The following is a 57,671-nucleotide window of genomic DNA, read 5'->3' as shown; positions in this document are numbered from 1 at the left end:
TATCTCTCAACAAATAGGTATCCAATTTCAACACACAGCCTTACAAGACTTTCTTACTGTAAAAGAAACGCTGTCCTTGTTTTCTTCGTTTTACACGAAAACGTTGAAGCAAGAACAGCTGATAGAGCTTTGCGATTTATCTGACTTCCTTAATCGCGATAATCGACTCTTATCGGGGGGACAACGACAACGCTTATTATTAGCACTCGCTTTAATTAATGATCCTAATATTGTCTTTTTAGATGAACCCACAACGGGGTTAGATCCACATGCTAGACGAAATTTTTGGCAGTTAATAAAGAATATTAAAGCGCAGAATAAAACTATAGTGTTAACTACCCATTACATGGATGAGGCCGAACAGTTGTGTGATGATATTGTTATTATGGATAAGGGAAAAATCATTGAATCAGGTACCCCGCATCAACTTTTGAGCAAACACTTTCAAGAAATATTTATTTATTTACCCAAAGCTCAAGTAGAGACGGCACTTGCTCATGAGCAAGGTTGGAAGGTTATGAGTGATCGCGTTGAAATAACCACAGCAAATGTAGAGAAAACACTCGCGCTATTAATGCATCACAAAGTTGCTTTAGATGGGTTACATGTTAAATCGGCTAACTTAGATGATTTATTTTTAAAGTTAACTGGCCATTCATTGCAAGCATAAGCTATTAAGGAATTAATATGAACTTTCATCGTTTTTTTGCCGTATTTAAAGCGAGAAATATAGAGTTTTTTCGAGATAAATCATCTCTTGGCTGGAACTTGTTTTTTCCTGTGTTATTGCTGTTTGGCATGTCAATGATATTTTCAGGTGATGGACGTTCGGCCTATAAAGTGGGGGTCATTGGAGCTGAACTTACCCAAACAAAAAAGGCACAAGCTACACAACTGACTAATGCTGAAGGCTTTTTATCGACAAGGTTTATAGACTTTGTTAACTACAATGCGCTTGACGATGCGAAAGGAAAGTTAAACCGCCATGCCCTTGATTTAATAATTGATTACTCGTCAAAAGCTTATTGGGTCAATGAGCTTTCTTCAAAGAGTTATTTAGTCGAAAAAATATTTTTAGCACAAGCTAATGATTTTGAACGCAAACAGCTGTCAGGCAAAAGCATTCGTTATGTTGATTGGGTCTTACCCGGTGTACTGGGTATGAATATGATGTTTAGCTGCTTGTTTGGCGTGGGGTATGTCATTGTTCGTTATCGCAAAAATTCAGTTTTGAAACGATTGAAAGCGACTCCTTTATCAGCTTTTGAATTCGTTTCAGCACAACTAATATCACGACTTTTTATTGTGATGTTTATGTCAGCAGTTGTTTATACAGGCTGTAACTTTTTCTTTGATTTTTATATGTTAGGTCACTATTTAGACTTAATTATTGTTGGAGCTCTAGGCGCATTTTGTCTTATTAGCTTAGGGCTTTTGGTCGCAAGTCGAAGCAAAAGTGAAGAGCTTATTGGCGGCTTATTAAACTTAACTTCATGGCCTATGATGTTACTATCAGGGGTTTGGTTTAGCTTAGAGGGTGCCCCAGAAGCACTGCAATTACTTGCGCAATTTTTACCATTAACTCATATGGTGGCAGGTGCACGCATGATAATAACAGAAGGCGCAACTTTAGCAGATGTCAGTTATCATATTAATGTGATGCTATTAATGAGCACTATCTTTTTGGGATTAGGTGCGTATTTGTTTAGTTGGAACACTGAACGTTGATTTGCATAAATCGACTTTCCCTTGAAAATAAAATAGACTCGGTGCAAGTATTTTGCATGATAGAGCAATATTGAGAATCTCCTATGGCAGTAGTGATAAGTGGTACTGGGCTTTTTACCCCACCTGAAAGTATTTCAAATGATGAATTGGTTCAATGTTTTAATCAATATGTAGAAAACTACAATGAAGAAAATAAGCAAGCCATTATAAATGGAGAGCTTGAAGCGCTTTCGCCTTCAGATAGTGCTTTTATTGAGAAAGCCTCAGGTATCAAAAGTCGTTATGTCATGGCTAAAAAAGATATTTTAGATGTAAATATCATGGCACCACGTTTTGTTGAAAGGCCTAATGAAGCCTTGTCAATGCAAGCGGAAATTGGTGTGGCAGCAGCAAAAGAAGCTTTAGCCGCTGCGAATAAAACCCCTGCAGATGTTGATTTGGTTATTGTTGCTTGTGCCTATACTCAGCGTTCATACCCTGCTATGGCAATTGAAATTCAACAAGCCCTTGGTTGTGGTGGCTGGGCATTTGATATGTTAGTCGCTTGTTCTGCAGCAACCTTTGGGATTATCAATGCCGCTAATGCTATCCGTAGTGGCACGGCAAAAACAGTTTTAGTGATAAACCCTGAAATACTTTCACCACAAATTAATTATAAAGATAGAGACAGTCACTTTATTTTTGGTGATGTTGCTACCGCAAGTGTTATTGAGGATGAATCTACAGCGACTGGTAAGCATGTATTTAAAATTATTGCAGAACAACCTATCACGCAATTTTCAAATAATATACGTAGTAATATGGGCTATACCAATGTTTGTACGCCTGAAACCAGCTTAGACGCAGATAAATTCTTTATTCAACAAGGCCGAAAGGTATTTAAAGAAGTATTACCTATGGTAAGTCAATTGATCAGTGAACAAATGGCTAAGGTAGATTTGAAAGCCAATGATATAAAGCGATTGTACTTACATCAAGCCAATATCAATATGAATAGTTTTATCGCAAAAAAAGTGTTAGCGCGTGAGCCATTAGCTAATGAAGCGCCGATAATTCTTGATGAATATGCCAATACTAGTTCAGCTGGTTGTATTATTGCGTTACATAAAAATAAAGCCGATTTAGCATCAACAGATAAGGCGGTATTGTGTTCTTTTGGCGCTGGTTATTCAGCCTGCTGCTTAATTTTAGAATATGTATAACACTATGTGTGCGGCAGTCTTTTTATAGTGATTGGTTTTAACTGACTTGTTTTGAGTGATATGGATTTATGACGCAAACTAGCTTGTGGCAAGGTAATGCAAATTCAAGTGATCATGCAGAGCTCTGTAATGGCTTGTATGAGCGTGAGATCCGTCTTATTGCTCAAGCAAACTACCCTAATGTTCAGGCTATTCAGGGACGATTAAAAAGCTTAACCCATTATATTAATAGAGCAGCCTATTTAATGTTACAAGTGGAAAGTCCACTGCAGTTAGATATTCAAAATGCCAGTTGGTCAGCAAAGCAGGGCAATAAGCCCCCATATCAAGGGCAAAGCTTTAAAGAAGTGAATCAGTGGTATACAGAGAATGACATTCCATTAGGGTTAGTTATTCCTATTTTAGTTGATGGTCACTTGATAGTGGACTGTATTGATCGCGTAGATAGCGAGAAAAAGCGTATCAGAACTAACATTGCGGGCTGGTTTAATTTAACTGACCTTAGCTATTGTGAAGAGCAACCATATGGTTTGCCTAAAGCGCAATATTGTTTGTTTAAACCGACAAAAAGAATGATGCTAGCGGCATGCTCTGGACATTGTTGGCAAAAAGGAACGAAACAACGACCTGTTATGCCTAGCTTAAGAGAGTTATTATTGTCTTGTAACATCAACTGGAAAAACTTTAAAAAGACCTTGAAATAACGTCAATCCATTCGACTTTATCATTCACTCGTTTAGCTATCTGCACTCCTAATATTAACCCATGGGTTGAACTCGCAATTTATAACGGCATGAGTATAATAAGAGCATTAATTTAGCATTCTTATTCATGCTTTTCTGATTTAGGTTCTTATGCGCGTATTTACAGCTGTTTTGCTGGTTCTGTTAGCTCTATTGCAATACCGACTCTGGTTCGGTAAAAACAGTGTGCCTGACTATTTAGCGCTGAAAGAGGAAGTAACCCGTCAACAAGAATCTAACGACAAACTTAAACAGCGTAATAAATTACTTTATGCAGATACCGATGATTTAAAATTAGGTCTTGAAGCTATTGAGGAAAGAGCGCGAAATGAATTAGGGATGATAAAAGAAAATGAAACATTTTTTAGAATAATCCCCAAAAGTAAATCTAAAGGCTCGCAGTAATGGCCCAAAAACTCTCTGAGCACAGCTTTATTGTTGTGGTTCCTGCCGCAGGCGTTGGTAAAAGAATGAAAGCCAACTGCCCCAAACAGTATTTAACAATAAACGGTAAATCTATTTTGGCACATACTGTGGATAGGTTACTTTCGCACCCGCTTATCGAAAAAGTTATTTTATCGTTAGGAGAAGATGATCAGTATTTTGCTGAGTCTGAACTAGCACAACGTGATGATATTATCAGAGTCGATGGTGGTAAGGAGCGAGTAGACTCTGTGTTAAATGGCCTTCGTGCTATTAATGCAGGTGAGCATCCATGGGTATTAGTTCACGATGCGGCAAGGCCTTGTGTGCAATTGAGTGATATTGATAGGTTAATTTCTCAATGCATAGAGAATGATAGCGGTGGCTTATTAGCTACACCTGTTAGAGACACCATGAAACGTGGTAAAAAAGACAATAAAAATATTAGCACTGTTGATTCTACCGTTGAGCGGGAGCAGCTGTGGCATGCCTTGACACCGCAATTATATAAAACTGAGCAATTGGTTAATGCAATAGAAAGTGCTTTAGCAAAGAAAATAGCCATAACAGATGAATCTTCAGCGATAGAGCAAGCAGGTTTAATGAGTTTGTTGATATCTGCGAGTCATGAAAATATTAAAATTACTCACCCAGATGATTTAGTGCTCGCTGAATTTATCTTAAATAAGCAAAAGAGTCAGACGATGATTACTCAACAATATAAGGAACAATCATGAGAATAGGGCACGGCTTTGATGTGCACAAATTTGGTGGCGACGGTCCATTAATGCTTGCTGGTATTGAGGTTCCTTATAGCCAAGGCTTTATTGCTCACTCAGATGGTGATGTGGCAATTCATGCTTTATGTGATGCTATTTTAGGTGCCTTGGCCATGGGAGATATAGGTAATCATTTTCCTGATACGGATGATCAATATGAAAATATTTCTAGTCGCATCTTGCTGAGGCATGTGATTAGTTTAATGGCTGAAAAAAAATATCAAATAGGGAATACTGATTTAACCATTATTGCACAAGCCCCTAAAATAGCTCCTTTTTTGTTACAAATGCGTACTTGCTTAGCTGAAGATCTACAGTGCAATATAGAGCAAGTTAATGTGAAAGCGACTACCACTGAAAAGTTAGGTTATGCGGGGCGAAAGGAAGGCATAGCTGTGCATAGCGTCGTTTTATTGAATCAAGTTGACACTGATTAACGCATTTAAACCCTGAAAATTATTTAACCAAACATATGAGTAGTGCATACCCATCAATTAATAATGCGCTAATTAACGCAAATTCAAGAGAGTAGTATGGCATCAGAATTGGCCTATTTACATGGTAAACCTGAATCGACAGGCTTGCTGAGAAGTCACATGAGTGACTTTAAAGTTTTTGAACAACTACCTTTTTCTCCTTGTGGAGAAGGAGAACATTTATATATTCATATTCGCAAAACTGGCGCAAACACAGTCTTTGTGGCACGTGAGTTGGCAAAATACTTTAAAGTAAAAGAGCCTTTAGTAACCTATGCTGGATTAAAAGATCGCTTCGCGGTAACAGAGCAGTGGTTCGGCGTTCATGTGCCGGGTAAAACAGAGTATGATCTTACCGATATGGACATTGAAGGAGTCGAGGTTCTTTCATATAAACGTCACAATAAAAAGTTAAGAACAGGTTCGCTAACGGGCAATCGTTTTGAACTTATTTTAAGAGATGTCACCGATATTAAATCACTTTCTCAGCGTTGGCTGAAAATCATTGAACAAGGTGTACCAAACTATTTTGGTGAACAGCGCTTTGGTATTAATGGCGGAAATATCGAACGAGCTGAAGCGTTGTTTTCAGGGCAGAAAGTGAAAGATAAGAAAAAACGCGGCATGTATTTATCAGCAGCTCGCTCCTTAATTTTTAATGAGGTGATTAGTCATCGTATTCAAGAAAATTTGTTCAATGAGATACAAGTGGGTGATGTCGCAATGCTCTCTGGTAGTCAATCGGTATTTTGTATTGATGAAGTTGATGAAACATTAGCAAAGCGTTTAGCTGAACATGATATTGATATTACCGCACCAATGTGGGGAGCTGGTGAGTTAATGACCTTGGCGCAACCGATGCAACTTGAGCAGCATATTGCTGAGCAACACCAATCTTTTGCCACAGGTTTACCACGATTTGGTTTGAAACAAGAACGTCGAAGAATTCGTATTGTCATTGAGCAAGCAGATATTAGTTTAAACACCGAGCAAGACAGTTCGAAAAACATTGTAACTGTGAGCTTTTCATTACCTGCAGGCTGTTATGCAACTACCGTTTTGCGTGAGTTAATTGATTACCAAGACATGACTAAGCGTGAAAGTAATGAACTAAACCAAGGTATTAGTTAATGAAAATACTATTAAGTAATGATGATGGTGTACATGCTTTGGGTATTAAAGTGCTCTATCAAGAACTGAGCAAGAGCTTTGATGTTTCAGTAGTCGCCCCAGATAGAAATTGTAGTGGTGCGAGTAACTCTTTAACTTTGTTGAACCCCTTAAGGGCGCAAACCCTTGATAATGGTTTTGTTTCAGTCAATGGCACACCAACTGATTCTGTTCATTTAGGCATTAGTCAATTAGTGAAAGATGCTGATCTGGTGGTAGCCGGTATTAATAAAGGCGCTAATTTAGGCGATGATACCTTGTATTCTGGCACTGTGGCTGCTGCCACCGAGGGGCGTCATATGGGGATGCCTGCCGTTGCAGTTTCACTTGTGGGTAAATATGAAAAGCATTATCAAACAGCGGCTGTTGTTGCTGCAAAAGTGATTAAGCGCTTAAAATCCCACCCTTTACCCGCCGATCAAATATTGAATATTAATGTACCTGATATTCCACTTTCAGAGCTTAAAGGGATTAAAGTGACTCGTTTAGGGCACCGTCATAAAGCGGAAAGTATGCAAAAGATGCAAGATCCTTGGCAAAGAGACATCTATTGGTATGGCTTATTAGGTGAAGAGTTAGATGGTGGAGAAGGCACAGATTTTAATGCGATTGCACAGGGATATGCCTCAGTTACGCCATTAACCGTTGATATGACAGCACATAGAAGTATAGAGCCAATTAAGCAGTGGCTAAGTGAGCTAGATTTATGATTTCAAGTCGCGTGAGTGGAAAATCAAAACGAAGTGGCGAGCTATTGGCTCAAAAACTTCAGCAAGAAGGTATTGTAAACCCTGAAGTGTTAACGGCCATTGCTCAATCTCCTCGTCATATATTTGTGCCAGAAATACTTGCCCATAAGGCTTATGATAATACCGCATTGCCAATTGGTCAGGGACAAACCATTTCTCAGCCATACATAGTAGCGAAAATGTCTGAATTATTGCTTGCCAATGGTAGACCAAATAGTATTTTAGAAATCGGTACAGGATCAGGCTATCAAACTTCAATATTAGCGCAATTAACTGATAAAGTTTTTTCAGTTGAGCGAATAAAGTCTTTGCAATGGCAGGCTAAACGCTGCTTAAGAGCGATGGACTTACATAATGTTTCGATGAAACATGGAGATGGTTGGTTAGGCTGGGCGAGTAAAGCACCATTTGATGCCATTATAGTAACGGCTGCGCCGACTCAAGTGCCTCAAGCACTATTAGAACAATTAGCTGATGGAGGTCGGTTAGTGATCCCTGTAGGTGAACAAACACAAATACTTAAAATTATTACCAGAGAAGGTGATAACTATAGCGAACAGCAAATAGAAGCAGTGCGGTTTGTGCCGTTAGTACCAGGAGATTTATTGTAGTGAAGATCTTTTCCGCCTTATATGACTGGACCCTTAAATGGGCTGAGCATAAGTTTGCCCCAGCTATGTTATCGGTAATTACTTTTGCAGAGTCAGTCTTTTTCCCTATTCCTCCAGATGTGTTGTTAGCCCCTATGGTGTTAGCTAAACCTAAGCGTGCTTGGCATTTAGCAACGTTAACCACTGTTTCTTCAATTATTGGTGGTATGGTTGGTTACCTCTTAGGCTATTGGATGTTTGAACCATGGATTCAGCCCCTTATCACTGAGTTTGGTTATCAGGAAAAGTTTGATGTTGCTATGGACTGGTTTGCTACTTGGGGAGTTTGGGTAGTTTTTATTGCCGGTTTCTCTCCCATTCCTTATAAACTTTTTACTGTCAGTGCAGGCTTTTTACACATGGCATTTTTACCTTTTTTATTAGCTTCTGCTATTGGTCGTGGTATGCGATTCTTTTTAGTGGCGGGCTTGATAAAATGGGGAGGTGCAACCATGGAAAAGAAGCTGCGACAGTGGGTGGATGTGCTTGGCTGGAGCCTTGTAGCGATTATCATTATTGCTTACTTAATATTGAGATAAGTTATCGCTATATGGGTAAGTATTCTATTTATGTGCATAAAAATTTTTAAAAGGAAGTTCGTTGATTACAAGAGTAACCCTAAAAGGACAGTTATTACGTTGACAAGATCTTACCTCGATATATTTTGTTACATCATTATTTTTTCGGTTCTATTAGGCTGCTCTAGTCGGGAAACCCCTGCGCCGGTGGTCGGGATTAGTAGCAATGCTCCGTTAAAAGATCGAGTTAAAAATTCTATACAAGGCGCTGAATACACCGTAAAAAAAGGAGAAACGTTATATTCCATCTCATGGCGAGCGAACACAGATGTTAGACATATAGCAAAACTGAATAACATCTCACCTCCTTATCGTATTTTTCCCGGTCAAAAAATATTACTCACTTCAAAAAATAGTAAAAAATCTTCTAAGGCTAGTCATAGCAAGACTTTGACTAAAAATTCGACTAATAACTCTACTCTTACCAGTGAAAAAGGTAGTGAAAAGGTACTTGCATCGTCTAAAAAGCAGGCGTATGGTAAAAATGTAAGGGTTCAAAAAACCTCAAAAAAAGTAGCGAAACCTAGCGCAAAATTTTCTCAGAAAGTGAAGCGTTGGCAATGGCCAGTAAGAGGTAAAGTTATTGAGTATTTTTCGAATCAAATACAAGGTAATAAAGGGTTAAATATTGCAGGTCAACGCGGTACCAACATTAAGGCTGCCGCAGAAGGAAAGGTAGTTTATGCCGGTAATGCGCTAAGAGGTTACGGCAAGCTCATTATAATAAAACATAATGATGATTACCTAAGTGCCTATGCTCATAATGACCGGATATTGGTTAAAGAGCAGCAGAAAGTTAAATCTGGTGATGTGATTGCTAAAATGGGAGATACTGATGCGGATCAGGTCATGCTTCATTTTGAAATTAGATTTCGTGGTAAATCAGTTAACCCGTTAAAGTATTTACCAAAAAAACAATAAAATTAAATAACAACTAAAACAATAATTAAAAGTCGGAGTTATCGTGAATATTTAGGTATTAATTTAAGCTTTGCTATTGATGGGAGATAAGCATGGTCACATTAAAAGAAGAAAAAAACGTTGAAGCTGAAGAAGCAACTGTAATATCAAAGGAAGAAGTTTCATCTAACCTAGATGCAACTCAGATATATTTAAGCGAAATTGGTTTTTCGCCTCTATTATCAGCAGAGGAAGAAGTTTATTTCTCTCGTTTGTCATTAAAAGGCGACGAGGCTGCCCGAAAACGTATGATCGAAAGCAATTTACGCTTAGTTGTAAAAATTGCCAGACGATACAACAACCGTGGATTACCCTTACTTGATTTAATTGAAGAAGGTAATCTAGGCCTAATAAGAGCCGTTGAAAAATTTGACCCAGAAAGAGGCTTTCGCTTCTCTACCTACGCAACATGGTGGATACGTCAAACGATAGAACGCGCAATCATGAATCAAACACGTACCATACGTTTACCCATCCATGTAGTTAAAGAACTTAATATTTATTTACGCGCATCTCGTGAGCTTGTACAAAAGCTTGATCATGAGCCTACCGCTGAAGATATTGCTGAACACTTAGACAAACCTGTTAGCGATGTTAATAAAATGCTTCGGTTAAATGAACGCATTGCATCTGTAGATACACCATTTGCAGGTGATTCTGATAAAGCGTTACTTGATGTTATAGCGGATGAAAAAAGTAGTGGCCCTGAGGGTGACCTACAGTCTGAAGATATGAGTAATAACATTATTCACTGGTTAAATGAGTTGAACTCAAAACAACGTGAAGTGTTAGCAAGACGTTTTGGTTTAATGGGCTACGAAGCCGCAACATTAGAAGATGTTGGCAGTGAAATAGGCTTAACGAGAGAACGTGTTCGTCAAATTCAAGTTGAAGCGCTTAAACGTTTACGTGATATTTTAAGTCAACAGAATTTGTCGATAGAAGCTATTTTCCAACAATAGCATTAACAGCAAAGTTTAAAATTTATTAAAAGCTATTGATCTTCGATCGATAGCTTTTTTGTTTAGCAAATATTAATAAGTTTATTATCTTTTAAAAACTACTCTATTTGGCTTTTTAATTGAAAAAGTAAATCAAGCGCTTGTCTTGGAGATAAATCATTTATATCAGTATTCTTAATTGTGTCGATAATCGGATGTTCCTGACTTATCAATGATAACTGAGTAGATTGCTCACTTTGCTTAGGCAATATTGTTGGTGCTTGCTGGTTTTCTAGCTCAGTTAAGCGTTGTTTTGCCCTTTGAATAACTGCTTTAGGCACACCTGCAAGTTGGGCGACTTGAAGACCAAAACTCTTACTGGCAGCGCCTTCCTGCACTGCGTGCATGAAAATGATATTATCATCATGCTCTACGGCATCTAAATGAACATTGGCTAAGGTATCAATTTGGTCAGCGAGTAAAGTTAATTCGAAATAATGACTAGCAAAAAGCGTGAATGCTTTGGTTTTTAATGCCAGTAACTCTGCACACGCCCAAGCTAAAGATAAACCATCATAAGTACTTGTTCCTCGACCTATTTCATCAAGTAATACTAAGCTTTTGTCTGTTGCATTATGTAAAATATTAGCAGTTTCTGTCATTTCTACCATAAAGGTTGAGCGGCCACTCGCCAGATCGTCAGATGCGCCAATGCGAGTGAATATTCTATCTACCAAACCTATTGTGGCTTGTTCAGCAGGCACAAAGCAACCAATGTGTGCTAGTAGCACTATTAATGCTGTTTGACGCATATAGGTTGATTTACCCCCCATATTTGGGCCAGTAATTATCAGCATTTTTCGTTGCTCGGTGAGCAATACCGGATTGGCAATAAATGCTTCTTGCGTCATTTGCTCTACTACAGGGTGTCTACCAGCAGAAATATCTATCCCTGCTTGATGAACTAATTTGGGCTTAATGTAGTTCAAGGTTAGCGCTCTTTCAGCAAAGGTATTTAGTACATCTAATTCTGCAATAGCTTGACCTAATTGTTGTAGTGCTGATATTTCAGGTAGAATTTTTTCAAATAACTCCTGGTAAAGTGTTTTTTCCAAAGCAAGAAATTTGCTTTGCGCACTTAACACTTTATGTTCATGTTGTTTAAGTTCATCAGTTATAAAGCGCTCGTTATTTTTAAGGGTTTGACGTCTTATGTAGTCAGTGGGCACTTCATGTGCAGCACTTCGACTAATTTCTATAAAAAATCCATGGACTTTGTTATAGCCAACTTTTAATGAACTAATGCCAGTTCTTTGCTTTTCTTTTTCTTCGAGTTGCTCCAAAAATTCTGTAGCACCTTGGCTTAAATCTCTTAACTCATCTAACTCTGCATGATAGCCCGGCGCAATGACACCACCATCTCTAATTAATACTGGTGGGTTTTCAACAATTGCCACTTCAAGCAATTGTTGAATGGTGGGAATTGGTAAACAATGTTGCGCTAATTGCTGTAGATACTCTGATTGGTTGGCAAGAACTATTTGTAATTCAGGGAGTAGTTGCAAGGCATTTCTTAAACGCGCGAAATCTCGCGGTCGTGCTGACTGTAATGCTATTCGTGAGATAATACGCTCAATATCACCTACACCCTTTAATAAAGGTTGAATTTGACCAATCAAATCTTGTTCGATGAGTGTACTAACAGTATTTTGTCTATTTGATAAAATACTGAAATCGCGTAATGGGAAATGTAGCCAACGTTTTAATAAACGAGAGCCCATTGGTGTTGCTGATTTGTCTAACACTTCTGCCAGAGTATTTGTTGTATCACCTTGAAGGTTTTGTGTAAGCTCTAAATTCCTTCTCGTTGCTGCATCAAGTACCACTCCGTTTTGCGAAGACTCACAAACTATTGCTCTGATATGAGGCAGAGCACTGCGCTGGGTATCTTTAACGTATGCAAGTAAACAACCTGCTGCTGCAATACCTAACGGATATTCTGTTACACCAAAACCATTTAATTCTTTTGTGTTAAATTGCTTATTTAATAAATTAACAGCGGTGTCTAAATCAAATTCCCATTCTGGTCGTCGACGTAAGCCTTTGTGCTGGCTTATTATCTCAGGTGTTGAGAATGATTCACTGTAAAGTAACTCTGCAGGAGACAAACGTTGTAACTCTGCGAGTAGCTGTTCATTTGATTCAGGCTCTGTGATGACAAAGCGACCACTGGTCATGTCTAAATAGGCTAAACCATAGCGAATTACTTTTTTAACTTTGTCAGTTGTTTCAAATATCGCGACAATTAAATTATCTTGTCTATCTGCAAGTAGTGCTTCATCACTAACAGTACCTGGCGTAATTACACGCACAACTTTACGTTCAACGGGACCTTTGCTTGTTGCTGGATCGCCAACTTGCTCGCATATAGCGACAGATTCACCTAAGTTGACTAACTTGGCAAGGTAGTTTTCTACTGCATGGTAGGGAACCCCCGCCATAGGGATGGCATTACCCCCAGTCTTTCCGCGTGCAGTAAGTGATATGTCAAGTAAGTCTGCAGCTTTTTTGGCATCATCAAAGAAAAGCTCATAAAAATCGCCCATACGGTAGAATATTAAAATATCAGGAAACTCTGCTTTAATAGTCAGGTATTGGCGCATCATCGGGGTGTGATTGGAAAGATCTAGGCTTGTACTTGTCATTGAATTATTTGGTTTTTGCTTGTATTTCTAAACGAATAATGTGCTAATTATGCCACAAGGCGATTAATTAATTCCCAATTTTTCTTAATATTTTGAACCTGTAATTATAGTCTGCTGTTTCTATTTCACTGTTAACATGCGCTAGTACATTCTATGTATTAGTGAAAATAGCATAAAAGCAACTCGCCTTAAAAAAAGAGCTTAGTTAAATTAATTGGAATAGATGATTTTTTAATCTGTTTTATGCTGTTTAAAAATTGAACTGTTGTATTTTCTTCACAAGTATTCTATCTTGAGATAATGGTGCAGATGGAACTAACATCATGATATATTGTATATTTCTAGTGTTTCATTTTCGAAAGTTCCTCCACTATCTATTCAGTTTATATAAACTTGTTCTTAAGCTGTATGCGTTAATTTCTTAGTTAAATAAAATAAAGCTGAGTTATAAAGGTGTATTTATCAATCAATAATAGTGAGAGTTCTATTGTTAAGATATATCTTCTAAATAGCTAATCAAAAAAGTAGAGAAAGTAAATTTATTGATAAGAGCTGTGAGCGCTTTAGCATTTATTAAAGTAAAGATGAGTTAAGTATTAAATTGATTTGTTTAAATAGCATCAATTAACTAAAACTAATAAGAAAGGATTACTATGATGAAATTCGTAAAAATATTTTTGTTTGTCTACCTCATAATGATAACAAATTTTGCTTATTCAGCAAAAATAGAAGCGTGTATGGAAGCTCAATGCGTTGAGTATTTTAAAAAATGGAAAGTATTGGCTAGTCGAAAATATAGTTTGGCTGCGTCCGTTATGGGAGAGCTTTATTATCAAGGATATGGAACAGAAGTCGATTTAAATAAATCACTGAAATACTTTCGAAGAGCAGCTAAATATAAATTTACTTACGCACAATTTCGTACCGGCCTGTTTTATTTACTTGAACCCGATTTTATAGACCATGATGACGGTATTAAATATTTAAAGAAGGCTGCTAGAAGAGGTCATGCTGAATCTGCCTTTTTGTTAGCACTTGCATACGGTAGTGGTGAATACGGTGATAAAGATGTTGAAGAGTCTGATAAGTGGTTAGCATTAGCCTTGGAAGCTAAACATACTAAAGCCCAAAAGTACGCTGAATTCCTATATACGAATGATAAAATACATCATGATAATTATCCAAAAATAGCTGATTTTATTGCGAGTATGTCCTCAACGCCATCAACCAAGTCAAATTCCAATACACCTGCCTCTTTAGAACAACGGAACAATATTCAGTGGCCAGAAGATAATGACATAGAAGTTATTACTGTTTCAGCTCCCAGTGTAGAGCAGGTTTTTGATAATGCTATTGCAGAGTTAAGGAATAATCCACCAGCTTCAGTTGGTACTACAGGTACACGAATTATAGGTAAAACTTGTGACGAAATACTAAGTTGCGCTAAAACGGATAGAGACGATTTTGAGAGGTTAACTATACAGTTAATGGGGAATAACTTAAATCATATGTACCCTTAAATTGAGCTAATCTCAACACCTCAAAGACAAACTATGAGTGATTAGATTAAAGTGACTCGGAACAGAGTCACTTTAATCTTCAATAAATCAGTTCCCTTCTTAATATTGCTCGTTTGCTTTAATATTTCGATAATATTCTGCTTACAATGCATTTTCATTACCTTAGTCTTATTCTAGATTAGAAAGGGACATATACTCTATCATGATCCGTGAGGGTAACTTTGCTCTAAAAGAGTTATTAACGTTTGTCAGTCTTTACTTCTTTTATATAAACAATGAGATGATTATTTCTCGCCTTTTCATTATATATTTCACTTGCGCATTATAAGAGCTCTGCATATATTTAATAATGCTTTATTAGTTATTATTTGCTGGATACTAGTTGAAAGAATCGAAAGAAGTATTGAATAACAAGAGGAAAAGGAAGCCTAATTCATCAAAACGAGTTGTTGTATTAACCAGTATTATTATTTTAATGCTGTTAATTTGGCAGGCTTTTTCTGCGAATAAAATTCACCAAAGTTACCAACACTCTTTAATGAAGTCTGTTACAGATCGAGTTATATCTGATTACCTAGAATACTTTTCCCAATTGCGATTAGAAATTGATTTATTTCAGCAAAAACATTTTTATATTATTCAGAAATTAAAAGAGCAGGGAGATGAGGCTAATAAAGAATTGTATATGGAGCTATTAACAAAACTACGTGATGATATTGAAAATACACGTTTATTTTCTTTTATTAACCAACATGGACAAGGCAGTTTATCCCATATTACAGGGAATTTTTTACCTGATTGTGAGGAAGAAATCGCTGCAACACTAGCTGCGGGAGTTCAAGAGAGTTTATTCCTTCATCGCAGTAAAAGCAGTGTACATTTTGATATTTTACAGCCTTTCTCGAGTGTAGAAGCAAATAATGAATACCTATTTGTTGCATTCAACCCCAATGTATTGATAGGTATTCTGAGTCAATATCAATTACCGCATCAACAGCTTTTTCTTATGCGTTCTGATCAACGAGGTCATATTGAGTTAACAACCGAAACAACAGATGTTAAGTATGCCCGTATGGTAGTCAATGATTTTGATTATGATAGTTTTAGTTATATAAAACCCATTCCTAATACACGTTGGCAACTTGGGATTCGTTTATCACCTCAATACAATATCGATTTAAGAAATAAGGCTCTTTCTAAAGCGCTAATTATTTGGCTAATCCTAACAACATTTGTCTATGGCTTTTACCGACAACAAAAACGGGGCATACAGAAGCATCGTCGGGTAAAAAAAGAGTTGGCCTATGCTGATAGCCATGATCAGTTAACGGGGTTAGCAAATAGAAATAATTTTGAACAACAAGTTACTCACTTTATTAACAACAATTCAAAAACACCAAATAAATCAGGCGTAGTGTTAAAAATTGACTTAGATAAATTTCAAGTGATTAATAACAGTATGGGCTTTACCGTAGGTGATAAATTTTTACACCAAATATCGCTGATATTGCAAAAAAATTTACCTACTGGGGCTGTTTTAAGCCGATTAGGAAATGATGAGTTTGCGATGTTACTACCTGACTTACAATTCAGTGAAGCTGAGAATTATGCGAATAAGATTAGATGCTTATTGAAAGACACCCACATAGAAGAAAGTAGCCAAAGTAATAACATTACTGCAAGCGTAGGTGTGGTTATTATTGATAACAGTATATTTGATGTTCAACAGGTATTTTCTTCTTTGGGGCAAGCCATTAGTTTAGCGAAAGAAAAAGGTAGAGATAGGGTTCAAGTATATCAAAGTAGTGATGAACAGTTACGAAAACACGCCAAAGAAATGGAAGCAGTTCATGAGCTTGTTGATGCGCTGAAAGAGCAGCGATTATTGTTACACCGCCAAGAAATTAAATCTATGGTGGGTGAATATAGTAAATATTTTGAAGTTTTGGTTAGAATGAAAAATAAACAGGGGGATATTGTTCCACCCATAGAGTTTATACCTGCGGCCGAAAAATACGGCATGATAGTGCAATTAGATTATTGGGTAATTGAGCATACGCTGAAAGGTATGGCAAATGAGCAAGCTGGTAACCACTATAGTATTAATTTGTCGGGAATAACTCTTGCTAACAAGGAGCTATATCAACATGTTAAAGGCCTATTCAAAACCTATAAGGTTGAACCGTCGCTTGTTTCCTTTGAAATAACCGAGACGTCTGCAATAACTCATTTAGATTCAGCACTGTACTTCATTAATAACATGATTGCCTTTGGTTGTAGTTTTGCGCTAGATGATTTTGGCAGTGGCTTATCGTCGTTTAGTTATTTGCAAAAACTTCCTATTGGCACCATTAAAATTGATGGGGCTTTTGTTAGAGATATGGATAGTAATGCCATCAATAGAACTTTTGTAGAAAATATTAAAAGAACAGCCTCAGCTATGAATAAAAAGGTGGTAGCAGAGTTCGTTGAAAATGAGCATATTGAAGCTCTTTTGAATGAAATCGGTGTTGAGTATGTTCAAGGTTACTATATTCATAAACCAGAACTTTGGTTTGAGCAACAGAAATTATAACTGTTGACAAAACACTGTATAAAACTCGTTTCTTATTACTGTATATAAGCGGTTTTAGGTTTAAATCTTCTCCCTATTAGAAAAATATAAAAAATATTTTGTCGTTATTATTCAAAGGTATACGGGGTGTTTTTTGCTCTTTCCAGTAAATGTTTAATAAAAACCGCTTGATACTGTACGGCTATACAGTATACTTACCTCATTAAAACGAATTACCCTCTTTTCATGGAGCTATAAATGAAAGACGATAAAGAAAAAGCACTCTCAGCCGCCTTAAGTCAAATTGAACGTCAGTTTGGTAAAGGTTCAATAATGAAGCTTGGTGATAATAACACCATGGATGTAGAAACTATTTCTACAGGCTCATTAAGTTTAGATATTGCATTAGGTGCTGGCGGTTTACCGTTAGGTCGTGTCGTTGAAATTTATGGTCCTGAATCAAGTGGTAAAACGACATTGACTCTTGAAGTTATTGCACAAGCTCAGCGAGAAGGTAAAGTTTGTGCCTTTGTTGACGCAGAACATGCACTTGATCCTATTTATGCCGAAAAACTTGGGGTAAATATTAATGATTTATTAGTCTCTCAGCCAGATACTGGCGAGCAAGCCCTTGAAATTTGTGACATGCTAACGAGATCTGGCGCCATTGATGTTATCGTAGTTGATTCAGTAGCAGCACTAACACCTAAAGCAGAAATTGAAGGTGATATGGGAGATTCACATATGGGTCTTCAAGCTCGTATGTTATCGCAAGCAATGCGTAAGCTTACAGCTAACTTGAAGAAATCAAATACTATGTTAATTTTCATTAACCAAATTCGTATGAAAATTGGTGTGATGTTTGGCAATCCTGAAACGACAACCGGCGGTAATGCATTAAAATTCTACGCTTCAGTTCGTTTAGATATACGTAGAATTGGTGCGGTTAAAAATGGTGATGAGATCGTAGGAAATGAAACTCGCGTTAAAGTGGTTAAAAATAAAATCTCTCCACCATTTAAGCAAGCAGAATTTCAAATATTATACGGTGAAGGAATTAATAGCTTAGGTGAGTTAGTCGAACTGGGTGTTAAGAATAACCTAGTTGAAAAGGCAGGTGCATGGTACAGCTGTAATGGTGAACGCATTGGGCAAGGTAAAGCAAATGCCACTAAATACTTAGAAGAGCATCCGGAGATGGCTAAAGACTTAGACGCTAAATTACGAGATATGTTTTTAAGTAAAGTAGTGCCAACAAATACTGAAGAAGCAGTTGTCGAAGAGTAATAACTTTACAAAGAAGTAGAAAGTATCAATAAACGAGCGCAGTGTTAGACGTAACACTGCGTTTTTTTATGTTTATAAGAAATAAAAAGCAATAATTAATAAATCATAACAAAACGTTTGGACGTCTATACGTTTAGAAGTTGACATATCTAGCAATCCAAGTAACATTACTTACAAGTAGAAAAGTTTTCTTTTTGTTAGGTAAAATTATGCCGATTAAAATTCCCGACCAATTACCCGCATTATCAGTATTAGATAAAGAAAATATCTTTGTGATGTCGGAGCACAGGGCGGTAAACCAAGAAATTAGACCTATGCAAGTGGCAATCTTGAATTTGATGCCAAATAAAATTGAAACAGAAGTGCAGATACTGCGCATGTTGTCTAATACACCTTTGCAAATAAACGTTGAGTTTGTTCGTATTCATGCAAATGAATCAAAAAATACGCCTACGGAACACTTAGAGAACTTCTATTGTCTGTTTGATGATATTAAACACAAGCAATATGATGGCTTGATCGTAACAGGTGCGCCCTTAGCGTTGCTTGATTATCAACAAGTAAGTTTCTGGGATAAAATTTGCGAAGTATTTGACTGGGCAGATGAAAATGTAACATCGACAATGTTTTCATGTTGGGCAGCCCATGCTGCGCTATATCACCATTACGGTTTGAATCGTCATTTGCGTCAGCAAAAGTTATCTGGCGTTTATAAGCACTATCCACTTAATAGTAAAGAGCAGCTAACACGTGGGTTTGATGAATGTTTTAATGTACCGCATTCTCGGTATGGTTATATCAATCTAGCAGATTATCAAGGTGTTGATAACTTAAACGTGTTGGCGCAGTCTGATGAAGCTGGAGTATATCTTGTAGCCAGTAAGAATAAACGACAAGTGTACTTAACAGGTCATCCTGAATACGATACATCAACTTTACATGAAGAGTATTTAAGAGATAAGAAAAACGATGTAAATACGCAAATACCACTAAATTATTATTATCAGGATGATGCGAATAATAAACCTGTTGGTTCTTGGCGCAGTCATGGCAGTTTACTATTTACTAACTGGTTAAATTATTATGTCTATCAAATTACACCGTATCGCCTTGATGCTTCTAATATGAAGGCAGTTCAAGGTGATGAATCGTAAATAGGTTTATCAAATTATTTTCTAAGTTGCATTAAAGCAACTTAAGGTATTGAATTAATAAAAGCATAATTGCTTGGGTACGACAATGAAAAAACATGCATCATTTACATTGCTTGAACAACAGCTAAAAAATAATATTCTCATTCTCGATGGCGCAATGGGAACAATGATTCAAGCATATAAGTTTGAAGAACAAGACTTTAGAGGTGAACAGTTTGCTGACTGGCACTGCGATGTAAAAGGCAATAACGATATGTTAGTGCTTACTCAACCTGAGGTTATTAAAGCTATTCATTGTGAGTACTTAGAAGCTGGCGCAGATATTTTAGAGACCAATACATTTAATGCGACTACTATTGCCATGGCAGATTATGACATGGAAAAATATAGCGCAGAGATCAACTTGCAGGCGGCAAAAATAGCTCGTGCAGCAGCAGATGAGTACAATCAAAAAACACCGAATAAGCCTCGGTTTGTGGCCGGTGTTTTAGGGCCAACAAATAGAACCTGCTCCATTTCACCTGATGTTAATGATCCTGCTTTTCGAAATGTTACCTTTAATGAATTAAAAATTGCATATATAGAGTCGACCAAAGCACTTATTGAAGGCGGTTCAGATATCATTTTAATTGAGACCATTTTTGATACGCTTAATGCAAAAGCGGCTGTTTTTGCAGTGGAAACTGTTTTCGAAGAATTAGGTGTTCGTTTACCGGTAATGATTTCAGGCACAATTACCGATGCATCGGGAAGAACGTTATCAGGTCAAACAACCGAAGCTTTTTATAATTCATTAAGACATGCTAAGCCTATCTCATTTGGTTTGAACTGTGCTTTAGGCCCAGTCGAGTTAAGACAATATGTTGAAGAATTAAGCCGAATATCAGATGTAGCAGTTTCGGCTCACCCAAATGCGGGCTTACCTAACGCTTTTGGTGAGTACGACTTTACTGTTGAAGACATGAACACTCATGTAGCCGAATGGGCTAATTCAGGCTTCTTAAATATCATCGGTGGTTGTTGTGGTACTACACCTGAACATATAAAAGGCATGGCTGATACGGTTAAGAAAATAGCGCCGCGTGCCATAGAGCCACGCGCCATTGCTTGTCGTTTATCTGGCCTTGAAGCACTAACTATTCAAGAAGATACATTATTTGTAAATGTGGGTGAACGTACTAACGTCACTGGCTCTGCAATGTTTAAGCGATTAATTAAAGAAGAGAACTACGACCAAGCTATTGCCGTTGCTTTGCAACAAGTTGAGAACGGAGCCCAGATAATCGACATTAACATGGATGAAGGCATGTTAGAGTCAAAAGAAGCTATGGTTCGTTTTTTAAATTTGATTGCCGGTGAGCCTGAGATAGCTAAAGTTCCAATCATGATCGATTCATCCAAATGGGATATTTTGGAGGCGGGCCTTCAGTGTATTCAAGGTAAGGGGGTGGTGAACTCTATCAGCCTTAAAGAAGGAGAAGAGAACTTTAAAGCGCAAGCTGAATTACTTCGACGCTATGGTGCGGCAGTAATTGTTATGGCTTTTGATGAGGAAGGTCAAGCTGATACGCGAGCGCGTAAGTATGAAATTTGTCATCGTGCTTACCATATCTTGGTCGATGAAGTTGGCTATCCAGCAGAAGATATCATCTTTGATCCTAATATTTTTGCAGTAGCTACTGGCATTGAAGAGCATAATAATTACGCTGTTGATTTTATTGAGGCGGTTGCTGATATAAAACAAAACCTGCCTTACGCCATGATTTCAGGCGGAGTCTCCAATGTATCTTTCTCCTTTAGGGGTAACAATCCCGTTCGTGAAGCTATTCATGCGGTATTTTTATATCACGCCATAAAAAATGGTATGGACATGGGGATTGTAAATGCAGGGCAATTAGCCATTTATTCTGATATCCCAGAAGAGTTACGTAAAGCGGTTGAAGACGTCATTCAAAATTCTGACGATGGAGCAACAGAACGATTACTGGATGTTGCAGAGCAATATCGCGGTCAAGCAGGTGGTCAGCAATCTAAAGTTGATTTAGCTTGGCGTGAATTACCTATAAACGATCGCTTAGCACACTCGTTGGTGAAAGGTATTAACGAATTTATTGAACAAGATACCGAAGAAGCACGCCTACTAGCAGATAGACCTTTAGATGTCATTGAAGGGCCATTGATGGATGGGATGAACACTGTTGGTGATTTGTTTGGTGCCGGTGAGATGTTTTTACCTCAAGTAGTTAAGTCAGCACGGGTAATGAAACAAGCCGTTGCTTATTTAAATCCTTTTATTGAAGAGGAAAAAACAGAGGCAAGTTCAAACGGAAAAATCCTCTTGGCGACTGTTAAAGGTGATGTCCACGATATTGGTAAGAATATTGTTGGTGTTGTACTGCAATGTAACAACTATGAGATCATTGATTTAGGCGTTATGGTCTCTTGTGAAGATATTTTAAGAGTCGCTAAAGAAGAGAATGTCGATATTATCGGCTTATCAGGGCTTATTACACCTTCACTTGATGAAATGGTACACGTTGCCAAAGAGATGAAACGACAAGGATTTGAAATACCATTGCTTATTGGTGGAGCTACAACATCAAAAGCGCATACGGCTGTGAAAATAGAGCCGCAATATGATCATCCTGTTGTGTATGTTTCTAATGCATCTCGCTCTGTTTCGGTAGTTAGTTCATTACTTTCTGATGAGCTTCGTCCAGCCTTTATGGAAAGACAAAAAGATGAATATGAAAGAGTTAGAGCGCGCCACTATAAAAAAGGGCCTCGTTCAAGCCTTGTAAGCATAGAAGATGCGCGAGAAAACGCGACGCCAATTAGTTTTGACAATTATACACCAACAGTACCTAATAAATTAGGTGTTACGGTACTTGATGAACTTGATTTAAACGAAGTGAGAAACTATATCGATTGGACGCCATTTTTCATGACATGGCAACTATCGGGTAAGTATCCTTTGATATTACGTCATGAAGTGGTTGGAGAAGAGGCAACAAAATTATTCAATGATGCTAACGCGATGTTAGATGATGTTATCAATAACAAGAAGTTAACCGCTAAAGCGGTATTTGGCTTATTCCCAGCGCATAGTCATGTTGATGATTTAATTCTTTATACCGATGAAACTCGAACTGAGCAGTTAATGACTTTGCATCAACTTAGACAGCAAAGTAAAAAACCTGCAGGGCAGTTTAATCGTTGTTTATCAGACTATGTTGCCCCTAAAAGTGCAAATGTTAATGATTATGTGGGCGCGTTTGCTGTTTCGGCAGGTTTTGGTGCTGATGAATTGGTTAAAGCATTTGATGCGCAGCATGATGACTATAATAGTATTTTATTGAAAGCGGTTGCCGATAGGTTAGCGGAAGCTTCAGCAGAATACCTTCATGAGAAAATTCGTAAAGAATATTGGGGCTATGCGCCAAATGAGAATCTTGATAATGAAGATTTAATCCGTGAAAGCTATCAGGGTATAAGGCCAGCACCGGGTTACCCAGCTTGTCCTGAGCATACCGAAAAAGGCCTTCTTTGGCAGTTACTAAATGTTGAAGAAAATATAGGCATGGAGTTAACCTCAAGTTATGCGATGTGGCCAGGTGCTGCAGTGAGCGGTTGGTACTTTGCTCACCCTGATGCTAAGTATTTTGCTGTAGCGAAACTCGCTAAAGATCAAGTGTTAGATTATGGTGTTAGAAAAGGTTTCACCATTGAGCAAGCAGAGCGTTGGTTGTCGGCTAACCTTGATTACGAGCCAGAATAATTCACTCGGTTTTGACATTAAAAAAGGCTAAGTAATAAGTTGCTTAGCCTTTTCTTTGCCTATATGTTTATTGTCTATTTGTAAGTAAGAGCTATGTTAATTTTAAGCGGGTTGATAAAGGTTAGACTGCTTAACGACATACTTCTCATTGAGTTTTGCTGATAGCACCCCTTTTCGTCTGGCTAGGGCTACTTGTAACTTTTTAGCAACTTTAGCAATAGCAGCATAAAGCTGTTTATCTGATGCATTTACCGTTACTTTTGTTCCTTCATAATGGGTAGTAACCTCAAGCTTTTGCTGATGTGGTTCAACGGTAATCGTTGAGTCTATAGCCATAATAGACGGATAATGCTTAGAGATTTTCGCAAATTTATTTTCAATAGATTGCTTAATACCTTCGGTGATTTCAACGTGGTGTCCAGAAATTCTAATTTTCATAGTATTACCTCTTTTGTTATCTTCATCTTCATAATCCACCTGTTGAGACAAAAGTTCAAGCAATTAAATGTCAATATTCGCAACAAAATGTAATGAACTTGGGCTCATATACTAGAGGGGATTTTTGATATTATTACAACTGACTTAAATATAAGTTTGTTCAATAGCTTGGCGTGATAGCACATTTACTGTAACTGTAAATCAAAGGGGGAAGCTTTGGTTGTTATAGTGGCTTATCTAGTTAAAGGAAGAATGCAGTTGAAAGTAGGTAGAGCAGTATTGAGGCTGCTCTACCAATGATTTTGCCATTAAGTGTAATGAGATAATGTTATTGTTTAAAATGTCTGTCAAAGAAATTCATAATAGTGTGGTTAAGGTGAGTTTTTACTTTCTTACCACGCATACTGTGTTTACTGCCCGGGTAGGTCATTAGCTCAAACACTTTGTTTTCGTCTTGCATTGCTTTGATCAATTTCGTGGTATTAGTAAAAAGTACATTATCATCAGCCATGCCATGATAAACCATCAATGGACCCGCTAAATTCTCAATGTAAGGGAATACGCTACTGTCCTTATAACCTTTAGCATTGACTTTTGGGTGATTAAGATAACGTTCAGTATAGTGAGTGTCATATAACATCCAATCAGTAACCGGAGCGCCACTAACTCCTGCTTTAAAATAACCACCAGCTTTAAACATTGCCATCAATGCCATATAGCCGCCATAAGAGTGGCCATAAATACCAATACGCTCTTTATCAACATAAGGTAAGCTATGAAGGAATTTAACCCCAGTAATTTGATCCGCAACTTCTACTTCGCCCAAGCGTTGATAAATAGGAAATTCAAAAGCCGTGCCACGATAGTTTGAGCCGCGATTATCTAATTGATAAACAATATAGCCTTGCTGCACCATATATTGAATCATATCAGCACCTAGCCATTTGTTGGTCACACGCTGTGCATGAGGCCCACCATAGACTTTGACAATTACAGGGTACTTTTTACCAGGCTTCATATTATGTGGTTTATATAGCTTGTAAAACAGTGTTGCTTGACCATCATCTGACATTAAAGAGCCAAATTCTGGTTTAACCAGTTGTTGGTAATAAGGGAACACAGGGTGAGTTTCATTTATTTCATTTTGTGCCAACCAAGTGACATGCTCGCCATTAGCTTGATGCAAACTCACTTGCTTTGGTGTAGCAATATTTGAAAAGCTATCAAGATAATTTAAGCCGTTTTCACTGCTCGTAGCACCAAACGTTATATCGTGAAAGCCATTACGTTTTGTCAGGCGTTGCACATGCTCGGGGGTTTTTCCTGCTAAGGGCACTTTATATAAATGACGCTCTAGCGGGGTGTCAGCTCTACCCGTAAAGTATAACCAGCCGTTTTCTTCATCAACTTTTTTTAACGAGTCTACTACCCACTGGCCTTTAGTTAATTGAGTGATTAATTCACCGTTGATTGAGTAGTGATATAAATGCTTAAAACCGTCACGCTCTGATGCCCAAATAAATGATTTATTATCTTTTAAAAAATATAAATCATGGTGAAGGTTTATCCAGTGCTTTGAAGATTCAGTTAATAACGTTTTTTGCTTGCGCTTTTTAAGGTTATAAGACTTTAAAATAAGCGTTTTCTGGTCTCGGCTTTGCCATTGGTATGACAAATTCTTGCCATTTGGATACCACTTTACTCTTGGTAGATAAATATCCGTATTTTCAGCGTTGTCTGCGCCCTCTAGTGGAATAAAGCGTGTCTTTTTTCCTTTGATATCGGTAACTGCTAACTGAATATTAACGTTATTGGTACCCGTGGCTGGGTATCTTTGTTCAATTAAGTCAATTTTATCTGCGTAGATCTCATTTCGAATAACTGTTTGAACTGGCGTTTCATCTACCCTTAAAAAGGCGATGTGCTTTTCATCAGGGGACCACCAATAGCCTGTCATGCGGTCCATTTCTTCTTGCGCAACGAATTCACTCATTCCATTTTTTATCACACCGCCACCATCAATGGTTAATTGGCGTTCTTCACCTGTTTTGATATGACGTATATAGAGGTTTTGCTCTCGAATATAAGAGACATAATTGCCCTTTGGTGAAAACTTTACATCAGTTTCAAACCCAAGGGTATTGGTTAAACGTTTAGCGGTTTTATCGGCTAAGTGATAGTAGTATATTTCGCCATTGAGTGGGAAAAGTAGGGCGCTACCATCATGGGAGAACTGATATTCCATGATCCCTTTGCCGAAGATTCGTTGGCGTTCTCGACGAGCTTTCTCTTCGTCAGATAGGCTCTCTTTTCCACTAAATAGTGATTGTGAGTCAACGAGTAATCGATTCTCTTTGCTGGTTAAATTATATTCCCATAGATCATAACGATTTAAATCATCAGCTTTACCTTGTAAATAGGTCACTCGATTACCATCGGGAGAAAATTTTAATGACTTTGGCGTTTGACCATGCAATGAAGGCGCACTATAAATACGCTCTATAGACAATGACTCATCATTGGCAAGCGTTGAAAAAATGGGTAATACACAGCTAAGTACTAGCAGTGTCTTTTTCATTGAAATTTTCATCGGTTAACTTCTTATGTTAATAGGTTAAATTTTATTAAGTTTTATATTCTTGAGTTAGCTTTTATTAAGTAAGTATTATTAAATTACCTCTAAAGCATCACTTAGTTTTTTCACCGCGATAACTTCCATGCCATCAATTGCTTGCTTGGGTTTATTGTTGTACGGGACAATCGCGCGTTTAAAGCCATGCTTTGCTGCTTCATAGATACGTTCTTGGCCACTAGGGACAGGGCGGATTTCACCCGATAAACCAACTTCTCCAAAAATAACTAAGTCTTGTGGTAGCGCATTATCTTTGAAACTAGAAACAAGTGCGAGAATTAATGCTAAATCAATGCTAGTTTCACTGACTTTTACCCCTCCCACCACATTGACAAAAACGTCTTGATCATTAAGTTGTAATCCGCCATGACGATTTAATATAGCTAACAACATAGAGAGTCGGTTTTGATCGGCGCCAACCGCTACACGCCTTGGATTACCTAACGCAGAGTGATCGACCAGTGCTTGAATTTCAACAAGTAATGGCCTTGTACCTTCCCAAAGGACCATTACGACACTGCCAGGTGTTTGTTCTTCAGACCGTGTTAAAAATATCGCAGAAGGGTTTTTCACTTCTTTTAATCCACCACCTGTCATGGCAAATACACCTAATTCATTCACGGCGCCAAAACGGTTTTTATGGCCTCTTAAAGTTCGATATCGTGAGTCAGTACTACCCTCGAGCATGATTGAACAATCAATACAGTGTTCTAAAACTTTAGGGCCAGCAAGTGAACCATCTTTAGTGACATGACCAACAATAAGCATTGCAACATGGTGTTGCTTGGCAAAGCGGGTTAAGTAAGCGGCACTTTCTCTTACTTGGGAAACACTGCCTGGTGCAGACTGTACATCTGCCATATGCATTACTTGAATAGAATCAATCACGATGATTTTAGGCTGTTCTTTTTCAGCAATATTACAGATATTTTCTACACTCGTTTCAGAGAGCATTTTTAGCTTATCTGTGGCTAAGCCAAGACGCTTTGCTCGCATGGCAACTTGCTGCAAAGATTCTTCGCCGGTAATGTATAAAGCTGGCATTGAGGCAGCTAAAGAGCACATAGTTTGTAATAGCAGTGTACTTTTGCCTGCACCGGGCTCACCACCAATGAGAATAGCGCTGCCAGGGACAATACCTCCGCCAAGTACCCTATCAAATTCTTGATATCCTGATGAAAATCGTGGTAGTTCACCAAGATCAATTGAGTCGAGAGTTTGAACTTTAGCCTCGGTAATTCCGGCAAAGCCAGAAAAGTTTCCTCCTCGGCTTGGTGATTTTGCTTGTCTAAATTCTGAAATGGTATTCCAAGCTTTACAGTCATTACATTGGCCCAGCCAACGTGCGTATTCAGAGCCACATTCAGTGCATACAAAGGCTGTTTTTGATTTGGCCATTTAATCCCTATTATTTTATTAATTTTTATAGTGGTGTAATACTTGCTTGCACATCAGCTAGTGCAAGAGATATTGTAAATTGTTGGTCTAACACACTCAAAATATAGCGTTATTTTATATAGGCAAACAATATACAACAATAAGGTATTATCATGTATAAGTACTTGCCTTGATGGCTTTGCATGGATTAAATTATAATGTTTTTGGCGGCTTTGTATAGCACTTGTCTGCGTGAAAAGTTGTTAAATAATATGACAAGTTTGCTTGTTTTCAACAAACAACATTGCATCAATATAACCGTTAATTAAGTATAAGTGGCTTAATAATAAGAAGAATAGTCAAAGAAACTGGTATTTTATGAGTATAGATTTTATCAAGCATCAAACTATCATTGAGCAATTCCGTGGCGTTGTGAATAAAACGAGTTTTGATAATCAGTTTAATGCGGCAACATCTCGCTTACCTAAGACTGAAAAGTTTTTATTAAAAATGGAATTGAAGCGACTAGCAGGACCTTGTACACGTGCCATTGATTTGCGTGGCCTTGTTGACGGTGAGTGCCAACTATTTGACTACCAAGGTCAAAATCATTTTTTAGATGATATTGCCATTAATGTTTTCAAAGAAAATGCCAAAGTTTATGGTGGTTATACTTTTGGCGTTTATGAAGCTGTAACCAATACAGAGAATAATTTTAGAAATATATACAAAAATGAATCAGCTAAAGTTGTCGGGAGTACTTCTACAACGACAACTAAATCTAGTGTAGAGAAAACACAATATAGTGCTCAGCGTTATCAATTTGATAACTATCCTGATCGATTAGAAGAACGGATGAATTTTGCTGTTGCGATAGAATTTACTATCGCAGGTAGTAAAGCCTACAAGGCTACTACAGTTGATATTAGTACCACAGGTCTTAAATTTCGTCTCAAAGAAGTGCCTGTGTTACGTATTGGTGATGAATTTAATATTGTCTTTAAAGGCTTAGAGCAGGAATTTCATTTTGGTAAGGATAGCTTGTTTACCTATCAAGTGAAAAACATTTTAAGGGATTCAAGTACCCAATTGCTTGGTTGTAAACGACTAGATATCCCTGAAAGAGATGGTTTTTTACAATTTTTAAAAGGTTATATTCAAGGGAATAAAAGACGTTATAAAGTTAATTTAGATAATACGATACAGAGTCTACAAGCGCGAAGTTTCGAACAGTACGCTATGGTAAAACTGAATGAGTTGCCTGTATTTATACAGCAACTTGATAAAAATTATCACCCGAGGTATGCATTAACGACTACAAACAACCAAAATATTTATCAGTATTGGCAGAATGAAAAACGTCACTCAACGTTAAATTTTCTAATTAACGCAGAGCGCATTACACGAATTAGAGAGGCAAAAACTCAAGGTCTCGATTTAATTGTTTATAGCTTTATTCACCAACATCAAGGGAACTTGTTTTTTTATAGTATTGATAGTATTCAAGCAATTAACGATGCTGAGTTTCTAAAAGAGTTTATTGGTTTTGCCGCAAATAAAGCAACATTTGCTGTGACACAGTTAAGCATGCAACCTGTTAATAAGAGCAAGGTATACTCTCCGTTTACTTTGTCGAATGTTAGTTCTAAACAACAATACCTAAATAAGCCACCGTCAAAAGAAGTGATAGAAAGTATAGATTCTCTCTCTCATGTTGTCGTCGTAACTGATGTGACTACTGATGAAACAGTGGAGCAATATAAAGAATTTGATTATATAAATATTGATAGGCAAAAACTTAAAAAGTATGGTCATCAACGCATAACCAGCAAGCTTGAAATTAATGAAATAGGTATTAATTATAAAAATCAACGACAAGAGCCTCGTTTTAAATATAAAACTCCTGTAGCGATTGAATGTCAGTCAGTTACTTGGGATGGTAGCTCGGAAGATTTCTCAGTATCTGGACTAAAAATAAACCTTAAAGCACCAGCTCAACTGGCCAAAGGTGATATTGTTTATTTAAGTTTTCCTAAATTACAGCAAATTACCAAGAGCTTTGATTTGAAGCAGCTACCTTATAAAGTAGTTCGAATTAATAAAAGCAAAACTACGATTAATTTGCGTGTTTCGGTAAAAGAGCATCAGCATATTGGGCGCTCTTTCTTTAAATTGCTGATTGCAAAGAATCAAAATAAATTAACACCTGATGAATATGCCATGCTAACACCAGGTTTAGCAGAAGCGTTAAGAACTATTTATGCTACTAGTCTTAATCAGATTACATTAGCTGTTCAGACGAGTGGTAGCCGATATAAAATAGAATCTCTGCTATTAGGGGCTGGTCAAAGCGAAGAGGAAACTGATAGCTTATTGAATCAAATGAAGCGCTTAAGCGATAGGCAAGGGTTTTATAACCTTTACCCGTTACTGAGTAATTTAGCGGCTATCACTTCGTTGGAAGCACGGTTAAAGAAATTACTCTCAGATGATCTTGCTATTACTGAAACACTTTTTGTTGCTATTAACCCACAGCATGATGGTGTCGGTAAATCTGTAACGACAAAATTAGCTAGTGAATTAAATACACCAGAATTGACTCGATTTTTTATTAAAAAATCATTAAAGCAAGGGTTGTTCTTTAGTTTACAAGTTAAACTATCAAGAACGGAAAGTCCTGAAATGGAATATTTGAACCCTGAATTAAGTTATATAAGCGCTTATGCAATCCACCGTGGTAAGCAAATTGAGCAGGACATTTGGAGTGTTGCAGGTATTATTGAAGTATTTGATGTGACACAAGAAACCTTGATTCGTTATGGACTCGCCCAAGAAAGCTTAACGCAATTGGCAAAGGCTTAAACAGCCTTAATACCCTCTTAAAGCTAACCATGTAATCCAGCCATTCCCGTGAATTAGAATGCGAGAATGGTCTGAATTAACTTACCGAATAGTTTAACGCAGCCAGTGCAATAAACAGTCTAGTCCTTTGTTATTAATACTTGCATCGGCTTTTGCCAAAACAATAGGTTTGGCATGAAATGCCACACCAAAGCAGGCCGCAGACATCATCACTAAATCATTTGCGCCATCGCCCATGGCAACCGTTTGATTGTGCTCTATTGCGTACTTGCTACTTAATAAAGAAAGCGAATCTGCTTTAACTTGCGCATCTACCACATCACCGAGTACTTTACCGGTAAGCTTGCCATCAATGATTTCTAAAGTATTGGCAAAGGCATCATCTAGTGCCAGCATGTCTTTTAAATGATCGGCAAAATAAGTAAAACCACCTGAAGCAATGGCTATACGCCAATGGTGTTTTTTTAATTCAGCTATTAATGTCGTTAAGCCTGGCATAAGCGGGATGTTCTTTGCTACATCCGCTAAGATTTGCTCTGGAGCGTCTTGCAATGTCGCTACGCGTTGATGCAGACTTTGAGCAAAGTCTAGTTCCCCTTGCATTGCCAGCTCTGTAACAGCGGCAACCTCTTCACCTACGCCAGCAAGCGCTGCTATTTCGTCAATACACTCAATTTCAATGGTGGTAGAGTCCATATCCATAACCAGTAAGCCAGGCTCTGAAAGAGATGGTGCATTGTTGATTAACGCTGCTTCGATGTTATTTTCAAGAGCAAACTGTGCAACTGACTCTCGAGCCGAGGTAAAATCGTCACAGTTAACATTAAAACGATAACTTGTTTCATGGTTCCTGTGATTAACTTGTGTTAAAGCTAATGGTGTTATTTGGCTGAACTCAACAAGTTTATGCAGCTGTTGTAGGGTTATAGTAGAGAAAACAACAAGCTCTTGTTCAGTTAGTGATAATTTCGTCTGAGTTAAGCCTATTGTCTTGTTATTTAATGATAAATATATAGGTAGAGATGATTTTGTTAAAAGCTCATTAAAAGCTTCACTGAGCGCAGTTTCATTGGCTGAATTAGTCACGTAAATTCTCTATGGCAATATGGGAAATAATATTAAAACTTCACAACAGATAATAATATAACTATAGTGGCAATATCAGCATGTTATACAGTTATCATGGTTATATGAAGCAACCTGAACAGCCTTTATACCCTAAATTATCATCGATTTATAATAAAATTCTGCAATTAGCTAGTGCAATTTTGATTATTATCGTATTGATGAGTATGTGGCAATCTACCATCAATAAAGATGAATCGACTCTTGAGCAGCATTTCGATTACCTTGCCAAGCAGTACTTACAGCAAAGTGCTTCAGGTATTTCGGTATTACTTAGTCATAAATACTCATCTAAAAAAGAACGTAATAAAGCGTTGCAAAATTATCTTAATGGATTAATAGAAGTAGATTTTGTTAAACAGGCACATCTATATGATAAAAAAGGCTTGTTGTTACATACAGGAAAGTCTTTGATTGAATCTACAGGTACTAACGAGCAAGTTGCTTTTGAGGATCCAAGTAAAACCATGCTAGAGCTTTATGGTGTATCTGCCAAATCTTTAGATAAAAGCTCACGTTATTCGCCCTATGTTATGGAAATTCGGCAAGAAAAATTACTGGGCTACTTACGCTTTACCTTTGAGTCAACTTATCTTACACAAGGGTTAAGCGAAGCGGATAATGACAGACAAACCTTACTGCGGTTAATGCTGTTACTCGCTGGTGTTGTTGGTTTTTTATTAACACGTGGTTTGAACCGATTTAGTCGACGAAGTTATCGAATTAATCAAACTATTAAAGCGGCTGAACAAGGTACACCTAAATCTTAGGGCTTTATGTTAAGAAAATATCATCAACATTTCTTTCCAGTTGATTAGCTAATACTAAAGGGTCTACTCCTGTAATATTTACTAGTAATTGAAAAATTACAGGGATATTTAAAGGTGAATTAGCAGGTGACTTGCTGGAATTGTTTTGATAAAGCTTAGTAGAGTTACTCTCGATTTCATGACTTAAGGGCATTGAAGGAGCGTCGGTTTCAAGAACAAGGTATTCAATAGGTAAGCGTTTAAAAGTATTAATGGTTTTCTTTGCTCGAGAAAAGCTGATACTACTTCCTACCCCTAATTTAAAACCTAAATCTATATAATCCTTTGCTTGTTGGTAACTACCGGTAAAACCGTGGATTATACCTGATTTTGCTAATTGGTAATGCTTAAGAAATGGCACAATATGATGATGCGATTGTCTGTGATGAATGATAACCGGCATGGCATTTCTTTGTGCAAGATTGAGTTGGTAATCAAAAAATAATTGCTGCTGCTTAAAATTTTCTTCAGGTGTTTGACCAAACTGAGCTGCATGCTTGCTAGTTGCGCCATCAAGTCCTATTTCACCGATACCAACAATATGTTGTTTTTCTTGAATAATAAGCAGGCTAAGTTTTTCTAAATCACTTATTGATAAATGCTTAATAAACCATGGGTGAATACCTAATGTGCAATATAAATCAATGGGATTTTGATGATGCTGCTTGGTTAGACTTAATACTTTTTGAAAGTTATCAGGCGAAATGCTGGGTATGATTATTCGTGAAATATTGTGTAGATCACACTGTGATAAAAGATCAGGTAATTGCTGACTAAAACAATTGTCATCAAGGTGGCAGTGGCTATCCGTAAATTTCATGCGACTGCCCCTTGATGTTGCTATTACTTTAAAAGAATGCGATTACATTCTTTCCATCACTTCAATGCCTAAAATATCTAAGCCTTGGTTAAGTGTTTTACTGATCAGTTGACATAATGCCAAACGAGAGTGTTTTACTTCTTCACTGATCCCTTCTTTTAGGATAGGGCATGCTTCATAAAAACTCATGTATAAACTGGCGAGTTCATAGAGGTAATTACACAATAAGTTCGGTGTACATTCACTGATAACAGCATCAATCACATCTTCTAATTGAAGTAGCTTAAGTGCCAATGCTTTTTCTTGTGGCTCAACAATAGCTATTTGACCCAATGCATCACTGGCTACATTTGCCTTAGCAAAAATACTTTGAATACGAGAATAAGCATATTGTAAGTAAGGTGCTGTAGCTCCTTCAAAGCTCAACATCGTTTTCCAGCTAAAGATGTAATCACTGGTTCTGTTTTTAGATAAGTCGGCAAATTTAACTGCACCAATACCCACTTTCTTTGAGATGTTGGCAAGATCTTCAGCAGAAATTTCTGGATTCTTCTCTTTGATTAAATCACTCGCACGAGATACTGCTTCATCGAGTAATTCAGCTAATTTAATCGTACCACCGGTACGTGTTTTAAATGGTTTGCCGTCATCGCCCATCATCATACCAAACGGACAGTGTTGATAGCCCACATGTTCAGGTAAGAAACCTGCTTTACGCGCTACGATTTCAACTTGCTTAAAATGCAATGATTGGCGAGCATCAGTAAATATAATAATGCGATCAGCATTTAATTGGCCACTACGGTAACGACATGCTGATAAATCAGTAGTAGCGTATAAGTATCCACCACCTGATTTTTGCACGATGAAGACAGAGGGCTCGCCATCTTTGTTTGCCATTTCGTCGATAAAGACTACTTTTGCCCCTTGGTCTTCAACGGCAATTTCTTTTGCCATCAGCTCATCAATGACATTTGACAGGTCATCATTGTAGGCACTTTCACCCATGATATCTTTACGTTGTAGCGATACATTTAGTTTTTGGTAAATATCTTCACTATGGCTGATAGAAATATCAATGAATTGTTGCCATAGTTTATCGCATTTTTCGTCACCACTTTGCAGCTTAACTACGTAGTCCCTTGCTCGATCAGCAAAGCCTTCTTCTTCATCAAAACGAACTTTTGCTTCACGGTAAAAGTTTTCTAAATCAGCAAGGGCTGTTTCGGCTACTTCATTGCCTGCTAATTTGTCACTTAAGTGCGCGATTAACATGCCAAACTGAGTACCCCAATCGCCCATATGATTTTGACGAATGACCTTATCACCACGAAACTCAAGGGCACGTACTACCGCGTCACCAATGATAGTTGAGCGTAAGTGACCAACGTGCATTTCTTTCGCTAAGTTAGGTGCAGAGTAATCTACAACTACTGTTTGCGCTACTTCACGCTGAGTAACACCAATATACGCATCGTCGCGCGTATTATTTAAGTTAGCTGCTAACCAAGCTTGATCTAAATGAATATTAATAAAACCAGGGCCCGCTAGTTCAATTTTCTCAGCTATACCATCTAAATTTAGCTGTTCAACAACTTTGGTTGCTAATTCTCGTGGGTTAGTTTTAAGCTTTTTAGCTGCGCCCATAACGCCATTCGCTTGGTAGTCGCCAAATTGTGGGCGATTCGATAAGCTAATCGCAGGATTAGTATCTTCAGGTAAACCGGCAGCCACCATAGCAGCACTGACTTTTTCGGCTAATATATTTTTAATATTCATTTCAATAGACTCTTTATCATTGTTATTTGGTTCAAAACTTCATCAAGCGTGCTCATTGACTATCGTTAATTGCGCGCGTACTCATTTATCTTGAACCAACTAACCGTGAGAATGCGCATTCACAGTTAGTAACTATTTCTTATATTTCAAGTTTGGCAAAATAGTTTGTTTATTTTACAAGGCGCTTGATCATTTTTATAAGGGAGCTTACTAAACTAAGTGCCAGCATAAAAATGATTAAGCAACGCGATAAAACTACAAACTAGGCCGCCAAATTAGTGCTCACGGGTCGCATGAAACACAATATCAGGGTGACGCTCTTGCGCTAATGATAAATTAACCATAGTAGGCGCGATATAAGTTAAATTATCACCACCATCTAATGCTAAGTTATCGCCCGCTTTTTTCTTAAATTGCTCTAAAGTACGTTCATCATCACAGGTACACCATCTTGCGGTGGCTACACTGATTGGTTCATAGATCGCATCGACTTTGTATTCAGTTTTTAAACGTTGAACAACTACTTCAAACTGAAGTATACCCACGGCACCAACAATCATATCGTTATTAATAAAAGGTCTAAAAACTTGTACTGCTCCTTCTTCAGAAAGCTGAATTAGGCCTTTTTGCAGCTGTTTTGCTTTCAAAGGATCTTTTAAACGAATGCGTCTAAACATTTCAGGTGCAAAGTTAGGAATACCGCTGAACTTCATCATTTCACCTGCGGTAAAGGTATCACCTATTTGAATACTACCGTGGTTATGTAAGCCAATAATATCACCAGCGTAAGCTTGTTCTACATTAGAGCGATCGCCAGCCATAAAGGTCACTGCATCGGCAATTTTAACATCTTTACCTAGACGAACTTGCTTCATTTTCATGCCTTTCTCATATTTGCCTGAGCAAATACGCATAAAGGCAATTCTGTCTCTATGCTTAGGATCCATGTTTGCTTGGATTTTAAAAACAAAGCCTGAAAACTTCTCTTCTTCGGCATTTACTTGGCGTAAGTCTGTTTGACGAGGTAATGGCTTAGGTGCCCATTTGGTTAGACCGTCAAGCATATGATCTACGCCAAAGTTACCTAATGCCGTACCGAAAAATACTGGCGTTAATTCGCCATCTAAAAACTCTTCTAAATCGAACTCATGAGAAGCACCGACAACGAGTTCTAATTCTTCACGCAAGTCTTCAGCATAATTACCAATTGCTTCATCAAGCGCTGGGTTATCTAATCCTTTAATAATACGTTTTTCTTGAATGGTATGGCCTTGACCTGATTGATACAAAACCGTTTCATCCGTTAAAATGTTATATACGCCTTTAAATTCTTTACCCATGCCAATTGGCCAAGTAATAGGGGCACACTTAATTTTTAAGACATCTTCAACTTCGTCCATCACTTCCATCGGATCACGTACATCTCGATCCATTTTATTCATGAAAGTAATAATTGGTGTATCACGTAAACGAGTAACTTCCATTAACTTTATGGTACGAGCCTCTACACCTTTAGCAACGTCGATGACCATAAGGCAAGAGTCAACAGCGGTTAGTGTTCTGTAGGTATCTTCAGAGAAGTCTTCGTGACCTGGAGTATCAAGTAAGTTAACAAGGCAATCGTTATAAGGAAATTGCATTACCGAAGTGGTAATTGAGATACCACGATCTTTTTCCATTTCCATCCAGTCAGATTTTGCGTGCTGACCTGATTTTTTACCTTTTACCGTACCTGCTTTTTGTAATGCTTGACCAAAAAGTAATACTTTTTCTGTAATGGTGGTTTTACCGGCATCCGGGTGAGAAATAATCGCAAACGTTCTACGTAAGTCGACTTCCTGCTGTTGTACAGACATGCAAATTACCTGTGAAAAATGAGTTTTCAGTGCGCGACTGAATCACACACCAATGAAATAAAAAATAAAGCGCGATATTATAGCGAAATTGAATGATAAAAGTAATGTATAGAGGATAAAAATTAGCGAGTAATTTTAAGGTAAGTACCACTTAACGCTTATGATGAAAATAAGGCGTGAATATAATCAGATTCACTCTGCTCAAGTACCGGTGTGTATGATGTTGAGGCAGTGCTTAACCTTTTTTCATGAGCTAGCTGTTGCGATAGTAATGATAGGCATTGGCTTTTACTAAAATGTGTTATTTGCATCAATTGCTCAATCGCTTGAGTTGCAATGGCTTGTGCAGCATTGCTATCTAGTTGCTGATTATCATAGTGAGATCTGTTGTTTATGTGCATCACTTTTGCCTCTTACTTTTAAAATTGGGCTATAGTGATTTTAAACAATACTCGTCATTAAGTTAGGTTAATAAGGTAATCAATTGTAGTTTTTTGTTATGTGAAAGGGAGGTGATGAGCCTTAAGTTAAAGCTTTTTGCTCATGACAATAGCATCTTCATACCCGAAACCAGAAGCGCTAGGGTAATAGCCCGTTCTTCTACCTGTTTCTGTAAAGCCCATGTTGATGTATAGCATCTGCGCTGAAATGTTTTTAGCTCTGACTTCTAAAAATAATTTTTGAGCACCAGCTTTGGTGGCTTGGTTAATGAATTGCGTTAATAGCGCTTTTCCATAGCCTTTGCCTTGATGTTCTGGCAAAACACAGATATCCATTAATGTAGCTTCATCTAGTACTAACTCCCCAACATAAAAACCAAGTACTTGTTCACTCAAAGAAGCTAACTCAGAAAAGTATCGACCACCAATACAACTACTAAAGGTTTTTTCACTCCAAGGATGTGAGTGACAGGCGTTTTCAATAGGCATTAACCTATCAACATCACTGTTTTCTATTACTTGAAAGTGTAATTGATTAAGAGAATCTTTCATAAGTTACAACAACTTTGTTGAGATAGTTTGCCATAAGGCCTTTTTTAATTCAGGGCGTTTAGATAACTGTTCAAGTGCAGGCGTGTATAAGCTATTTTGTTGAAACTGTATTGGACTCTCTTGTTTACTAGAATCAACAAAGAACCAGTTGAATAGACCTAAATCTAAATGGTCAACCTGCTCTGTGATTTCTCCAACACTAACATCAATACTTAATAGTAGATCACTAAAAAATTGCTGTTTTGAAAGTTCGTCTAATTTTACTTGAATAAATTTTTGCTCAGATGAACTGGGTTCAGGTGAGTTGTTATCGTGACTTCTGTGTTGCCACAGACTGATGCCCATTTCGGTAAGATGATCAAATTGTCGTTGTGAAATTGACATGTAAATTTAGCGCAATTAAAAATGAAAATATAATGACAGAAATCTTATGGATAAGAAAGCGAGATAAAAGCTAAAGGAATAAATTTACTTAGAAAGGAAAATGGCAGGGGTGGAGAGACTCGAACTCCCAACCATCGGTTTTGGAGACCGCTGTTCTACCAATTGGAACTACACCCCTGCAACGGAGGTGAATTATACTGATGCAAGACAAAAGGTAAAGAGGAATTTAAGAAAAAAGTAAAAAATTTAACTGTTCGGCTAATTTATCAACAAAGTGTTAATAAACTAGCCAATTAATATGTGAACGCTATCGTTTGGTCAAATAATGCTGGCGTTTGAATAATAATAGTAAAGCGATGGCGAAGAGAGCAGTGCTGAAAGGCTCAGGAATTTTGTTCGCTTCAACTGTTAAAACATCTGCAACTACTCTTCGGTTAGCTTGCGTGTCATATGGTATAAATGAAAACTCATTTTCAGTAGCAAAGGAACTATTAAAGACACCATCGTTAAATTGTGCGATTCCCCAACCTAGTCGTGATGTGTTACCCGTAAAGACGCCTTCATTCCATAATATTTGCGATTTATCTAGGGCAGAAACAAAGCCCCAATTAGCTCCTATTGTGCCATTCCAATTATCAAGTACATCATAGGGAACTAAATTTGAAAACGTACTGGGAAAAGAAGGAGCCAAATAAGCATGAAACACTAAGGGTCCTATTGGAGTCCAGAAATTTTCATCTCCAGAGCCTTCTAGCCAAGAATTAATAATTAGAGTGTTAGTATTAGTATCTACGACACCCATCCATTGTGGGCCATCATTATCAATAAAGGTGATATTGAGTAAAGTTGCATGGGATTGATTAGAAAGAAATAAAATGAGTAAAGCAAATCTAAGAATTTTCATCATCGGTTATCCTTGGCTTAACTGTTAACACATTCATTTAATGCATAAGTTAAGCCTAGAATAATAATAGTAAATAAAACAGTCTATTGAGTAATATGGCTAGTATTTATCAATTCAACTTGTAAAAAAATTCGACAGCAATTTATTAAACATTTTAAGATTAGTAAGGTGCTGCTTTTTTAATTCCACGCAAATAACAAAACCTAAATTGATCAGGGTATGGGTAAACATCTTTATATATACCATCGGCCACATTTTGTTGACATTGCTGCCAATAGCTCGCTTCGAGCAGATCTGCATGATGCAATTTGAATGCTTTTAAATAGTTAGGGTTTGCAAGGGCAAAAGTGGCTAACTCTTCTGGAAACATATCGCCAGGAGCTACTGAGTACCAAGGCTCAGCTGCATATATTTGCTCTTCAGTCACTGGTTCTGGCTTCACGCGAAAATTGACTTCGTTCATGTAAGTAATTTCGTCATAATCATAAAATATCACCCGACCATGACGGGTAACCCCGAAGTTTTTCAGTAACATATCGCCAGGAAAAATATTAGCAGAGATAAGTTGTTTAATGGCTTCTCCATAGCCATACATGGCTTCGTTAATCTTTTCAGTTTCTTTATTTTTAAGTGCTTCAGCTAAATAAATGTTTAGTGGTACCATTCGGCGTTCAATATACAGGTGCTCAATAATGATAAGGTCATCTTCAAAGCGAATAATAGATGGAGCTACTTTCATTAGCTCTTCAAGTAACTCCTCACTAAAGCGATTTTTCGGAAAGGCTACTTCGGAATATTCCATGGTATCGGCCATGCGACCAACCCTATCGTGTAACTTAACTAGACGATATTTTCCTTTTACATCTTTTTTGGTCATGTTCTTGCTTGGTGAGAACTTGTCTTTAATTATTTTAAAAACGTACGGATATGAAGGGAGGGTAAACACCGACATAACCATACCTTTTATCCCCGCTGCGAGTTCGAATTTGTCTTCGCTGGTTGCTAAGTGGTTTAAAAAATCACGATAAAATTGGGTTTTCCCTTGTTTATGAAAACCAATAGCAGAATATAAATCAGCTTTTGTTTTGTGAGGGATTAAGCCTTGTAAAAAATTAACTAGGGCATGAGGGTGCAGGCAATCAACAAAGAAATATGCTCGAGCAAAACCAAAGACAACGGCCATACTTTCGCTGGTGGTTAACAGTGCATCTATGGTTAAGCCGCCCTTTTCATCGTGGAGTACTGAAACAATAAAGGGGGTTTCACCTGCAGGTGATAAAACACGGCCAATAATGTAAGCACCTTTATTACGATAAAAAGTAAAATTTAAAATATCAAAGGTTAAGTCTTCTAATTTAAAGCGTGTTTTTTCTGCTTGGCGTCTAAAAGCACGAATCAATGTTTCAACATCGGCATCAAGATCTTGGTAAGGAATTTCGCTTTTATGATCGTTCATAATGTCGAAAATGGTTTCTTTTAAACCTTTTTCAACGGGGGTATAGCGTTTATAAATTTCTGGCGTTTCTTGCGCATCTAGTCGACTAGCTGTGCTTTCAACAAAAATATAAGCATTATGGTAATATTTACGTTCAAATAAGTGGCAAAACACTGAGTTATAAAAGGTTTCAGCAAGTTCAGGCTGTTGGTGTGTTTTTAATAGTTTGATATATTCACGCTTAACCTGTTGCCAAAGCTCACCATCAAGTTCTTGTATAAAAAAATCTTGTTTAATTGTGTCAAATGTCTCGTTTACCCTTTGATCATAAAAAGTTGTTCTTGCTTTAGCTGCTTCTTGGACTTCACTCCATTGACATAACTCGAACCGTTGCTTGGCAGACTGAGTTATTTCGATAAACAATTTTATATGACGTTCAAAACCATTAAGCATGGTTTTGGCGAGAGCAAAAGCAAGATTATTCATAGCACCAACCTATATTTGGGTAAACTATCTAGTTTAGCGTGGTTATTTCACACAACTGTTTGAAAACCAGCATACGATAAAAACGCTTTTGAGTGAGATAAAGTTTGCTAAATAGTGGTTATAAATAGAAATAATAAGCTTTCATTGATGTTTATCAATTTTGTCAGACGAGCGATGTTGGAATAAGCAGGAGTAATTGCTTATTTGTCTTGCTATCAAAGGCACTCAGCATTAAAATTAGCCGTTTTAAAATTTACCGGTTCGCTTGTCATTTAAACATAGCTAATTGCTACAAGTTAACTTTGTATTTATCGATTTAATAAAAGTACCTCATGCGCGTATCTGATTTTTCATTTGACCTTCCTGAAGAGCTAATTGCTCGATACCCAATGGCGAACCGTACTGGCAGCCGATTAATGACCTTGAACGGTGATACAGGGGAGCGTAACGACTTAAATTTTACTGATATTATTGAGCAACTTAATGCGGGGGATTTACTGGTTTTTAATAATACTCGTGTAATTCCCGCACGTATGTATGGTCAAAAATCTACAGGTGGTAAAATAGAAGTACTGGTTGAGCGTATTGTCGATCAACATACTGCCCTTGCGCACATTAGAGCGAGTAAATCGCCTAAAGTAGGTGCAGAGTTAGTCTTACAAAATGAATCGGGTGCATCAGTAAATGCTACTATGGTTGGCCGTCAAGGTGCGTTATTTGAATTAAAATTCCATGGTGATGAAAGTGTATTAACGGTCCTTGAAAATATAGGTCATATGCCGTTACCCCCTTATATTGATCGCCCTGATGAAGACAGTGATAAAGAGCGCTACCAAACCGTTTATAATGAAAAGCCTGGGGCAGTAGCTGCTCCAACGGCAGGTTTACATTTTGATGAAGCCATCCTAGAAAAAATTAAAGCCAAAGGTGTTGAACTCGCTTTCGTTACGCTTCACGTTGGAGCAGGAACATTTCAGCCAGTAAAAGTTGATGAGATTTCTGATCACATAATGCATGCTGAATATGTTGAAGTGCCTGCTGATGTTGTTGAACAAATTCGTACTACAAAAGCCTCTGGTGGTCGAGTAGTTGCAGTGGGGACTACCTCAGTACGCTCTTTAGAAAGTGCGGCAAAAACCGCAAAAGAGCAAAACCAGCCATTAACTGAGTTCTATGGTGATACTGATATATTTATTACCCCTGGCTATGAATTTCTAGTGGTTGATGCATTGTTAACAAATTTTCATTTATCAGAATCAACATTATTAATGCTAGTGAGTGCTTTTGCTGGCTATGAGCATATTATGCCAGCTTATCAGCATGCTATTGAACAAAAGTATCGATTCTTTAGTTACGGCGATGCGATGTTTTTAACGAAAAAATCTATTTAATTGAGGTAAAGGCGAATGACACTATCACAGTGTTTTGCTCTTTACCGTTAACCTAAACACCGCCGGCCTGTTTTGCTAGTGGGTGACTTGAGTAAGAAAAATGACAGTGACTGTAAAAAATAGAATGAAATATGAATTAATCACTAAAGACGGTAAAGCGCGTCGTGGTCGATTGATTTTTGATCGTGGTGTAGTCGAAACACCTGCCTTCATGCCTGTTGGCACATACGGCACAGTTAAAGGTATGAAAACTGACGAAGTAGAAGCAACAGGCGCCGATATTATTTTAGGCAATACGTTTCATCTAATGTTAAGACCTGGCACTGATATTATTGAGCAGCACGGTGGTTTGCATGGTTTTATGAATTGGGATAAACCAATTTTAACCGATTCAGGTGGTTTTCAAGTATTTAGCTTAGGCGAGATGCGAAAAATTACCGAAGAAGGGGTACGCTTTAGTTCGCCTGTTAATGGTGAAAAAATTATGCTGACGCCAGAGCGCTCTATGGAAGTTCAGCGCAGCTTAAACTCTGATATTGTCATGATCTTTGACGAATGCACGCCATACCCTGCGACTCATAAAGAAGCAAAAGACTCTATGGAGTTATCACTTCGCTGGGCACAACGCTCAAAAGATGCGCACGGCGACAGCCTAAATGCCCTATTTGGTATTATTCAAGGTGGCATGTATGAAGATTTACGTGAAGTTTCTGTTAAGGGCCTAAAAGCGATTGAATTTGATGGTTATGCCATTGGTGGTTTATCGGTAGGTGAACCTAAAGAAGATATGATTAGAATTTTAGATCATACTGCGCCCTTGATACCTGAGAATAAGCCCCGATATCTGATGGGAGTAGGTAAACCTGAAGACTTAGTTGAAGGTGTACGTCGCGGTATAGACATGTTTGATTGTGTTATGCCTACACGTAATGCCCGTAATGGTCATTTGTTTGTAAATAACGGAGTTATTAAGATCCGTAATGCGAGCCATAAAACCGATACTGGCCCACTAGATCCAACGTGTGATTGCTATACCTGTAAGAATTATTCTCGTGCATATCTACATCATTTAGATAAGTGTAAAGAGATTTTAGGCTCGCAGTTAAATACCTTACATAACCTGCATTTTTATCAAAGAGTGATGCAAGGTTTGCGTGATGCTATCGAGCAAGGTAAATTAGACGACTTTGTTGAAGAGTTTTATGCTTTGCGTGGCCTACCTGTACCACCATTAGCAGAAGGAAGTGAGCAAGTTTAGCTCAAAACAGAATTATGGTTTTTATAAGAATAGAAACTAGCTATTTTAATTAAATAAGAAGAAGTAAGAGGATATTATGAGTCTATTTATTAACACAGCACATGCTGCTGCAGCTCCAGCTCAACAAGGTGGTGGCATGGAAATGATCATCATGTTAGCAGTGTTTGGTTTAGTGTTTTACTTTATGATTTATCGCCCACAAGCTAAGCGCATGAAAGAGCATAAAGGCTTAATGGCAGCATTATCAAAAGGTGATGAGGTACTTACTCAAGGTGGTATCGTAGGGAAAATAGTAAAAGTATCTGATGAAAAAGATTTCATCGCAATTAGTGTTGCAGAAGGTACAGAAGTGACTATTCAAAAAGCAGCAATTAGTGCGGTATTACCTAAAGGCACAATGAAAAACTTATAAAAGATTTCCTAAATGAATTGGCTTACTAGTAAAAGTAAGCCAATGAGTTTAGTGAAAACAATTATATTAGTGCTAAATAAAAGATAAAAAAGGACACATTGTGTTAAACAAATACCCTTTATGGAAAACACTGATGGTGATGTTCATTATCGCTATAGGTGCGCTCTATGCCACACCAAACCTTTATGGTGAAGCTCCTGCTGTGCAAGTTTCTGGTTTACGAGGTGTTGAAGCGGATGCAGCAACACTTGATCAAATCAAAGCACAACTAGAGCAAAATAATATTGCTTACGACAGTATCGCATTAGAAAAAGGTCAAGTTCTTACGCGCTTTAAGAGTACTGATTCTCAGTTAAAAGCTCGTGATATTCTTGATGAAAGCTTAGGTAAACAATACTCAGTTGCGCTTAATTTAACGCCGAATACACCAGATTGGTTAGCTAACATTGGTGGTACTCCAATGAAGTTAGGTTTAGATTTAAGTGGTGGGGTTAGCTTCTTAATGGAAGTTAATATGAAAGAAGCCATGGCTAAGGCTAAATCAGGCATGGTTAGTGAGTTTCGTTCTGAACTTCGTAATGAAAAAATTCGTTATCGCACAGTGAAAGAAGATGGAAATGCTATCAGTGTCATTTTCCGTAAAGTAGAAGACTTACAAGCGGCTGAATCATTACTTGAAAAACGTTACCGAGATTTATTGTTTAAAACCGATGAAGATTCATTAACGTTAAAAGCAACAATGACTGAGCTGAAAGAGAAAGAAATTCGCGAGTATGCCTTACAACAAAATATTACTATTATCCGTAATCGTGTAAATGAGTTAGGTGTTGCTGAACCGCTGGTACAACGCCAAGGTAAAAAGCATATAGTTATTGAATTACCTGGTGTTCAAGATACGGCGAAAGCGAAAGAAATTCTTAATGCCACGGCAACTATCGAATTTAGACTTGTTGATACTGAAGGTGACTTAGCGAATGCATTAAATGGTCGTATACCCGCTAGTTCAATCTTGTTAACAGATCGCGATGGTAAACCATCACTTTTGAAAAAGCGTATTATGTTAACAGGTGATCATATCACTGATGCAAAATCTGGCTTTGATGAGTATTCACGTCCGCAAGTTAATATCTCTTTAGATAGTGCTGGCGGCAGCAAAATGTCGAATGGCACTAAGAATAATATCGGTAAGCCAATGGCAACGGTATTTATTGAGTATAAAGCGACAGATAAGAAAGATGCTGAAGGCAATATAATCTTTGAGAAAGTTGAAGAGATCATCTCAATTGCCACCATTCAAGCACGTTTAGGTAAATCTTTCCGTATTACCGGTGCAGGTAGCCAAGCAGAAGCACATAACTTAGCGCTATTACTTAGAGCGGGTGCTTTAATTGCGCCAATTACTATTGTAGAAGAGCGTACAGTTGGTCCAACGCTGGGTGCTGAAAACGTTCAACTAGGCTTTAAAGCGATTATGCTAGGCTTTGCTTTCGTTTTTGCGTTTATGATGTTTTATTATCGCGCCTTTGGTGTGGTTGCTAATTTAGCACTAGGCGCTAACTTAGTATTAATTGTTGGTGTTATGTCGATGATTCCTGGTGCAACACTTACTTTACCTGGTATGGCGGGTATTGTATTAACTGTTGGTATGGCTGTTGATGCTAACGTACTTATTTTTGAACGTATTCGTGAAGAAATACGTGAAGGTAAGTCAATTCAACAAGCGATTCACCAAGGTTATGAAGCGGCGTTCTCTACCATTATTGATGCCAATATCACCACCTTAATTGCAGCGCTTATTTTATTTGCTGTTGGTACAGGTCCGGTAAAAGGTTTCGCGGTAACATTATCAATTGGTATTATCACTTCGATGTTTACCTCTGTTGTTGCTTCAAGAACCGTAGTTAATGCTGTTTGGGGTGGTAAACGCCTTGACAAGCTTTCTATATAGTTAAGGTGAGACTTTAAAGATTATGTTTAATTTAAGATTAAAAGAAACTGTCGCCTTTATGAGCTATCGCAAGTTTGCGATGATATTTAGTGCAGTACTAATGCTGGCAGCGGTTACATCGCTTGCGACTAACAAGTTAAATTTTGGTTTGGACTTTACCGGCGGTACCTTAATCGAGGTAGGTTTTGAGCAAGCGGCTGACTTAGAGTCACTTCGCGATGTGATGACCAGCAACGGCTTTCCTGAAGCGAAAATTCAATTTTATGGCAGTAGTAGCGATGTTGTTATACGTTTAGGTTTACGTGATGACGTTAAGGCTGAAATGCTAGGCAACCAAGTACTTGATATTCTTCAATCAAATACTGGCCAAAATATTGATATGCGACGTATTGAATTTGTTGGTGCAAGTGTTGGTGATGAACTAGCAGAGCAGGGCGGATTAGCGATGCTAACTGCACTTATTTGTATTTTGGTATACGTTGCCTTTCGTTTTGAATGGCGCTTTGCAATTGGTTCAGTTGCGGCATTATTCCACGATGTATTGTTAACCCTAGGGTTATTCTCAGTTTTAGGTTTAGAGTTTGACTTAACTGTACTTGCGGCAATTTTGGCTGTTATTGGTTATTCACTGAACGATACTATTGTTGTATCAGATCGAATTCGTGAGAACTTTCGTAAATTGCGCACAGGTACTACAGAAGAGATTATCAATACCTCATTAACGCAAACACTTAGCCGTACGTTTATTACTTCAATCACGACCTTGCTTGTATTAGCAGCGTTATTTTTCTGGGGTGGTGCTTTAATTCACGGTTTTGCAACGGCATTATTATTTGGTGTGTTTGTTGGTACGTACTCTTCAATTTATGTCGCTTCATCGGTTGCATTGTCTTTAGGTATCTCTAAAGAAGATTTAATCCCTGAAGTCATTGAAAAAGAAGGTGCAGATCAAGAAGAAATGATGCCTTAAGTTCTTTTTGAAAGAGTAACTAAAAAGATTGAGAACCGATAGCTTGTACTGTCGGTTTTTTTTGCCCCTAGAAAAATTCACCCCTTAAGATGAATTACACTAGACTTAATGGACTTGGCATTAAGCTTACTGTATGCTGCACGCCCTTCCACAAGTTATAGCGCCGAAACGGTTTTTAGCACTTACTTATATTATTTTTAAGAGAGTTTTTATGAGTTTTACCTCATTAGGTTTATCTGAGCCAATTCTAAAAGCCGTAGCCGAGCAGGGCTATGAGACCCCTTCACCGATACAAGCGCAGGCTATTCCTGCTGTAATATCTGGTCGTGATGTTATGGCCGCGGCACAAACCGGAACGGGTAAAACGGCGGGCTTTACTTTGCCTTTGCTAGAGCGTTTGATAAAAGGCAATAGAGTTCAATCAAACAATGTGCGTGCATTAGTGTTAACACCAACGCGAGAACTAGCAGCACAAGTAAATGAAAGTATTGAAACTTACAGTAAATATGTCAATTTAAATGCCACTGTAGTTTTTGGTGGGGTAAAAATTAACCCTCAAATGATGAGGTTACGTCAAGGTGTTGATGTATTGGTAGCTACACCAGGGCGCTTACTTGATTTATATAACCAAAATGCAGTGAAATTTAGTCAACTTGAAGTGTTGGTGTTAGATGAAGCTGATCGCATGTTGGATATGGGGTTTTTAAGAGATATTAAGAAAATCTTAGCGCTATTGCCACAACAGCGTCAAAACTTATTGTTTTCAGCTACTTTCTCAGCAGATATTCGCGCCTTAGCCAAAGGTTTAGTTAATAAGCCGTTAGAAATATCCGTTAATCCAGAAAATAGTACTGCTGAAAAAGTAACCCAATGGATCACTGCTGTAGATAAAAAACGCAAGCCAGCAGTTTTGAGTTACTTAATAAAAGAAAACAATTGGCAACAAGTATTAGTCTTTACCAAAACCAAGCATGGTGCCAATAAACTTACGCGATTTTTAGAAGCAGAAGGATTAACTGCGGCTGCTATTCATGGTAATAAAAGCCAAGGTGCACGCACTAAAGCCTTAGCGGCATTTAAAGAAGGCACCGTACAGATTTTGGTTGCAACGGATATTGCTGCTCGTGGTATTGATATAGATTTATTACCACAAGTAGTTAACTTTGAATTACCTAATGTCCCTGAAGATTACGTACACCGTATCGGGCGTACGGCACGTGCAGGGAATACAGGTCAAGCAGTATCCTTGGTTTGTGCCGATGAGTTACCATTATTGTGGGATGTAGAGCATGTTATTCAACAGCATATTGAACGAAAAGTGCTAGAGAAGTTTATCCCAGTAAACGAACTTGGTGAGTCAAGACCAATCAGACCTTTAAAGGCTAAGAAACCTAAAAAACCAAAGAAACCTAAAGCGGCGAAAGTCGAGCATAAAGATGGTCAGCGATCGGGTGAAAATGCTAGTGGTCATCAAGTACGTACCCCTAAAAAAAGAGGCCAAGTAAACGCTGCACAACCGAAAGCAAACAAGCCTTCTTCCAAAGCTCGTCGACGAAAATCTAATCCAAAAAACAAGAATACTCATCAGTAATCATTATATGTGAGTAATAGAGTACTTCTTAATGAGGTACTCTTAATGGGGATTTACCAACTTAGGGCGATCGCTTTTAAGTCTTTGTCTTACTAGAATAATATACAAAAATAAATTACAGTGTGTAATACTGTTTTATTTTTAACCTGTCTGTTAGTAACACGTGCTTAAGAGTTTGTATTGTAGCTACGAAAGGAATGTCTATGTTGTTTAATATTCTTGTTGTTTTGATCATTATTGTCGTTGCGGTTTTATTTTTAACTAGAAAAGATAAAAGGCAATCTAAACATCAATATTCACATATGGTGGATGAAGCAAAGATCAATGCCAAGAAGAAAACAACTCATAAGCCAATTAATGCAGAATTTGTCGATGCAAAACCAGAAGAAAGCATAAGTAAAACCAAAGTAAAAAGTGAAGCGCCAGAAGACTTTTTAGCTTTTCAAGTAAAAACATCTGACAAACTAACTAATGAGCAACGACAAGTCATTACAGAAATTACCCAATCATTTCGAAAACCACACCCTTTATTGTTACCGTTAACTCAACGCTCCTTTGAACCAAATGAACTTTTTGAGTTAATCAAAAAAGACACTGAAATGACGGCCAAAGTACTTAATGCAGTGAATTCTCCCCTATTTGCTCTACATCAGCCCATTACCAATATTAATCATGCCATTATTTATTTAGGCGTTGGGCAAGTAAAAAGCATTGCAATGCAGTTTGCTATGCAGCAAGGAATGAAGTTTACTGATAAAAACCAAAATGAAGCCTACCAAAAGTTATGGAAAGCTAGTTATTTAGCAAGTTCATTCTGTGCACTCGTTGCTCAAGAAATGGGTGAAGAAAACCCTGCGGAACTATCAACACGTTGTTTACTTTCTTATTTAGGTGATTTAGCTATTTTGTCTTATAAACCGTCAATGGCAGGCTTTTATTTGGATGATTTTACATTATTCGAAAGAACCAAGGTCTTCCAGGAGTCAATGGGGGTTAATGCGGCCATTGTGGGTAAATATCTCGCCAATCAATGGCAATTGCCAAATGTCATAGAATCAGGCATTGATCATAGTATTTTACCGTTAACAAACGGTAAGGTGATCAACGATCTCAGTCATAATGAAACTCGCCACCTGCTACTGTGCTACTTATCATGTCGCTTGGGCGATCTCGTGTCCTTTAATGGCTTAACTGATGTGCCTGATTATGATGAAGTAAGTTATGAAGCACTTGGAGAGTTAGAATTTTATTATACTCAGGAGAATATAGAGCTAGCAGGGGTTAATAAAATTAATGCTGTCATTGCAGATCAAGCATTTAAAAAGAAATTAAATAAGATTATAGCTAAAGTTAATGCTGATATTTAGTGCTTACTGTTCGAGCAAGAATCGCTTTAGAGTGAGTAAATATATTAGCTAACCCTAAAAGATATTAATGGCCTTATCTGTAAGTAACTTTTGATAGGTCTCTCGTAACGTTTGGACAACACTTGCGTCGGAGTTTTTATTCATCGCAAAATATAATGCGCGATCATTTAAAGCGCTGATAGGTCCTATTGCTTCAATGTCATCGCATTGTTTACTGTTGTGCTGACAAATTTCATCAAATGCGGTTAAGTTTGCCGTAATTAGTTCAACTCGCTTCTTGGTTAACAGCATAAATACTTGCTTAGCGGTTGCAACAGGGACTAAAGAGTCGAAACCTTGATTTTTCAGTGCTAAATGATTTGCACTATTGAGAACAGTACCAACCCGATATTGATGGTATTCAATAAGTGGTTTAGCTAAGGGTATATCCTTACTTTTAAGTGCAAATAAATAATATTGAGGCTTCGATATAATACCTATCCAATGAAAATTATCTTCGCGCTCAGGGGTTCTCACCATTGAGTAAATAAGTGTATTAGGGACTTGCTTAGCTTCTTTATATGCTCTTGCCCAAGGGAGAACACGAGTATCAAAGTTAAAACCTGATTCATTTAGAACTTTTTCGACAAGATTAGCGGCTGGTCCTGCCATCTCACCAGATGCTTTCTGGTATTGCAGGCTGGGGGCATCTTCTGTAACCACTGCGATAGTTTGAGCTAGTGTGCCAAATGATATTGAATATAAACATGCAAAAATACTGAGCATAAATAATCGTTTCAACATTGTTAACCTTTTTGATCACGCAAGCTATTAAGCATTCTATGTTAGTACAGATAGTATAATGAAAAAGCGCCAGTAGCATTGACACTATGGCGCTTTAATTGAGGCAGTAATTTATTTACTTAAAGCTTCACCTAAGTGAGGGCGAATCTCTTTTAAAATCTCTTTTTGTAAGCGTGTGCTACTAGCAACGATGTTACCTGATTTTGTTTGATTATGGCCACCAGTAAAGTCAGTCACTAAACCACCAGCTTCAATTACCAATAGCTCACCAGCAGCAGTATCCCAAGGTTTTAAGCCAATTTCAAAGAAGCCATCTACACGACCAGCCGCTACATAAGCTAAATCAAGTGCAGCTGAACCTGCTCTTCTCATATCTGATGTTTTTGCAAATAATGCACCAAACATTGCCATATAAGCTTGGGTGTGTTGTTTATGTTTAAACGGGAAACCCGTTGCGATTACTGTACCTGATAATTCTTTATGATTTTTAACACGAATTCTAAAGCCGTTAAGTTGTGCACCTTTACCACGACTGGCAGTGAAAAGCTCACCGCGAATAGGATCAAAAATCACAGCTTGATCAAGTTTACCTTTCACTTTTAAAGCGATAGATACGGCAAAATGAGGAATGCCTTTTACAAAGTTTGTTGTGCCATCTAATGGGTCAATAATCCATTGATAATCATCGTTTGAGCCCTGAGAAATGCCAGATTCTTCACAAATAATTGTGTGATCTGGATATGATTTACGAATAGTTTCAATAATGGCTTCTTCAGCATTGATATCAACACTGCTAACGAAATCGTTAGTACCTTTTGATTCAATTTCAACTTTATCAAGTTGCTCAAAAGAGCGAACAATAACTTTACCAGCTGTACGCGCAGCGCGCACGGCAATATTTAGCATCGGATGCATAATAGAGTACCTATTTGTAAATGGCTTTTAAAAGAACGAAATTGATTTTCTTCACTCAGAAAATCAAGCGCGGCGGAGTATAGCAAAGTAAATTAGAATATGCGATAGAAACAGAAAAATAGTTGTATATATTTTGACCGATATTGCGAGGATTAGTTCTATATAGACAAATCAACTATTAAATAATAATTCGCCATAGCGTTTTTAGCACATTGTACGTGCTTTTTATTAAGTACAGCAGTACTCTTCTATGGTAGAATTAATGCAATTTAGCCGTCTAGACGTTTTGACTAGTCGAGCAATCAGTAATTCTTGAAAAGTGTAGAGTAAAAAATGACAGATACAGCAAACAATAAGCTACCTAACAATTTATTGGACCGAGTTAAAATTGTATTAGTAAATACATCTGACTGTAGAAATATGGGGTCAGCGGCTCGTGCCATGAAAACAATGGGCTTAAGTCAATTAGTGTTAGTTGATCCGATTGAAATGCCAAATGGGCAAGCACAAGCGCTAGCAGCTGGTGCCACTGATGTATTAGCCAATGCTCAAGTTGTTAGCACCCTTGAAGAAGCGATAGCAGATTGTGGCTTAGTTGTAGGTACAAGTGCGCGTTCTCGCACTTTGCCATGGCCAATGTTAGAGCCAAGAAACTGTGGTGAGAAAATGGTGAGTGAAGCGAGCGAATACCCTGTTGCCTTGGTATTCGGCCGTGAGAGTAGTGGTTTAACTAATGAAGAATTACAGTTATGTCATTTCCATGTGCAAATACCAGCTAACCCAGAATATAGCTCGCTGAATTTAGCGATGGCGGTACAAACGTTAAGTTATGAAGTTCGTACAAGTTATTTACTCGCTCATGATCAAAATTTTCAAGAGCGTAGTACAGGCAATGGTAACGATATTTCAAAACCTACTAGTGAAGATGATGAACTTTTTCCGGTGGTTGAAGAGACAGAAAGATTTTACCAGCACTTTGAAGAAGCGTTAAAAGCAACAGGCTTTATTGTGCCTAAACATCCAGGTCTAGTGATGACAAAATTGCGTCGATTATTTAATCGTGCTCGACCTGATGTTAAGGAAGTTAAAATGATGCGTGGCATTTTGGCTTCTATTGAAAGAACAGCGAAAAATAATAAATAACTACCTGAGTCTATGGTACTTGGGTAATGAATTGAAATAAGGAAGCATTATGTTTAAGCGTATCAAAGAAGATATCAATAGTGTCTTTGATAGAGATCCTGCTGCTCGTACGAGTTTTGAAGTTTTATTGAATTACCCTGGTTTGCATGCGATTTGGTTTCACCGACTTAGTCATAAATTATGGAAGGCTAACTGGAAATTACTTGCCAGAATATTCTCAACATTTTCACGGTGGTTAACAGGTATTGAGATTCACCCTGGTGCAACCATAGGTAAACGATTCTTTATTGATCATGGCATGGGTGTTGTAATTGGTGGCACTGCTGAAATTGGTGATGATGTTACCTTATACCAAGGTGTTACCTTAGGCGGTACAAGCTGGAAAGCAGGAAAACGTCACCCTACTTTAGAAGATAATGTTGTTGTTGGTGCGGGCGCCCAAGTATTGGGACCTATCACTATAGGTAAAGGCGGTAAGGTAGGCTCTAATTCTGTTGTGGTTAAAGATGTGCCTGAAAATGCTACTGCTGTAGGTATACCTGGGCGAATTGTTCCTGACAAGAAAGAAAAAGAAGAGAACAGTAAACGCGAACAAGCAGCAAAAGAGTATGGCTTTGATGCTTATGCGGTTTCTCCAGATAATCCAGACCCTGTTGCCAAGGCGATAGGTCGATTAATTGATCATGTTCATTTAATGGATAATCGTGTAACAGATTTATGCAAAGAAATTAATGCCATGGGCGGTGATGTGTGCTCTAAAGATTTACCAGAATTGCGTGTTGGTGAATTTGTTGAAGATGAAAAAGCTGCAGCTGAACGTAGAAAAGGCATTGTTGAAAGCTTTGATCCTGAAATTTAACGATTATTTATATAACTATTTCCACCCATATGTTCTGAATATAAGTAATAGTTGACAGAACTAGTCAACTATTACTTTTCCCACACTTGTTCTTCAGTTATAATACTTGAGTGTATTAGTCGGGTATATATTTGACTATTTTATAGGGTTATGTAAAATTGCGCGCAAATTTGTAAATAAGGCGCTATTTAGTGGTCCTACTAAATGATTTTACTTACTTACAATGTAACGTTTGAGAGCTGATTATGAAACTTACCTCAAAAGGTCGCTATGCGGTTACTGCTATGTTAGATGTAACTATTCATGCGGTATATGGACCCGTATCGTTGGCTGACATTTCAGAGCGACAAGGCATTTCTTTATCTTATTTAGAGCAGCTTTTCTCTCGTTTACGCAAACAAGGGCTGGTCACAAGTGTACGTGGCCCAGGTGGCGGATATCGATTAGGTAAGTGCTCAGCGCAAATTGCGGTAGCAGATGTGATCAGTGCCGTGAATGAGAGCGTTGATGCCACTAAATGTTCGGGCAAAGGCAATTGTCAAGGGGGTGAACAATGTTTAACTCACTCATTATGGCAAGGGCTTAGTCAACGCATTGAAGAGTTTTTACAAAATATCACCTTGTCTGAATTAGTTGCAAAACGTGATATTCAAACCGTTTCTCAAAGACAAGATGAACGACAAAATAATGGTCAAGCAAAAGATCTTGCTTTAGAGACCTTAATTACTACAAAGAATATAGCTCACGACTGGCAATAACCAGTCGTATTGATTTTAAATTGGAGAGAGTAAGCGAATGAAGCTTCCTATTTATTTTGATTATTCTGCTACTACGCCTGTTGATAAGCGCGTTGCAGAAAAAATGATGCAATATATGACAACAGAAGGTCATTTTGGTAATCCTGCTTCTCGTTCTCATAAGTTTGGTTGGCAAGCTGAAGAAGCGGTTGATATTGCACGCAATCAAATCGCAGATTTAATTAACGCTGATCCACGTGAGATTGTTTTCACTTCAGGCGCAACAGAGTCTGACAACCTTGCTATTAAAGGTGCTGCTAACTTTTATAATAAGAAAGGTAAGCACATCATCACCTGTAAAACTGAGCATAAAGCAGTTTTAGATACGTGTCGTGAATTAGAGCGTCAAGGATATGAAGTTACTTATTTAGATCCTGAAGAGAATGGTTTGATTGACTTAAATAAGCTCAATGAAGCTATGCGTGATGATACGATTCTTGTCAGCATTATGCACGTTAACAATGAAGTTGGTGTTATCCAAGATATTGCTGAAATTGGTGAAATGTGTCGCGCTCGTAAGATTATTTTCCACGTTGATGCCGCGCAAAGTGTTGGTAAAATCAACATAGACCTTCAACAGTTAAAGGTCGATTTATTATCAATATCAGCACATAAAATGTATGGTCCAAAAGGTATTGGTGCATTATATGTTCGCCGTAAGCCTCGCATTCGTTTAGAAGCTCAAATGCACGGCGGAGGTCATGAGCGTGGTATGCGTTCAGGTACTTTAGCGACACATCAAATTGTTGGTATGGGTGAAGCATGTCGTTTAGCGAAAGAAGAAATGGCACAAGATTTAGTGCATGTAACCGCAATGCGTGACCGTTTATGGGCTGGTATTAACACCATGGAACAAGTATTCATTAATGGTGATGTTGATAAACGTTATGCTGGCAACTTAAACGTTAGCTTTAACTTTGTTGAAGGTGAATCGTTGATTATGGCATTAAAAGATTTAGCCGTATCTTCAGGATCTGCTTGTACCTCAGCAAGTTTAGAACCTTCATATGTTTTACGTGCATTGGGTCTAAATGACGAAATGGCTCATAGCTCTATTCGTTTTAGCTTTGGCCGTTTTACCACGGAAGAAGAAGTTGATTACGCAATTGATTTAATCAAAAAATCTATTGGGCATCTTCGTGATATGTCACCACTTTGGGAAATGTACAAAGACGGTATTGATTTAGATTCTATTGAATGGGCTGCTCACTAATTAGCAGCATGAAATAAATTATTGCTAGTGGCTTCTGGAGAGCCGCTGGCTAAGGTTAGGAGAGTATTATGGCTTATAGTGAAAAAGTAATCGACCATTATGAAAACCCGCGTAATGTGGGGTCTTTAGATAAAAATGATCCATCGGTAGCTACCGGTATGGTTGGCGCACCAGCATGTGGTGATGTGATGAAATTGCAACTTAAAATATCTGATGAAGGTATTATTGAAGATGCAAAATTTAAAACTTACGGTTGTGGCTCTGCTATTGCTTCTAGTTCATTAGTTACTGAATGGGTTAAAGGTAAATCAATTGAAGAAGCGGGTGAAATTAAAAACACCGCAATAGCAGAAGAGTTAGCTTTACCACCAGTTAAGATTCATTGTTCTATTTTGGCGGAAGACGCTATTAAAGCAGCAATTGACGACTATCAAACAAAGCAAGGTAAGTAGCAGGAGTAGATCATGTCAGTAACCATGACACCAGCAGCTAATGAACGTGTTAAATCGTTTATGGCTAATCGAGGCAAAGGTCTTGGTTTACGTCTAGGTATCAAAACTACAGGGTGCTCAGGTTTAGCCTATGTCCTTGAGTTTGTAGATGATCTTAACGAAGATGATCAATTGTTCTCAATTGATGATGTTAATATTATTATTGACACGAAAAGCTTAGTTTACCTTGAAGGTATTGAATTAGACTTTGTAAAAGAAGGTCTAAATGAAGGCTTTAAATTTACCAACCCAAATGCCAAAGGCGAATGTGGTTGTGGTGAAAGCTTCAACGTTTAATTAGCTATTATATGATGTCATTTTAAAAAGTGTTCAATGAGTTTTTATTGGACACTTTTTACGTTAGTAATCCTGATGATTTCATAGGTTTTGCTGATCAGGCTCCATGCTTCTCTAAGAAAGAAATAATCTAATGAGTACACTTAATTATTTTGAATTACTAGATATGACCACAGGTTTTGATATTGATTTACCTCATCTTGCTGAGCAGTATCAAACTTTACAAAAGGCAGTGCATCCAGACAAGTTTGCTCATGCGTCGTCTCAAGAGCAGCTGCTTGCCGTACAAAAGTCAGCTCAAATTAATGATGCTTATCAAACCTTAAAAGAACCGTTAAAACGTGCTGAATACCTGCTTACCCTGCGCGGTGTTGATATGCCAAGCGAGCAAAATACCTTTGGCGATACACAGTTTTTAATGCGTCAAATGGAATTAAGGGAGATGCTAGAAGATATTAAACATGCTGACGATGTTGATGGTGCACTCTTTGCGGCACAAGAAGAGTTAGCGACAGAAAGCCAAGCTATTTTTACTTTGCTGCAACAGCAAATACATGAAAATACTTCAGCATCAAATCAGATGGCATGCGATAATTTACGTAAGTTGAAGTTTTACAAAAAACTCGATATTGAAGTTGAACGTTTAGAAGATTCATTATTTGATGATTAACTGATTAGTGCATCATTAATTAATAACTATTTCCCCTTAAATTGACAACCAAAGAACATAAAGAATAACCATGGCATTATTACAAATTGCAGAGCCCGGCCAAAGTACAGTTCCACACGAACATAGATTGGCCGCTGGTATAGATTTAGGCACTACTAACTCATTAATCGCCACTGTTCAAAGCGGTGAAGCGAGAACTTTAAGTGATGAAGAACAGCGCGATATATTACCTTCTATCGTCAGCTATCAAGAGAATAATGTATTGGTTGG

50 protein-coding genes and 1 tRNA gene (2 of these 51 running past the window's edge) are annotated in these 57,671 nt (G+C 37.7%); 35 read left to right on the top strand and 16 right to left on the bottom strand.

What is annotated here, in order from left to right:
- The 13 genes from EPA86_RS01055 to rpoS all read left to right on the top strand — a co-directional run.
- A protein-coding gene (locus EPA86_RS01055; protein ID WP_140601010.1) for an ABC transporter ATP-binding protein crosses the window boundary here: on the top strand, window positions 1-670 show its 3' portion. 212 nt of this gene lie to the left of the window's left edge; the window shows 670 of its 882 coding nt (coding positions 213-882); its start codon lies off the left edge, out of view; the stop codon is at window positions 668-670.
- A gap of 17 nt (window positions 671-687) precedes the next feature.
- A complete protein-coding gene (locus EPA86_RS01050; RefSeq protein WP_140601008.1) occupies window positions 688-1,728 on the top strand; it encodes an ABC transporter permease in 1,041 nt (346 codons plus the stop codon).
- An 83-nt stretch (window positions 1,729-1,811) separates the two neighbouring features.
- Window positions 1,812-2,930, top strand: coding sequence for a beta-ketoacyl-ACP synthase III (locus tag EPA86_RS01045; RefSeq protein ID WP_140601006.1), 1,119 nt, complete (start codon window positions 1,812-1,814; stop codon window positions 2,928-2,930).
- A gap of 68 nt (window positions 2,931-2,998) precedes the next feature.
- Window positions 2,999-3,634, top strand: coding sequence for a hypothetical protein (locus EPA86_RS01040; protein ID WP_140601004.1), 636 nt, complete (start codon window positions 2,999-3,001; stop codon window positions 3,632-3,634).
- A gap of 150 nt (window positions 3,635-3,784) precedes the next feature.
- The gene (ftsB, locus tag EPA86_RS01035; RefSeq protein WP_140601002.1) at window positions 3,785-4,078 is read left to right on the top strand and encodes a cell division protein FtsB; all 294 of its coding nucleotides are present in this window, start codon (window positions 3,785-3,787) and stop codon (window positions 4,076-4,078) included.
- Window positions 4,078-4,833 (top strand): 2-C-methyl-D-erythritol 4-phosphate cytidylyltransferase, encoded by a 756-nt coding sequence (ispD, locus tag EPA86_RS01030; protein ID WP_140601000.1) that lies wholly within the window; start codon window positions 4,078-4,080, stop codon window positions 4,831-4,833. The genes ftsB and ispD overlap by 1 nt, the downstream gene beginning before the upstream one ends.
- On the top strand, window positions 4,830-5,312 hold the full coding sequence (gene ispF / locus EPA86_RS01025) for a 2-C-methyl-D-erythritol 2,4-cyclodiphosphate synthase (protein ID WP_140600998.1): 483 nt from the start codon (window positions 4,830-4,832) through the stop codon (window positions 5,310-5,312). Before ispD ends, ispF begins: the two co-directional genes overlap by 4 nt.
- 96 nt (window positions 5,313-5,408) lie before the next feature.
- Window positions 5,409-6,482 (top strand): tRNA pseudouridine(13) synthase TruD, encoded by a 1,074-nt coding sequence (gene truD, locus EPA86_RS01020; RefSeq protein WP_140600996.1) that lies wholly within the window; start codon window positions 5,409-5,411, stop codon window positions 6,480-6,482.
- Window positions 6,482-7,231: a 5'/3'-nucleotidase SurE gene (surE, locus tag EPA86_RS01015; protein WP_140600994.1), complete on the top strand. Its 750-nt coding sequence runs from the start codon at window positions 6,482-6,484 to the stop codon at window positions 7,229-7,231. Before truD ends, surE begins: the two co-directional genes overlap by 1 nt.
- Window positions 7,228-7,881, top strand: coding sequence for a protein-L-isoaspartate(D-aspartate) O-methyltransferase (locus EPA86_RS01010; protein WP_140600992.1), 654 nt, complete (start codon window positions 7,228-7,230; stop codon window positions 7,879-7,881). The genes surE and EPA86_RS01010 overlap by 4 nt, the downstream gene beginning before the upstream one ends.
- Window positions 7,881-8,459: a YqaA family protein gene (locus tag EPA86_RS01005; protein WP_140600990.1), complete on the top strand. Its 579-nt coding sequence runs from the start codon at window positions 7,881-7,883 to the stop codon at window positions 8,457-8,459. Before EPA86_RS01010 ends, EPA86_RS01005 begins: the two co-directional genes overlap by 1 nt.
- Before the next feature lie 99 nt (window positions 8,460-8,558).
- Window positions 8,559-9,419, top strand: coding sequence for a peptidoglycan DD-metalloendopeptidase family protein (locus EPA86_RS01000; RefSeq protein WP_246058186.1), 861 nt, complete (start codon window positions 8,559-8,561; stop codon window positions 9,417-9,419).
- A 92-nt stretch (window positions 9,420-9,511) separates the two neighbouring features.
- The gene (rpoS, locus tag EPA86_RS00995; protein WP_140600986.1) at window positions 9,512-10,420 is read left to right on the top strand and encodes an RNA polymerase sigma factor RpoS; all 909 of its coding nucleotides are present in this window, start codon (window positions 9,512-9,514) and stop codon (window positions 10,418-10,420) included.
- Between the two features lie 98 nt (window positions 10,421-10,518).
- On the opposite strand, the gene mutS is transcribed toward rpoS, so the two are convergent.
- Complete coding sequence (mutS, locus tag EPA86_RS00990; RefSeq protein WP_140600984.1) at window positions 10,519-13,104, bottom strand: DNA mismatch repair protein MutS; 2,586 nt, start codon at window positions 13,102-13,104, stop codon at window positions 10,519-10,521.
- Window positions 13,105-13,841: 737 nt separating this feature from the next.
- On the opposite strand from mutS, the gene EPA86_RS00985 reads away from it, so the two are divergent.
- The 5 genes from EPA86_RS00985 to metH all read left to right on the top strand — a co-directional run bounded on the left by EPA86_RS00985 (window position 13,842) and on the right by metH (window position 23,397).
- Complete coding sequence (locus EPA86_RS00985) at window positions 13,842-14,624, top strand: tetratricopeptide repeat protein (RefSeq protein WP_170309525.1); 783 nt, start codon at window positions 13,842-13,844, stop codon at window positions 14,622-14,624.
- A gap of 382 nt (window positions 14,625-15,006) precedes the next feature.
- Entirely contained in the window at window positions 15,007-17,199 is a 2,193-nt protein-coding gene (locus EPA86_RS00980; protein ID WP_140600980.1) for a putative bifunctional diguanylate cyclase/phosphodiesterase, read from the top strand.
- Between the two features lie 237 nt (window positions 17,200-17,436).
- On the top strand, window positions 17,437-18,465 hold the full coding sequence (gene recA / locus EPA86_RS00975) for a recombinase RecA (RefSeq protein WP_140600978.1): 1,029 nt from the start codon (window positions 17,437-17,439) through the stop codon (window positions 18,463-18,465).
- Between the two features lie 209 nt (window positions 18,466-18,674).
- Complete coding sequence (locus EPA86_RS00970) at window positions 18,675-19,619, top strand: homoserine O-succinyltransferase (RefSeq protein WP_140600975.1); 945 nt, start codon at window positions 18,675-18,677, stop codon at window positions 19,617-19,619.
- An 85-nt stretch (window positions 19,620-19,704) separates the two neighbouring features.
- Window positions 19,705-23,397, top strand: a complete 3,693-nt coding sequence (metH, locus tag EPA86_RS00965) for a methionine synthase (protein WP_140600973.1) — start codon at window positions 19,705-19,707, stop codon at window positions 23,395-23,397.
- A 102-nt stretch (window positions 23,398-23,499) separates the two neighbouring features.
- Here metH and hpf read toward each other — a convergent pair whose 3' ends face one another.
- The 3 genes from hpf to radA form a co-directional block, all read right to left on the bottom strand.
- Entirely contained in the window at window positions 23,500-23,835 is a 336-nt protein-coding gene (hpf, locus tag EPA86_RS00960; protein WP_140600971.1) for a ribosome hibernation-promoting factor, HPF/YfiA family, read from the bottom strand.
- 328 nt (window positions 23,836-24,163) lie between these two features.
- A complete protein-coding gene (locus EPA86_RS00955; protein ID WP_140601071.1) occupies window positions 24,164-26,413 on the bottom strand; it encodes a S9 family peptidase in 2,250 nt (749 codons plus the stop codon).
- Between the two features lie 90 nt (window positions 26,414-26,503).
- Window positions 26,504-27,865 carry a DNA repair protein RadA gene (radA, locus tag EPA86_RS00950; protein WP_140600969.1) on the bottom strand — a complete coding sequence of 454 codons (1,362 nt, stop codon included), beginning with the start codon at window positions 27,863-27,865 and terminating at the stop codon, window positions 26,504-26,506.
- A gap of 357 nt (window positions 27,866-28,222) precedes the next feature.
- On the opposite strand from radA, the gene EPA86_RS00945 reads away from it, so the two are divergent.
- Window positions 28,223-30,706 carry a PilZ domain-containing protein gene (locus EPA86_RS00945; protein ID WP_140600967.1) on the top strand — a complete coding sequence of 828 codons (2,484 nt, stop codon included), beginning with the start codon at window positions 28,223-28,225 and terminating at the stop codon, window positions 30,704-30,706.
- A gap of 93 nt (window positions 30,707-30,799) precedes the next feature.
- On the opposite strand, the gene serB is transcribed toward EPA86_RS00945, so the two are convergent.
- Window positions 30,800-31,792: a phosphoserine phosphatase SerB gene (gene serB / locus EPA86_RS00940; protein WP_246058185.1), complete on the bottom strand. Its 993-nt coding sequence runs from the start codon at window positions 31,790-31,792 to the stop codon at window positions 30,800-30,802.
- Between the two features lie 104 nt (window positions 31,793-31,896).
- Between serB and EPA86_RS00935 the strand changes: the two genes are divergently transcribed.
- On the top strand, window positions 31,897-32,601 hold the full coding sequence (locus EPA86_RS00935; RefSeq protein WP_140601067.1) for a hypothetical protein: 705 nt from the start codon (window positions 31,897-31,899) through the stop codon (window positions 32,599-32,601).
- Window positions 32,602-32,605: 4 nt separating this feature from the next.
- On the opposite strand, the gene EPA86_RS00930 is transcribed toward EPA86_RS00935, so the two are convergent.
- The 9 genes from EPA86_RS00930 to aceK form a co-directional block, all read right to left on the bottom strand.
- Window positions 32,606-33,460, bottom strand: a complete 855-nt coding sequence (locus EPA86_RS00930; RefSeq protein ID WP_140600965.1) for a TatD family hydrolase — start codon at window positions 33,458-33,460, stop codon at window positions 32,606-32,608.
- Window positions 33,461-33,502: 42 nt separating this feature from the next.
- Window positions 33,503-35,239 carry an arginine--tRNA ligase gene (gene argS / locus EPA86_RS00925; RefSeq protein ID WP_140600963.1) on the bottom strand — a complete coding sequence of 579 codons (1,737 nt, stop codon included), beginning with the start codon at window positions 35,237-35,239 and terminating at the stop codon, window positions 33,503-33,505.
- Window positions 35,240-35,514: 275 nt separating this feature from the next.
- Window positions 35,515-37,095 carry a peptide chain release factor 3 gene (gene prfC / locus EPA86_RS00920; RefSeq protein ID WP_140600961.1) on the bottom strand — a complete coding sequence of 527 codons (1,581 nt, stop codon included), beginning with the start codon at window positions 37,093-37,095 and terminating at the stop codon, window positions 35,515-35,517.
- 158 nt (window positions 37,096-37,253) lie between these two features.
- Window positions 37,254-37,499: a hypothetical protein gene (locus EPA86_RS00915; RefSeq protein WP_140600959.1), complete on the bottom strand. Its 246-nt coding sequence runs from the start codon at window positions 37,497-37,499 to the stop codon at window positions 37,254-37,256.
- Between the two features lie 123 nt (window positions 37,500-37,622).
- Window positions 37,623-38,087: a ribosomal protein S18-alanine N-acetyltransferase gene (rimI, locus tag EPA86_RS00910; RefSeq protein WP_140600957.1), complete on the bottom strand. Its 465-nt coding sequence runs from the start codon at window positions 38,085-38,087 to the stop codon at window positions 37,623-37,625.
- Window positions 38,088-38,090: 3 nt separating this feature from the next.
- The gene (locus tag EPA86_RS00905; RefSeq protein WP_140600955.1) at window positions 38,091-38,471 is read right to left on the bottom strand and encodes a DNA polymerase III subunit psi; all 381 of its coding nucleotides are present in this window, start codon (window positions 38,469-38,471) and stop codon (window positions 38,091-38,093) included.
- Window positions 38,472-38,572: 101 nt separating this feature from the next.
- Window positions 38,573-38,649 (bottom strand) — tRNA-Trp (locus EPA86_RS00900).
- A 129-nt stretch (window positions 38,650-38,778) separates the two neighbouring features.
- Window positions 38,779-39,378, bottom strand: coding sequence for a hypothetical protein (locus EPA86_RS00895; RefSeq protein ID WP_140600953.1), 600 nt, complete (start codon window positions 39,376-39,378; stop codon window positions 38,779-38,781).
- 157 nt (window positions 39,379-39,535) lie between these two features.
- On the bottom strand, window positions 39,536-41,296 hold the full coding sequence (gene aceK, locus EPA86_RS00890; protein WP_140600951.1) for a bifunctional isocitrate dehydrogenase kinase/phosphatase: 1,761 nt from the start codon (window positions 41,294-41,296) through the stop codon (window positions 39,536-39,538).
- A 332-nt stretch (window positions 41,297-41,628) separates the two neighbouring features.
- Between aceK and queA the strand changes: the two genes are divergently transcribed.
- From queA to EPA86_RS00855, 7 genes are all read left to right on the top strand, one after another.
- Window positions 41,629-42,687, top strand: a complete 1,059-nt coding sequence (gene queA / locus EPA86_RS00885; protein ID WP_140600949.1) for a tRNA preQ1(34) S-adenosylmethionine ribosyltransferase-isomerase QueA — start codon at window positions 41,629-41,631, stop codon at window positions 42,685-42,687.
- Window positions 42,688-42,811: 124 nt separating this feature from the next.
- The gene (gene tgt, locus EPA86_RS00880) at window positions 42,812-43,945 is read left to right on the top strand and encodes a tRNA guanosine(34) transglycosylase Tgt (protein WP_170309530.1); all 1,134 of its coding nucleotides are present in this window, start codon (window positions 42,812-42,814) and stop codon (window positions 43,943-43,945) included.
- Window positions 43,946-44,021: 76 nt separating this feature from the next.
- The gene (gene yajC / locus EPA86_RS00875) at window positions 44,022-44,357 is read left to right on the top strand and encodes a preprotein translocase subunit YajC (RefSeq protein WP_140600946.1); all 336 of its coding nucleotides are present in this window, start codon (window positions 44,022-44,024) and stop codon (window positions 44,355-44,357) included.
- Between the two features lie 100 nt (window positions 44,358-44,457).
- Entirely contained in the window at window positions 44,458-46,305 is a 1,848-nt protein-coding gene (secD, locus tag EPA86_RS00870; protein ID WP_140600944.1) for a protein translocase subunit SecD, read from the top strand.
- Between the two features lie 22 nt (window positions 46,306-46,327).
- Window positions 46,328-47,275 carry a protein translocase subunit SecF gene (secF, locus tag EPA86_RS00865; RefSeq protein WP_140600942.1) on the top strand — a complete coding sequence of 316 codons (948 nt, stop codon included), beginning with the start codon at window positions 46,328-46,330 and terminating at the stop codon, window positions 47,273-47,275.
- Window positions 47,276-47,486: 211 nt separating this feature from the next.
- On the top strand, window positions 47,487-48,866 hold the full coding sequence (locus tag EPA86_RS00860; protein WP_140600940.1) for a DEAD/DEAH box helicase: 1,380 nt from the start codon (window positions 47,487-47,489) through the stop codon (window positions 48,864-48,866).
- Between the two features lie 203 nt (window positions 48,867-49,069).
- On the top strand, window positions 49,070-50,233 hold the full coding sequence (locus tag EPA86_RS00855; RefSeq protein ID WP_170309523.1) for an HDOD domain-containing protein: 1,164 nt from the start codon (window positions 49,070-49,072) through the stop codon (window positions 50,231-50,233).
- 54 nt (window positions 50,234-50,287) lie between these two features.
- Here EPA86_RS00855 and EPA86_RS00850 read toward each other — a convergent pair whose 3' ends face one another.
- The gene (locus tag EPA86_RS00850; protein WP_140600936.1) at window positions 50,288-51,016 is read right to left on the bottom strand and encodes a substrate-binding periplasmic protein; all 729 of its coding nucleotides are present in this window, start codon (window positions 51,014-51,016) and stop codon (window positions 50,288-50,290) included.
- Window positions 51,017-51,127: 111 nt separating this feature from the next.
- Window positions 51,128-51,931 (bottom strand): inositol-1-monophosphatase, encoded by an 804-nt coding sequence (gene suhB / locus EPA86_RS00845; RefSeq protein ID WP_140600934.1) that lies wholly within the window; start codon window positions 51,929-51,931, stop codon window positions 51,128-51,130.
- Window positions 51,932-52,264: 333 nt separating this feature from the next.
- Here suhB and trmJ point away from each other — a divergent pair, with 333 nt between their 5' ends.
- The 8 genes from trmJ to hscA all read left to right on the top strand — a co-directional run.
- Window positions 52,265-53,074, top strand: a complete 810-nt coding sequence (trmJ, locus tag EPA86_RS00840; protein WP_140600932.1) for a tRNA (cytosine(32)/uridine(32)-2'-O)-methyltransferase TrmJ — start codon at window positions 52,265-52,267, stop codon at window positions 53,072-53,074.
- 49 nt (window positions 53,075-53,123) lie between these two features.
- Window positions 53,124-53,933 (top strand): serine O-acetyltransferase, encoded by an 810-nt coding sequence (gene cysE / locus EPA86_RS00835; protein WP_140600930.1) that lies wholly within the window; start codon window positions 53,124-53,126, stop codon window positions 53,931-53,933.
- Window positions 53,934-54,178: 245 nt separating this feature from the next.
- A complete protein-coding gene (gene iscR / locus EPA86_RS00830; protein WP_140600928.1) occupies window positions 54,179-54,691 on the top strand; it encodes a Fe-S cluster assembly transcriptional regulator IscR in 513 nt (170 codons plus the stop codon).
- Window positions 54,692-54,728: 37 nt separating this feature from the next.
- Complete coding sequence (locus EPA86_RS00825; protein ID WP_140600926.1) at window positions 54,729-55,943, top strand: IscS subfamily cysteine desulfurase; 1,215 nt, start codon at window positions 54,729-54,731, stop codon at window positions 55,941-55,943.
- 68 nt (window positions 55,944-56,011) lie between these two features.
- Entirely contained in the window at window positions 56,012-56,395 is a 384-nt protein-coding gene (gene iscU / locus EPA86_RS00820; RefSeq protein ID WP_140600924.1) for a Fe-S cluster assembly scaffold IscU, read from the top strand.
- Between the two features lie 12 nt (window positions 56,396-56,407).
- Window positions 56,408-56,731 carry an iron-sulfur cluster assembly protein IscA gene (iscA, locus tag EPA86_RS00815; RefSeq protein WP_118958114.1) on the top strand — a complete coding sequence of 108 codons (324 nt, stop codon included), beginning with the start codon at window positions 56,408-56,410 and terminating at the stop codon, window positions 56,729-56,731.
- A gap of 133 nt (window positions 56,732-56,864) precedes the next feature.
- Window positions 56,865-57,401: a co-chaperone HscB gene (gene hscB, locus EPA86_RS00810; RefSeq protein ID WP_140600922.1), complete on the top strand. Its 537-nt coding sequence runs from the start codon at window positions 56,865-56,867 to the stop codon at window positions 57,399-57,401.
- 70 nt (window positions 57,402-57,471) lie between these two features.
- On the top strand, window positions 57,472-57,671 hold the 5' end (the start) of the coding sequence (gene hscA, locus EPA86_RS00805) for a Fe-S protein assembly chaperone HscA (protein WP_140600920.1). 1,663 nt of this gene lie beyond the right edge of the window; 200 of the gene's 1,863 nt are visible here — the first part of the coding sequence; its start codon is at window positions 57,472-57,474; its stop codon lies off the right edge, out of view.

Source organism: Litorilituus lipolyticus (assembly GCF_006439335.1).
Taxonomy (GTDB): domain Bacteria; phylum Pseudomonadota; class Gammaproteobacteria; order Enterobacterales; family Alteromonadaceae; genus Colwellia; species Colwellia lipolytica.
The sequence above is the reverse complement of the archived record's forward strand: the minus strand, read 5'-3'. Positions and strand labels throughout refer to the sequence as shown.

Coding starts and splice junctions, on each gene's coding strand:
- EPA86_RS00855 (WP_170309523.1), top strand. CDS start 49,070: ATGTTGTTTAATATTCTTGTTGTTTTGATCATTATTGTCGTTGCGGTT.
- argS (WP_140600963.1), bottom strand. CDS start 35,239: ATGAATATTAAAAATATATTAGCCGAAAAAGTCAGTGCTGCTATGGTG.
- EPA86_RS00930 (WP_140600965.1), bottom strand. CDS start 33,460: ATGAAATTTACGGATAGCCACTGCCACCTTGATGACAATTGTTTTAGT.
- queA (WP_140600949.1), top strand. CDS start 41,629: ATGCGCGTATCTGATTTTTCATTTGACCTTCCTGAAGAGCTAATTGCT.
- radA (WP_140600969.1), bottom strand. CDS start 27,865: ATGGCCAAATCAAAAACAGCCTTTGTATGCACTGAATGTGGCTCTGAA.
- secF (WP_140600942.1), top strand. CDS start 46,328: ATGTTTAATTTAAGATTAAAAGAAACTGTCGCCTTTATGAGCTATCGC.
- EPA86_RS01050 (WP_140601008.1), top strand. CDS start 688: ATGAACTTTCATCGTTTTTTTGCCGTATTTAAAGCGAGAAATATAGAG.
- EPA86_RS00945 (WP_140600967.1), top strand. CDS start 28,223: ATGAGTATAGATTTTATCAAGCATCAAACTATCATTGAGCAATTCCGT.
- hscB (WP_140600922.1), top strand. CDS start 56,865: ATGAGTACACTTAATTATTTTGAATTACTAGATATGACCACAGGTTTT.
- EPA86_RS01010 (WP_140600992.1), top strand. CDS start 7,228: ATGATTTCAAGTCGCGTGAGTGGAAAATCAAAACGAAGTGGCGAGCTA.
- surE (WP_140600994.1), top strand. CDS start 6,482: ATGAAAATACTATTAAGTAATGATGATGGTGTACATGCTTTGGGTATT.
- tgt (WP_170309530.1), top strand. CDS start 42,812: ATGAAATATGAATTAATCACTAAAGACGGTAAAGCGCGTCGTGGTCGA.
- EPA86_RS00825 (WP_140600926.1), top strand. CDS start 54,729: ATGAAGCTTCCTATTTATTTTGATTATTCTGCTACTACGCCTGTTGAT.
- iscR (WP_140600928.1), top strand. CDS start 54,179: ATGAAACTTACCTCAAAAGGTCGCTATGCGGTTACTGCTATGTTAGAT.
- EPA86_RS00985 (WP_170309525.1), top strand. CDS start 13,842: ATGGAAGCTCAATGCGTTGAGTATTTTAAAAAATGGAAAGTATTGGCT.
- EPA86_RS01040 (WP_140601004.1), top strand. CDS start 2,999: ATGACGCAAACTAGCTTGTGGCAAGGTAATGCAAATTCAAGTGATCAT.
- EPA86_RS00860 (WP_140600940.1), top strand. CDS start 47,487: ATGAGTTTTACCTCATTAGGTTTATCTGAGCCAATTCTAAAAGCCGTA.
- truD (WP_140600996.1), top strand. CDS start 5,409: ATGGCATCAGAATTGGCCTATTTACATGGTAAACCTGAATCGACAGGC.
- trmJ (WP_140600932.1), top strand. CDS start 52,265: ATGACAGATACAGCAAACAATAAGCTACCTAACAATTTATTGGACCGA.
- EPA86_RS00970 (WP_140600975.1), top strand. CDS start 18,675: ATGCCGATTAAAATTCCCGACCAATTACCCGCATTATCAGTATTAGAT.
- EPA86_RS01045 (WP_140601006.1), top strand. CDS start 1,812: ATGGCAGTAGTGATAAGTGGTACTGGGCTTTTTACCCCACCTGAAAGT.
- recA (WP_140600978.1), top strand. CDS start 17,437: ATGAAAGACGATAAAGAAAAAGCACTCTCAGCCGCCTTAAGTCAAATT.
- iscU (WP_140600924.1), top strand. CDS start 56,012: ATGGCTTATAGTGAAAAAGTAATCGACCATTATGAAAACCCGCGTAAT.
- ispD (WP_140601000.1), top strand. CDS start 4,078: ATGGCCCAAAAACTCTCTGAGCACAGCTTTATTGTTGTGGTTCCTGCC.
- hpf (WP_140600971.1), bottom strand. CDS start 23,835: ATGAAAATTAGAATTTCTGGACACCACGTTGAAATCACCGAAGGTATT.
- metH (WP_140600973.1), top strand. CDS start 19,705: ATGAAAAAACATGCATCATTTACATTGCTTGAACAACAGCTAAAAAAT.
- cysE (WP_140600930.1), top strand. CDS start 53,124: ATGTTTAAGCGTATCAAAGAAGATATCAATAGTGTCTTTGATAGAGAT.
- EPA86_RS00905 (WP_140600955.1), bottom strand. CDS start 38,471: ATGTCAATTTCACAACGACAATTTGATCATCTTACCGAAATGGGCATC.
- rimI (WP_140600957.1), bottom strand. CDS start 38,087: ATGAAAGATTCTCTTAATCAATTACACTTTCAAGTAATAGAAAACAGT.
- ispF (WP_140600998.1), top strand. CDS start 4,830: ATGAGAATAGGGCACGGCTTTGATGTGCACAAATTTGGTGGCGACGGT.
- suhB (WP_140600934.1), bottom strand. CDS start 51,931: ATGCATCCGATGCTAAATATTGCCGTGCGCGCTGCGCGTACAGCTGGT.
- aceK (WP_140600951.1), bottom strand. CDS start 41,296: ATGAATAATCTTGCTTTTGCTCTCGCCAAAACCATGCTTAATGGTTTT.
- EPA86_RS00850 (WP_140600936.1), bottom strand. CDS start 51,016: ATGTTGAAACGATTATTTATGCTCAGTATTTTTGCATGTTTATATTCA.
- yajC (WP_140600946.1), top strand. CDS start 44,022: ATGAGTCTATTTATTAACACAGCACATGCTGCTGCAGCTCCAGCTCAA.
- mutS (WP_140600984.1), bottom strand. CDS start 13,104: ATGACAAGTACAAGCCTAGATCTTTCCAATCACACCCCGATGATGCGC.
- rpoS (WP_140600986.1), top strand. CDS start 9,512: ATGGTCACATTAAAAGAAGAAAAAAACGTTGAAGCTGAAGAAGCAACT.
- iscA (WP_118958114.1), top strand. CDS start 56,408: ATGTCAGTAACCATGACACCAGCAGCTAATGAACGTGTTAAATCGTTT.
- EPA86_RS00935 (WP_140601067.1), top strand. CDS start 31,897: ATGAAGCAACCTGAACAGCCTTTATACCCTAAATTATCATCGATTTAT.
- prfC (WP_140600961.1), bottom strand. CDS start 37,095: ATGTCTGTACAACAGCAGGAAGTCGACTTACGTAGAACGTTTGCGATT.
- EPA86_RS00955 (WP_140601071.1), bottom strand. CDS start 26,413: ATGAAAAAGACACTGCTAGTACTTAGCTGTGTATTACCCATTTTTTCA.
- EPA86_RS00895 (WP_140600953.1), bottom strand. CDS start 39,378: ATGATGAAAATTCTTAGATTTGCTTTACTCATTTTATTTCTTTCTAAT.
- ftsB (WP_140601002.1), top strand. CDS start 3,785: ATGCGCGTATTTACAGCTGTTTTGCTGGTTCTGTTAGCTCTATTGCAA.